This is a genomic window from Lysobacter sp. F60174L2, from assembly GCF_052547135.1.
Genome location: NZ_JBQWRA010000003.1, coordinates 567,113 through 623,713, shown reverse-complemented (window position 1 = coordinate 623,713; position 56,601 = coordinate 567,113). Strand labels below are relative to the sequence as shown.

Below are 56,601 nucleotides of genomic sequence, written 5' to 3'. Positions count from 1 at the left end.
GGTGTACGGGATCAGCGCGAGGAAACGGGCGCGCTTGACCGCGGTCGCCAGCTGGCGCTGGTACTTGGCCTTGGTGCCGGTCACGCGGCTCGGCACGATCTTGCCGGTCTCGGTGAGGTTCTGGCGCAGGGTGTTGAGATCCTTGTAATCGATCTCCTTGACGCCCTCGGCGGTGAACTTGCAGAACTTGCGGCGGCGGAAGAACTTGGACATGGGAACAGTGCTCCTGGAATGCGCGGTCAGGCGGTTTCGGTGGCGTCGGCGGCCGGCTTGGCGTCGGCGTCATCGGCCTTGGCTTCGCTGCGGTCGTCGTCGCGACGCGGACGGTCGCCGCGATCACCGCGGTCGCCACGATCGGGCTTGTCGCCCTTCTCGTCCTTGAACTTCATGATCAGCGACTGCTCGGTGTCGGCCTCGTCGCGGCGCATGACCAGGTGACGCAGCACGGCGTCGTTGAAGCGGAAACCGTCGACCAGCTCGTTCAGCACGTTCTGGCTGCACTCGATGTTGAGCAGCACGTAGTGGGCCTTGACCAGGTTCTCGATCGGGTACGCCAGCTGGCGGCGGCCCCAGTCCTCGAGACGGTGGATCTTGCCCTCGCCCGCCTCGATCAAGCCCTTGTAGCGCTCGATCATGGCCGGGACCTGCTCGCTCTGGTCCGGGTGGACCAGGAACACGACTTCGTAATGACGCATGGTGTTGTCCTTGTGGATATCGGCCTTGCGACCGGGTCAGCCCCCCGTCCGCCCGGATGGGCGCGGTGGAGCAAGGTTCCCCACGGCCTGGCCGGAGGAAGCCGGCTATTATCGCAGGTTCGGGGCGGTCAGGGCAATGGCGCCCCGGCAGCGGGTTTACGCCACGTCCGCGTCGGTGGTGAAACTCTCGCCGCAACCGCATTCCGCGCTGGCATTGGGGTTGCGGAACAGGAACTGCTCGCCCAGGCGCTGCCGGACCAGGTCGATCTCGGTGCCGTCGACCTGCGGCAGGCTCAGCATGTCGACGTAGATGCGCACCCCGTCCTGCTCGAACACGGTGTCGCCGGCGCGCTCTTCGGTGGCCAGGTCGGCCACGTGCTGCCAGCCGGAGCAACCGGTCTTCGTCACGCCGAAACGCAGCCCGATCGCGTCGGGGGTTTCAGCGAGGAAGCGCTGCACGCGGGCGAGCGCGGCGGGGGTCAGGCTGATGCTCATGAAATCTCCGTCGAAGCTGCCATTATAGGTGTTTCCAGCGGCACTCCCGGCGCGATCGGGATCGCGCTGAACGGGCCGCCCCGGTAAACTCCGGCCCTCTTCATATCGGCCCGAACAGGCAAGGATTCAAGGCATGACGGTGGTCAGCGTCGAACATGCGCTCGCAGGCAAGCTGCCCGCCGGTGGCGAAGTCACGGTCCGCGGCTGGGTGCGCACCCGGCGCGACTCCAAGGCCGGGCTGAGCTTCGTCAATGTCAGCGACGGCTCGTGCTTCGCGCCGATCCAGGTGGTCGCGCCCAACACCCTGCCCAACTACGAGGACGAGGTGAAACGCCTGACCGCGGGCTGCTCGGTGATCGCCACCGGCGAGCTGGTCGCCTCGCAGGGCCAGGGCCAGGGCTTCGAGATCCAGGCCAGCAAGGTCGAGGTGGTCGGCTGGGTCGATGATCCGGAGACCTACCCGATCCAGCCCAAGGCGCATTCGCTGGAGTTTCTGCGCGAGGTCGCGCACCTGCGCCCGCGCACCAACCTGTTCGGCGCCGTCACCCGCATCCGCCACTGCCTGTCGCAGGCGGTGCATCGGTTTTTCCACGAGCGCGGCTACTACTGGATCAGCACCCCGATCGTGACCACCAGCGACGCCGAGGGTGCCGGTCAGATGTTCCGGGTCTCGACCCTGGACCTGACCAACCTGCCGCGCGGCAAGGACGGCGCGGTCGATTTCAGCCGCGACTTCTTCGGCAAGGAAACCTTCCTGACGGTGTCCGGCCAGCTCAACGTCGAGGCCTACTGCCTGGCGCTGAGCAAGGTCTACACCTTCGGCCCGACCTTCCGCGCCGAGAACTCCAACACCACCCGCCACCTCGCCGAGTTCTGGATGGTCGAACCAGAGATCGCGTTCGCCGACCTGCTGGAGACCGCCGGCGTCGCCGAGGACTTCCTCAAGTATCTGTTTCGGGCGGTGCTGGACGAACGCGCGGACGACATGGCGTTCATCGACGAGCGCGTGCAGAAGGGCGCGACGGCGCGGCTGGAGGCGTTCATCAACGCGCCGTTCGAGCGGATCGACTACACCGATGCGATCGGCCTGCTGCAGAAGTCCGGGCACAAGTTCGATTTCCCGGTCGAGTGGGGCCTGGACCTGCAGACCGAGCACGAGCGCTGGCTGACCGAGCAGCATGTCGGCCGCCCGGTGGTCGTGACCAACTACCCCGAGCACATCAAGGCGTTCTACATGCGCCTCAACGACGACGGCAAGACGGTCGCGGCGATGGACGTGCTGGCGCCGGGCATCGGCGAGATCATCGGCGGTGCGCAGCGCGAGGAGCGGCTGGACGTGCTCGACGCGCGCATGGCGCAGTTCGGCCTCGACCCCGAGCATTACCAGTGGTATCGCGACTTCCGCCGTTACGGCAGCGTGCCGCACTCCGGCTTCGGCCTCGGCTTCGAGCGGCTGGTGGTCTACGTCTGCGGCCTGGCCAACATCCGCGACGCGATCCCCTACCCGCGCGCACCGGGCAACGCGGAGTTCTGAGCCGGTGATCCTGTTCCTCGCCCTGCTGTTCCTGGCCCTGGCGATCGCCGGCGCGACCGCGTTCGTGATCTTCTGGCCGCTGATGCTGGTCCACGTGCGCGATCGCCACCCGGGGCTGCAGGGCGACCTCGGCGCCAACGCCTTCGCCCGGCCGTCGGCCTGGCTCTGGCTCCTGCGTGGCGGCTACCGGGCGATGGGCGACCGCAACCTCGACGGACTGGCAACGCCTGCACGGATATCGCTGTGGGTGATCATCAGCGGCCTGGTCGGCGCCGGGCTGCTCTACCTCCTGTCACTGGTGGCCTGATGGACATGAACGACAACACCCAGTGGTGGCTCGCCACCCTCGGCCGCACCGTTATCTGGGCGCGTTTGCGGGTGCTTGAGGCCGGCACCGCCGAGGTGTTCGACAGCGACGGCAACACCCTGCCCTACGACAGCGAGGACAGCGCCCGCGCCGCGTTGATGGACGCCGAGTTCACCGCCATCGACGGCATGGACGAGGACGACGCCGACGCGCGCGGCTTCACGCTGCAGGAGCTGACGCCACCCCGGGCCGACGACGACGCGAAGTTGCGCGCACTGATGGTGCAGAAGCTTCCGACCCGGCACTGACCGCGACCCGCAGGAGACCGACATGGACCTCAACCTCACCGGCCGCCATGCACTGGTCTGCGGCGCCTCCGAAGGCATCGGCCGCGCCACCGCGCACGAGCTTGCCCTGCTGGGCGCCGACGTGACCGTGCTCGCGCGGCGGGAAGAAGTCTTGCGCGCGGTCGCCGATGAACTGCCCCGAAGTGATGGCCAGCGCCACGGCTGGATCGCCGCCGACGTCGCCGACACCGACCGGTTGCGCGCCAGGGTCGAATCGCTCGCCGCGGCGCGGTCCGTGCACATTCTGGTCAACAACACCGGTGGCCCGCCCGGCGGCCCCGCGCACAACGCGGATACCGGCGAGTTCCTGGATGCCTTCAACAAACATCTGATCGCCAACCACGTGCTGCTGCAGGCTGTCCTGCCGGGCATGCGGACCGACCGCTGGGGACGCGTGGTGAATGTGGTCTCGACCTCGGTGCGCGAGCCGATCGCCAACCTCGGCGTCTCCAACACCACCCGTGGCGCCGTCGCAGGCTGGGCCAAGACACTGTCACGCGAACTGGCCGGTGACGGGATCACCGTCAACAACGTGTTGCCCGGCTCCACCGAAACCGGCCGCATCGAACAGATCCTGCGGGACCGTTCGAAGGCCACCGGCCAGACCGAGCAGCAGGTCGCCGACGCCATGCGCAAGACCGTGCCGGCCGGCCGCTTCGCCAGGCCGGAAGAAGTCGCCGCCGCCATTGCTTTCCTGTGCTCGCCGGCGGCCGCCTACATCAACGGCGTGAGTCTCGCGGTCGACGGCGGCCGGATGCAATCAATCTGAGCGGCACCGGACGGCGACGTATCCACGGCGCCCGCGCTAAGCTTGCCGGATGCGCCTGACCCACTGGATCGACGGCAAAGCACGCGAAGCGGCCTCGGGCTGCTGGCTCGACGTCTTCGATCCCGCCACCGGCCGCGCGTTTGCCGAAGTGGCCGACGGTGACGCCGCCGATGCGCAGGCCGCGGTCGCTGCCGCGCAAGCCGCCTTCCCCGCCTGGTCGAAGCTGCGAAACAGCGAACGCGCACGCTGGCTCGAAAAGTTGGCCGATGCTCTGGAAGCGCGTCTCGACGACTTCGCCCACGCCGAGTCGCGCGACGGTGGAAAACCGATCAAGCTCGCCCGCGAAGTCGAGATCCCGCGCGCGATCAGCAACCTGCGTTTCTTCGCCCACGCCGCGACCCAGTTCGCCAGCGAATCGCACCACGGCGAAGCCGGCCTCAACTACACCCTGCGTCAACCGCTTGGCGTGGTCGCCACGATCTCGCCGTGGAACCTGCCGCTGTACCTGCTGACCTGGAAGATCGCACCCGCGCTGGCCGCCGGCAACACCGTGGTCGCCAAGCCGTCGGAGATCACCCCGGTCACCGCGACGATGCTGGCCGGACTGGCGACGGAAATCGGCTTCCCGCCGGGCGTGCTCAATGTCCTCCATGGCCGCGGCCCCGAAGTCGGCGAACCGCTGCTGACCCATCCGCAGGTCAAGGCGGTGTCGTTTACCGGCAGCACCGTCGTCGGCCGCCGCATCGCCGGGCTGACCGCGCCGCTGCTGAAAAAGCTTTCGCTGGAACTCGGCGGCAAGAACCCGACGCTGGTATTCGCCGACAGCGACTGGCGCGACCAGCTCGACACCCTCGTCCGTTCGGCATTCCAGAACTCCGGCCAGATCTGCCTGTGCGGTTCGCGCATGCTGGTCGAGCGCAGCATCTACAGCGAGTTCCGCGACGCCCTGGTCGAGCGGGCGCTGGCACTGCGCGTCGGCGACCCGATCGACGAGGACAACCAGCTCGGCCCGCTGGTGTCGCAGGCCCATTTCGACAAGGTGGTGGCGGCACTGCAGCGCGCCCGTGACGAAGGCGGCCACGTGCTGTGCGGTGGCAACGTGCTGGAGCGCCCGGGCTGGTTCATCGCCCCGACCGTGATCGACAACCTCAGCCCCGACTGCGCCAGCAACCGCGAGGAAATCTTCGGCCCGGTCGTCACCCTGCAACCGTTCGACAACGACGACCACGCCCTCGCCCTCGCCAATGCCGGCGACTACGGCCTGGCCGCCTCGGTCTGGACCCGCGACCTCAACCGCGCCCACCGCATGGCCGCCGAACTGCGCGCCGGCATGGTCTGGATCAACACCTGGCTGCAACGCGACCTGCGTACGCCGTTCGGCGGCGCCGGCAACTCCGGCCTCGGTCGCGAAGGCGGGCTGGAAGCGATGCGATTCTTCACCGACGCCAAGAACGTCGGCCTCCACCTTGGATAAACCTGCATGAATTCACTGAAAGAACTGCTGCACAAGAACCGCGAATGGGCCGACCGCGTCAGCGCCGAGGACCCCGGATTCTTCGAGCGCCTGTCGCGCCAGCAGGCGCCGGAGTTCCTCTGGATCGGCTGCTCCGACTCGCGGGTGCCGGCCAACCAGATCATCGACGTCTCGCCGGGCGAGGTGTTCGTCCACCGCAACATCGCCAACGTCGTCGTCACCACCGATCTCAATTGCCTGTCGGTGATCCAGTTCGCGGTCGACGTGCTCAAGGTCAAGCACATCCTCGTGGTCGGCCATTACGGCTGCGGTGGCGTGCACGCGGCGCTGCACGGCAAGCGCCTGGGCCTTTCCGACAACTGGGTGCGCCACGTCGCCGATGTCGCCGAGAAGCACGCCACGAGCCTGCACGAGTTCGGCGACGACGAGCTCAAACACGACCGCCTGTGCGAGTTGAACGTGCTGGAACAGGTGGTCAACGTCTGCCACACCACCATCGTCCGCGACGCCTGGAGCCGTGGTCAGCAGCTCGCGGTGCACGGCTGGGTCTACACCCTGCGCGATGGCCGCGTGCACGACCTGCGGGTCGACGTGACCGAGGCCGAACGCCTGCCGTCGGTCTATGCCGATGCGCTCGCGCGCATCCAGGTCGACCGCGAGGACCGCTGAGATGGAGCGGCCACAACAGTACCGATCGCCCTGGCTCATGCGCCGCTGGCCAGGATCGAATCGAATGTTGCTGACGCTGCTGTTGCCTGCGCTGCTGCCGTTCGCCAGCGCCCATGCCGAGCAAGACGCAACGGAGCCGGACGCGGGACCTGATCTGTACACCCGCACGCAGGCGCAGCCCAATCTGCTGGCCAAGTACCTGTTCCTCGACGATATCGTGGCCAACAGTGAAGATCCGGCGGAGGTCAACCGCGCATCGCAGTCACTCGCGTTTGCCGCGGCTGCGATCGGTGAGCATCGCCGAGCACAGGAAGCATTTCCGTTTAAACATCGGCACGATGACCCGATCACAATCGACACTGCCGACTACCTGGCGATCGACGCGGTCGAGCCCATAGTGCGTGCGTCCAATGGCCATCGTCTGGTGATGGTCAACGAAGCACACCACGTCGCCCGTACCCGGCTGCTGACCTTGCATTTATTGCAACCTCTACGCAAAGCCGGCTTCACCCACTTGGCGCTGGAGACACTGGGCAAGAACGACGTCGCGCTGGGTGAACGCGGCTATGCCATCGCGACCAGTGGCTACTACAGCAAAGAGCCGGTTTTCGCCGAACTGATTCGCGAGGCTCTTCGACTGGGCTATGTCGTGGTGCCCTACGAACATAGCGGCGACGAAGAGGGCCACCAGGCCCGCGAGACGGGGCAGGCACGCAATCTCGCCGATCTGCTCGAACAGGCACCCGATGCACGCGTGCTGGTCCACGCCGGCTACGCACACATATTCCGCAACGAACCCGCTTCGATGTTCGGCGCCCGCACGATGGTCGAGGAACTGGAGCGAATGACCGGCCTCCGTGCGCTAACGGCCGAGCAGACTCTCCTGCATGGTCATATCGATCCGCAGTACGACCGCCCGGAGTACACCGCCGCTCTCAGCCGCTGGCTCAGTACGCACGATGGTAACGGACCGGCGCGACCCTTCGTTCTCACTAAAGCCGGCCAGTCGCCGTGGTCGATGCGACCGGAAGTTTTCGATATCAGCGTATTCGGGGTGCCACCAGGACGGGATCAAGAGTGGCGATCGCTGGATGGTCGACGCGAGCGCCGGATGGTCGATGTCGTTGGGTGCGGCGGAAGCTTTCCCTGCCTGATCGAGGCGCGCCGGGCCGACGAACCCGACACCGCCGTGCCGGCCGATCGGAAACTGCTGCGCGAGTCCGGGCTCGCGGAGTTGTGGCTGGCGGAAGGTTGTTATCGCCTCGACACAATCAATGCAACGGGCGGCGCACGCGGTGTCCGATACTGCACGAACGCGACGACTGCCGAGGCGAGCCGATGAGCGATGTGATCAAGGCCTCTACCGCCCCCCGGCCCGTCGGCCAGTATCCGCACGCGCGGCGCGTCGGCAACCAGTTGTTCCTGTCCGGCATCGGTCCGCGCGACCCGGCCACCAACGCGATCGTCGGCAACGTCCACGACGCCGACGACCGCCTGATCGGCTACGACATCGACGCCCAGACCCGCGTCGTGTTCGCCAACGTGCGATCGGTACTGGAGGCCAGCGGCGCGCACTGGGAGGACCTGGTCGACGTGACCGTCTACCTCACCGACATGGCCGCCGACTTCGCCCGCTACAACGCGGTGTGGGCCGAGTATTTCCCCGACATCGACACCGCGCCGTGCCGCACCACCGTCGGTATCAGCGCCCTGCCGACGCCGATCGCGATCGAACTCAAGTGCGTTGCCGTAGTGAAGGAGTGACCGATGCTGCCCAACCCGCTCAACCTGCAGGCCTGGATCGAGGAACACCGGCACCTGCTCAAGCCGCCGGTCGGCAACAAGGTGGTGTACGACGGCGACTTCATCGTGATGGTGGTCGGCGGCCCCAACGTTCGCACCGACTACCACTGGGATGAAGGCCCCGAGTGGTTCTACCAGCTCGAGGGCGAGATGGTCCTGCGCATCCAGGAGGACGGTGCGGTGCGCGACATCCCGATCCGGGCCGGCGAGATCTTCCTGCTGCCACCGCGCGTGCCGCACTCGCCGCAGCGCATGCCCGGGTCGATCGGGCTGGTGATCGAGCGCAGGCGCCTGCCGCACGAGGACGACGGCCTGATGTGGTTTTGCGAGCGCTGCAACCACAAGCTGTACGAGGAGTACTTCCATCTGCAGGACATCGAGCAGGACTTCCCGCCGGTGTTCGACCGCTTCTACGCCTCGCGCGAGCACCGCACCTGCACGTCCTGCGGCCATCTCAACCCGGCGCCCGACAAGTACGTCATGCCCGACACCTGACGCCTGCGGATAGACTGGCCCGATGCTGAAAATCGACACCCACGCCCACTACCTGCCGCGCGACTGGCCCGACCTGGCGCGCAAGTACGGCGAGCTGCGCTTCCCGGTGATCCACCACACCGAGGATGGCCGCCACCGGATCTACAAGGACGGCAAGTTCTTCCGCGAGATCTGGTCCAAGACCTGGGACCCGCAGGAACGCATCGACGACTACGCCAAATTCGGGGTGCAGGTACAGGTGTTGAGCACGGTGCCGGTGATGTTCTGCTACTGGGCGCGGCCGCACCACGCGCTGGAGCTGCACCAGGCGCTCAACGACCACATGGCGCAGACCTGCCGCGACTACCCGCGCCACTACGCCGGCATCGGCACGGTGCCGCTGCAGTCGCCGCGGCTGGCGACGCAGGAGCTGGAGCGCTGCATGGACCAGCTCGGCCTGCAGGGCGTGCAGATCGGCAGCCACGTCGGCCTGCCATCGGGGGAGAACTGGAACCTCGACGCGCCGGAACTGTTCGACTTCTTCCAGGCCGCCAGCGAACTCGGCGCGGCGATCCTGGTCCACCCGTGGGACATGATGGGCACCGACACCATGCCCAAGTACTGGCTGCCCTGGCTGGTCGGGATGCCGGCCGAACAGTCCCGGGCGGCCTGCAGCCTGGTGTTCGGCGGCGTGCTGGAGCGGCTGCCGGAACTGAAGATCTGCCTCGCCCACGGCGGTGGCAGCTTCCCCTACACCATCGGCCGCATCGAGCACGGCTTCAACATGCGCCCGGACCTGGTCGCCACCGACAACCCGCGCAACCCGCGCGAGTATCTGAGCCGCCTGTATTTCGACTCCTGGGTCGCCGACGATGCCGCGTTGCGCTACCTGCTCGACACCTGCGGGGTCGACCGGGTGATGCTCGGCACCGACTACCCGTTCCCGCTCGGCGAGCAGGAGCCCGGCGCCGGCATCGCTTCGCTGCAGGTCGACGAGGCCGCGAAGGCGCGGCTCTACCACGGCACCGCGCTGGAATGGCTCGGGCTGCCGAAGGCGCGTTTCGCGTGAGTCGCTCGCGCCACCAGCAAGCCGCGCCACCAACAACCAAAGAGAATCCATGACCGACCCGCATTCCCTCGACCTTGACCTCGCCCGTTCGCGCGACGCCGCCGATCCGCTGCCGACCCTGCGCGCCGAGTTCCACGTGCCGCGGCATGGCGATGGCGAGCAGGCCTACTTCGTCGGCAACTCGCTGGGCCTGCAGCCGCGCGGCGCCCGCACCCAGGTCGAGGACGTGCTCGACAAGTGGTCGATGGAAGCGGTCGAAGGTCATTTCCGCGGCAACTCGCAGTGGATGAGCTACCACCACCTGATGAGCGAGTCGCTGGCGCGGCTGGTCGGTGCGCAGCCGCAGGAAGTGGTGGCGATGAATTCGCTGACCGCCAACCTGCACCTGATGATGGTCAGCTTCTACCGGCCGACGTCCGAGCGCCCGGCGATCCTGATCGAGGCCGGCTCGTTCCCGTCGGACCGCTATGCGGTTGAGTCGCAGATCCGCTTCCACGGCTTCGATCCGGCCACCGACCTGATCGAACTCACGCCCGACCTGCCGGGTGGGCTGTTCTCGATGGAAGCGATCGAACGCGCGATCACCGAGCACGGCCCGCGCCTGGCGCTGGTGCTTTGGCCCGGCGTGCAGTACCGCACCGGCCAGGCCTTCGACCTCGCCGCGATCGCCCGGCTCGCGCACGACGCCGGCGCGCTGTGCGGCCTCGACCTCGCCCACGCGGTCGGCAACACCGAACTGGCGCTGCATGACGGCAGCGCCGACTTCGCGGTCTGGTGCCATTACAAATACCTCAACAGCGGCCCGGGCGCGGTTGCCGGCTGTTTCGTGCACGAGCGCCATGCCCGCAACGGCGACCTGCCGCGGTTCGCCGGCTGGTGGGGCCACGACGCCGCCACCCGCTTCCAGATGGGACCGCAGTTCGTCCCGACTCCCGGCGCCGAAGGCTGGCAACTCAGCAACCCGCCGATCCTCGGCCTCGCACCGCTGCGCGCCTCGCTCGACCTGTTCGACCGCGTCGGCATGCCGGCGCTGCGGACCAAGTCGCTGCGCCTGACCGGCTACCTCGAGGCGTTGATCGAACGCCACCTGGGGGACACCCTCGAAGTGCTGACGCCGACGGCGCCGGAACAGCGCGGCTGCCAGTTGTCGATCCGAGTCCGTGGCGGCCACGAGCAGGGCCGTGCGCTGTTCGGATACCTGTCCGACAACGGCGTGCTCGGCGACTGGCGCGAGCCCGACGTGATCCGCATCTCGCCCGCGCCGCTGTACAACACCCACGAAGACGTTCTGCGCTTCGTGCTGGCCACCACGGCCTGGCGCGATACCTTGTGAGCCGGCATTGCCGCTCCCGCTGACTGGAAGGCGAACACCCGTGCAGGCTGACAATCCCAGGCATCTGACCATCATCGGCGCCGGCCTCGCGGGCGCCCTGCTTGCCACCCTGCTGGCCCGGCGCGGCTGGCAGGTCGATGTTTACGAAAAGCGCAGTGACCCACGACGGCGTGACCTCGAACGCGGCCGCTCGATCAACCTTGCGCTGGCCGAACGTGGCCGCCACGCACTGCGACAGGCCGACGCCGACGACGCGGTGATGGCGCAGGCGGTGATGATGCGCGGACGCATGGTCCACTTCGCCGACGGCCGCACCGACCTGCAACGCTACGGCCGCGACGACAGCGAGGTCATCTGGTCGGTCCACCGCGGCGAACTCAACCAGGTGCTGCTCGACATCGCCGAACGCGCCGGCGCCCGGGTCCATTTCCACCATCGCCTCGACCGCGTCGACTTCGACCAGCGCATCGCGCACTTCGGCGACGAGCGCGAAGGTACCGAGCGGGCGATCGGATTCCGGACCCTGATCGGTGCCGACGGCGCCGGCTCGGCGCTGCGCGGTGCGATGGGCCGCGAGGGCGAGTTCGAGGGTCGCACCGACTTCCTCGACCATTCCTACAAGGAACTGGAGATCCCGCCGGGGCCGGACGGCGGTTTCCGCATGGAAGCCAACGCCCTGCACATCTGGCCGCGCGGTCGCTACATGTGCATCGCCCTGCCCAACGACGAGTCGACCTTCACCGTCACCCTGTTCCTGCCCAACGAGACCGACCCGACGGCCGGCGTGCCCGGTTTCGACACGGTCCGCAGCGGAGCCGACGCACGTGCCTTGTTCGACCGCGAGTTCCCCGACGCCTCGCGGCTGATCCCCGAGCTGGAACGCGATTTCGACAGCAACCCGACCGGCGTGCTCGGCACCCTGTACCTCGACCAGTGGCACCTCGACGAGCGCGCGGTGCTTGTCGGCGACGCCGCCCACGCGATGGTGCCGTTCCACGGCCAGGGCATGAACTGTGCGTTCGAGGACTGCGTGGCGCTGGCCGAGCACCTCGACCGCACTCCCGACCGCGCCGCCGCGTTCGCCGCGTTCCAGGCCGAGCGCCTGCCCAACGCCCGCGCGATCCAGCACATGGCGCTGGAGAACTACCTGGAAATGCGCGACCGCGTCGACGACGACGACTACCTGTTGCAGCGCGAGCTGGAACACAGGCTGGCCGCGCGCCACCCCGACCGCTTCGTCCCGCGCTACGCCATGGTCACCTTCCGCCACCTGCCCTACGCCGTGGCCCTGCAACGCGGCAACCTGCAGCGCGAACTGCTGGTCGAACTGACCCGCGGCCACGACACCCTCGACAACCTCGACTGGCAGGCGGTGGACGCCGCCGTCATCGCCCGCCTCCCGCCCCTCCCGCCAGACAACCAGGCAACACCAATGTAGGAGCGACGTAAGTCGCGATCGCACGGCGATCCCGGGCATCAGTGAAATCGCGACTTACGTCGCTCCTACAACGAAGCATGCCCCCACCACACCAAACCCACCCGCACGATCGACGCGACCGCCCCCCAACCCGATGCCAGCCAGCTTCCTCTTCTACGACCTCGAAACCTTCGGCACCGACCCGCGCAGCAGCCGCATCGCCCAGTTCGCCGCGATCCGCACCGACGCCGACCTCAACCCCGTCGAGGACCCGATCAGCATCTTCGTGCAGCCGGCCGACGACCTGCTGCCCTCCCCTGGTGCGACCCTTGTCACCGGCATCACCCCGCAGCACGCGCAGCGCGAGGGCATGACCGAAGCCGCCGCGTTCGCGCTGATCTTCGAGGAGATGTCACGGCCGGAAACCTGCAGCCTCGGCTACAACTCGCTGCGGTTCGACGACGAGTTCGTCCGCTACGGATTGTTCCGCAACTTCTTCGACGCCTACGAGCGCGAATGGCGCGGCGGCAACTCGCGCTGGGACCTGCTCGATGTCTTCCGCTTCGCCCACGCCCTGCGCCCCGACGGACTGGTCTGGCCGAAGCGCGAGGACGGCTCGCCATCGTTCAAGCTCGAACACCTGGCCGAAGCCAACGACGTGCGCGAAGGCGATGCCCACGAAGCGCTGTCGGACGTGCGCGCATTGATCGGACTGGCCCGCAACCTCAAAACCGCGCAGCCGAAGCTGTGGGACTACGCCCTGCGCCTGCGCGACAAGCGCCACGCGGCCAGCCTGCTCGACACCGTGGCGATGACCCCGGTGCTGAACGTCTCGCAGCGCTTCCCCGCCAGTCGGCTGTGTGCCGCCCCCGTGATCCCGCTGGCGCGGCATCCGCACATCGACAACCGGGTGATCGTGTTCGACCTGGCCCAGGACCCGCAGGCCCTGCTCGACCTCGACGCCGAAACCATCGCCGCGCGCCTCTACATGCGCGCCGCCGAGCTCGCCGAGGGCGAGGAGCGCGTGGCATTGAAGGAAATCCACCTCAACCGCAGTCCGGCGCTGTCGGCCTGGGCGCACCTGCGCACGGAGGACTTCGAGCGGCTCGGTATCGACCCGGTGCAGGCCGAGGCCAATGCCGCCCGCCTTCGCGCCGCCGGCCCGGCGCTGGTCGAAAAGGTCCGCCAGGTGTTTTCCCGCGAGCGCGAACACCGCGAGGTCGACGTCGATGCCAGCCTCTACGACAGCTTCATCGGCGACGGCGACAAGCGCCTGTTCCCGAGCGTCCGCAGCACCGCGCCCGAAGCACTGGGCGCGGCCACGTTCGGCTTCCGCGACCCGCGCCTGCCGGAACTGCTGTTCCGCTATCGCGCCCGCAACTGGCCGGCCACGCTGTCGGCCAGCGAACGTGCGCGCTGGAACGACTACCGGCGAGAGCGCCTGCATGGCGAGAGCGGGATGGCCGAGTACGGATTCACCCGCTTCGATGCCGAGTTGACGGAACTCCGCGCCACCCATGCTGGCGACGCCCCCCGCCTCGCCCTGCTGCAGCAGCTCGAAGACTGGCGCAACGCCATCGCCCGCAGCCTGACCCAAGCCCCCGGAACCGGGCATTCGATGTAGGAGCGACGTAAGTCGCGATTTCCTCAAGCCCTCCGCAGCGCTGAGTCTTGGCCGCAACGGATTCTCCCGAAGCGGTTCCGGTCAGCCCCGCCACAAGCGAATTGCATCCCTCCTTGCAAAACCGGGGAAATCGCGACTTACGTCGCTCCTACATTCGCGGCAGAGACTGGCCTACTCGTGCCATTAAGCTCCAGCACGCCCGCATGCCCCCGCCAAAGCTACGATAGACCCCATGCCCACCTACTTCAGCGCCGCCAGCTTCAAATTCCTGCGAAGCCTGGCGCGCAACAACAACCGCGACTGGTTCCACGCCCACAAGGCGGATTACGAGGCCCACGTGCGCGGCCCGTTCCAGCGCCTGCTGGTCGACCTGCAACCGGTTGTCGCCGAGGTCAGCCCGCATTTCCGGTCGGACCCCAAGGCCATGGGCGGTTCGCTGTTCCGGATCCATCGCGACACCCGCTTCGCCAACGACAAGTCGCCCTATAAATCCTGGCAGGGCGCGCGTGTGTTCCACGAGCGCCGACGCGAGGTCGAAGCGCCATCGTTCTACCTGCACCTGCAGGGCGGCAACTGCTTTGTCGGTGCCGGCCTGTGGCACCCGGGTTCCGACACCGTGCGGCGCGTACGGCACTTCATCCTCGACAACCCCGCCAGCTGGAAATCCGCCGCGCATGGACAGCGCCTGCGGCGCCGCTTCGAACTCGACGACAGCGAGATGCTGGTGCGGATGCCACGCGGATTCCCGCCGGAATTCGAGTTTGCCGACGACCTGCGGCGCAAGAACTTCGTCGCGCTCCGTCCCCTCGACGATTCGGTGGTGACCGGTCCGGGGCTGCTGAAGACACTGCGTACCGACCTCGCCACCCTCGCGCCCTTCGTCGATTACCTCTGCGCCGCGCTCGACCTGGAGTTCTAGGCGCGCCTCCGCCACGTTGGCGCGGTGCGTCATGACACCGCCATACAGCGGCGTATGCTCGGTCCCCGGTACGCCTGCGCATGGATGGGCAGGTTGATCGGCGTGCAAAAGGGGCCGGGATGCCGGGGGGCTGCACGTCTGGGGTTCCAAGGAGGAAAAGACCGTGCAGAAACTCGTCTGCTGCGTGCTGCTGGCCGCCGCGCCATGCATCGCATCCGCTGAAACCACCGGGGTCGCGTTCGTCCACGGCACCGGTCACCAGACCGACGCCTACAACGATTACTGGCAACCGGCGATGGTCGATTCGGTGCGCCAAGGGCTGACCGACCCGGCCAACTACGTCGTGGTCAACTGCGACTTCACCCGCTACATGTGGGACAACGCCGCCGCCGGCTGCCTCGCCGGCCAGCTGACGGGGTTCATCAACAGTCGCGGCATCGACCGGCTGATCGTGCTGACCCACTCCAACGGCGGCAACGTGATGCGCTGGATCCTGTCCAACCCGACCTGGGACAGCCGCTATCCCGGCATCATCAGCAAGCTGGCGCGGGTCAACGCACTGGCGCCGTCGTCGGCCGGCACGCCGCTGGCGGATGCGGTGATGAACGGCAACGTCTTCGAGCAGTCGGTGGGCTGGTTGCTCGGCTACGAGTCCGATGCCGTGCGCCAGCAGCAACTGAGCTGGATGGCGTTCTACAACCAGAATTACCTGTATGGCACCAGCGGCCGGCCATCGTTGCCGAAGCCGTTCCGCAGCGTGGTCGGCACCGACGTCGAGTCGGCGATCTGGGACGGCGACAGCTACTGCGCCGGCTACGCCGAGAACGTCGGGCTGGAGGCGACCCAATGGTGGCTCGACTCGTGTTCCGACGGCTTCCTGGAATGTTCCAGCCAGTCGGCGGCCGGCAGCGTCTGGTTTACCGACAAGAGCCGGATGCGCGGTAGCGAACCGCTCAGCCACAACCAGAGCCGGCGCGCCTGTTTCGGGCTCGACGTCATCCTGCGCAACGACCTGAACTCATGAGGCCCGCCATGAAAACCATCTTCAGCCTGTTGCTGTTGTCGGCGAACCTGGGTACTCCCGCGCTCGCTGCCGAAGTCCCGTTGCTGCCGGCAGGCGACACCGACCAGGTCGCAACCCGGGTCGTGTCGCGCCCCGCTCCCGTGACGCCCGTTGAACACGCGCCGGTGCGGTTCTCCTGGGCACTCGACCCCACCGACGACCTGCGCCAACCCGAGCCCTTCGTGGTCGAGAGCCGCGAGTACTGGGAGACCGTGGATGCGGCCGAACTGGAGCGCGGCGTGGCGGTCTCCACCAGTGCACCCGGGGCAATCATCCGGGTCAGCCCGACCCGTGCGGGCGCCGCGATCGATGTCGGCGCACTGCGGGTCACGCGCGGCGGCCGAACCGTTTCGCTGGCCCGTCGCAATGATGGCGCACAGTTGCGGGCCGCCGGCATGCAGGTCAACGAGCGTGCGGCCGCCGTGCAACTCGCCGACACCGCCCCGGCCGGTCGCTACCGGTTGCAGATGCCGAACGCCAGCGGGCAGTACGTGGTCCACGTCTACGAGCCACGCAGCACGGTGCGCCTGTTCGCCGCGCTCGGGAGCGACCGCGTCCTCGCCAGCGGCACCAGCACCATCGTGGTGAACCTGTCCGACGGTGACCAGCGCCTGCAGGGGCTGAAGGCCGGCGGACTGCTGGTCGCGCCCTCGGGCGAGAGCTGGCCGATCCGCCTGCGTCCCGGCAGGGACGGCCTGTTGCGCGGCAAGGTGCCGGTCCCGGCCAACGCCGATCGCGAACCGGGCCTGTGGGAAGTGCAGGTGTTCGCCGGCAATGGCGACGTGCAACGCGACGCGCGCACCGCGCTTGCGGTCGCGCAGCCGACCGCCAGGCTGGCCGGCGGCTACAGCTTCGATGCGGCGCGGTTGCAGTTCGCGTTGCCGATGGCGGTCGGCTCGCGCGGGCGCTACGAAGCTCGCGGCACGCTGTATGCGACCGCACCGGGCGGCGCACTGCGGCCGGTCTCGATTGCGCACAGCGCGGACTGGCTCGCACCGGGCCGGGATCACCTGCTGCTCGATTTTGACCGGGACCACCTGCCAGCCGGCTACGGCGCCCCGTTCGAGTTGCGGGATCTGGAACTCAACGACCAGTCGCGGATGGCGCCCATCGAACGCCGGGCCCGGGCGGCGCGGGTGGACCGCTAGCCGCGGAAGTGCATCCGGCGACGCCTGCCGTTGCCGGATGCACGCCCGCCGATGTCGCGGTTTGGCGATACCGCAGTAAGGTGGGAGCCTTCCCGCCGGATCAATCGCATGAAAAAGTGGATCGCCCTGCTCGTCCTCGCCGCGGTGCTGTTGCTGGGCTATGTCGCCGCCGGTCCGTTCATCGCCTACAACGCGATCCGCGAGGCGGTGCAGGCGCAGGACACCGCGGAACTGGCGGAACACGTGGACTTCCCGGAACTGCGCCGCAACCTCAAGCTGCAGGTCGACGACTACCTGGTCCGCAAGGCGGGCGCGGACGTGCAGTCGAGCCTGCTCGGCGCGTTCGCGATGCGGATCGCCAGCGGAATCGCCGGCGGCATGGTCGACACGATGGTGACGCCGGTGGGCATCGGGGCGTTGATGGAAGGCCGCTCGGTCTGGCACCGCGCCAGCGGCGGTGGCATCACCGACAACACCTACGAGTCAGCGCCGACGCCGGACCGTCTGCAGGACGCGGATTACGGCTTCGAATCGCTGTCGCGCTTCACCGCCACGGTCCAAAGCGAGGATGGGCAGCCGTTGACGTTCGTGTTGAGCCGCCAGGGGCTGGAGTGGAAGTTGACGGATATCCGGCTGCCGCTGGATGGGGAGCGCGTCGTCGACTGAGGCGTGTCACCGCAGCCTGGCCCCCATGTAGGAGCGACGTAAGTCGCGATCGCACGGCGATCCCGGGTGTCAGTGAAATCGCGACTTACGTCGCTCCTACAGTCGCTCCGATGAAATCATCGAGTCCGCGGACCTATCCCACGCGAGGCGTCCCCACAGGATTCGCGACCCCGTGCGGCACATGCCCGGCGGTCACCAGCCCGCGTGCCGACTCGATGTTGTGCTCCGAGTCGTCGAAGAAGATGTCGGCGCCGAACGCTTCCAGGAACGGGCCCTTCGAGCGCCCCCCAAGAAACAGCGCCTCGTCCAGCCGGATGCCCCACTCGCGCAGCGTGCGGATCACGCGTTCATGCGCCGGCACCGAGCGCGCGGTGACCAGCGCGGTACGGATTGGCGCATCCTCCCCGGTCGGGAACGCCGCCTGCAACCGGTGCAGCGCGTCGAGGAACCCGCGGAACGGGCCGCCCGACAGCGGTTCGCCGGCATGGCTGCGCTCATGCTCGGAGAACGCTGCCAGCCCGCCTTCGCGCGACACCCGCTCGCTTTCGTCGCCGAAGATCACCGCATCGCCATCGAAGGCGATGCGCAACTGGTCGGGCCGGTGGTGCGGTGCCCGCGGCGACAGCAATGCGCCGGGCAGCAGGGTCGCGGCGGCGACGCCGGCGGCCAGCGCGTTGCGCACGTCCTCGCCGTGGGTCGACAGGAACAGGTCGGCGCCGAACGGCCGGATGTAGGGGAACGGCGGCGCGCCGTTGCTGAAGGCCGCGCGCTTGATCGCCAGCCCGTGGTGGGCGATCGAATTGAAGATGCGCAGGCCGGTGTCGGCCGAGTTGCGCGAGATCAGGATCACCTCGACCCGCGGCGCTTCCGGCGGCGACCCGTCGTTGAGGCCGAGCAGCTTGCGCACCAGCGGAAAGGCAATGCCGGGCTGCAGCAGGTCGTCCTCGTGGCTGCGCTGGAACGCGGCGTAGGCATCCAGCCCTTCGCGCTCGAACAGCGCGTGGCTATCCTCCAGATCGAACAGGGTGCGCGAGGAAATCGCGACGATCAGCGGGTCGGCTTGGCTGTCTGGCATGGCGCCATTGTGCCCGGCGGCGGTCGCACGCGGTGCGACGATGGCTCAGCCCGTGATGAACTGCTCGGCCAGCATCCGTTCCTCGAGGTTGTGCTCGGGGTCGAACAGCAACGTCACCGTGCGATCGTGCGACTCGCGGATCATGACCTCGACCACGTCGCGGACCTCGTGCGAGTCGGCAGTGGCGCTCACCGGACGCTTGTAGGGGTCGAGCACGCGGAAGCGGATCTCGGTTTCCGCCTTGAGCACGGCGCCGCGCCAGCGCCGCGGACGGAACGCGGCGATCGGGGTAAGCGCGATGACATTGGCGCCCAGCGGCAGGATCGGGCCGTGCGCCGAGAAATTGTAGGCGGTGCTGCCAGCCGGGGTGGCGACCAGCACGCCATCGCAGATCAGCTCGTCGAGCCGGCTCTGTCCACTGAGTTCGATCGACAGGTGCGCGGCCTGGCGGGTCTGCCGCAACAGCGACACCTCGTTGTAGGCCAGCGAGCCGACCGTCGCGCCGGACTCGGTCTGCGCAACCATCTCCAGCGGCCGCAGCACGGCCGGTTCGGCCGCGTGGATCCGCTCCAGCAGGCCGTCCACGGCCAGGTGGTTCATCAGGAAGCCGATCGTGCCGAGCTTCATCCCGTAGACGGGAATCCCCAGGCCACCATGCCGATGCAGGGTCTGCAGCATGAAGCCGTCGCCACCGAGCGCGACCAGTACGTCGGCCTCCTCGGGCGCGTGGTCCTCGTGGCGCGCGCGCAACTCCGCGAGCGCCGCCTGCGCCTCGTCGGCGGAGCTGGCGAGGAAGGCGATGCGGGGCGTCGCGGTCATCGTCTGCGCTGTCATGCCGGCAGGATAACGCAGGCCGGCCAACAGCATGGGCGACGGTGGTTGCCCACCGCCGCCCACGTTGCGAAGCCTGCGATCAGGCCTCGGCCGCCGCCGCGACCTGGGCAAGGCGGCGTACCGCCACCGACACCGTCGGGTAGTCCAGGGTCTTCTGGTTCAGCAGGTCCGCCAGCATCGTCAGGGTGAAGCGCAGGGTCGGCTCGTCGCGCTGCAGCCAGCGCTCGACCTTCTCCGCCGCCGGCTTTTTGCCACCCGTGGCGAGGATCTGCCCGACCAGTGCGCGTTGCTGGGCGCCCAGCTCGTCGCGCAGGGCGCCACGGGCCAGTGCCTGCCAACGGCCGTCGACCGGGAGTGCCTCGATCTGGTCGTAAAGCCACGGCATGTTGAGCGCGGCGCCGAGGCTGAAGTAGGCGCGGGCCACATCGACCGGCGACAGCTTGCGCGCATGCCCGATCTCGACGATGTCGCAGGCGAACTCCAGCATCGGCAGCGCCGCAAGCTGCTCCGACAATGCGTTCGGCATGCCCTTGGCCTTCCAGTCGGCAAGGCTGGCATTGAACTCTTCGCGACGGACTTCGGACATCGTGCTGGGCAATGCTTCGCGCACGGCCTTCAGGCCATCGCCGTAGCGCGCCATCGCGGCGGTGATCTCCGGCATCGCGCCCGGCCGCGACAGCAACCAGCGCGACATCGAACGCATCAGCTGCCAGATCGCCTGCAGCGCATCGATCTGCACCGACTCGGCGACCTTGCCGTCGAGCGCATCGATCTGCGCCCACAGGCCGCGCGCGTCGAGCGCCTCGCGCGCAATGGTGTAGGCCTCGGCGACCTCGGCGGCGCTGCGGCCGGTGTCCTCCTGCATGCGCAGGGTGAACGTCGCGCCCATCCGGTTGACCATCGAGTTGGTCACCGCGGTGGCGATGATCTCGCGCTTCAGGCGGTGGTTCCCCATCGCGTCGGCGTACTTCTTCTGCAGCGGCTGCGGAAAGTAACGCACCAGTTCCTTGGACAGGTACGGATCTTCCGGCACGTCGGAGTCGACCAGTTGCTGGAACAGCACCAGCTTGCTGTACGACAGCAGCACCGCCAGTTCCGGTCGGGTCAGGCCCTGGCCGCGCGCCTTGCGCTCGGAGATCTCGGCATCGCTGGGCAGGTATTCGATCTGGCGATCGAGCAGGCCCTGCGACTCCAGCGTGCGGATGAAGTGCTGCTTGGAACCGAGCCGCGGAATCGACATCCGCTCCATCAGGCTGATCGCCTGGTTCTGGCGGTAGTTGTCGGTCAGCACCAGCGAGGCGACCTCGTCGGTCATCGACGCCAGCAGCTTGTTGCGCGCCGCCACGGTCAACTTCTTCTCCTGGACCAGCAGGTTGAGCAGGATCTTGATGTTGACCTCGTGGTCGGAGGTGTCCACACCGGCCGAGTTGTCGATGAAGTCGGTGTTGAGCAGCACGCCGTGCTGCGCCGCCTCGATACGCCCCAGCTGGGTCATGCCGAGGTTGCCGCCCTCGCCCACCACCTTGCAGCGCAGGTCCCGGCCATCAACGCGCAGGGCGTTGTTGCCACGGTCGCCGACATCGGCATTGCTCTCGCTGCTGCCCTTGATGTAGGTACCGATGCCGCCGTTCCACAACAGGTCGACCGGCGCCTTGAGGATCGCGCTCATCAGCTCGACCGGGCTGAGCGCGGCGGCGTCGATGCCGAGCGCCTCGCGGACCTGCGGCGACAGCGGGATCGACTTGGCCGAGCGCGGGAACACGCCGCCACCCTTGCTGATCAGCGACTTGTCGTAATCCTCCCAGCTCGAGCGCGGCACCTTGAACATGCGCTGGCGCTCCTTGAACGTCGCCGCCGCGTCCGGGTTCGGGTCGAGGAAGATATGGCGGTGGTCGAACGCGGCGACCAGCCGGATGTGCTTGCTCAGCAGCATGCCGTTGCCGAACACGTCGCCGGACATGTCACCGATGCCGACCGCGGTGAAATCCTGCTTCTGGCTGTTGCGGCCCATCGCCAGGAAGTGCCGCTTGACCGACTCCCACGCGCCGCGGGCGGTGATGCCCATGCCCTTGTGGTCGTAGCCGACCGAGCCGCCGGAGGCGAACGCGTCGTCGAGCCAGTAACCGTGCTCGCGGGCGATGCCGTTGGCGATGTCGGAGAACGACGCGGTGCCCTTGTCGGCGGCGACCACCAGGTACGGATCGTCCTGGTCGTGGCGGACCACGTTGGCCGGATGCACGACCTTGTCATCGACCAGGTTGTCGGTGATGTCGAGCAGGCCGTTGATGAACATCTTGTAGCAGGCGACGCCTTCGGCCTGGATCGCGTCACGGTCTCCCGCCGGCGGCCGCTTGCTGATGAAGCCGCCCTTGGAGCCGACCGGTACGATCACGGTGTTCTTGACCATCTGCGCCTTGACCAGGCCCAGCACCTCGGTGCGGAAGTCCTCGCGGCGGTCCGACCAGCGCAGGCCGCCACGGGCGACCGGCCCGAAGCGCAGGTGGATGCCCTCGACGCGCGGGCCGTAGACGAAGATCTCGCGGTACGGACGCGGCTTGGGCAGGTCCGGCACCTGGGCCGAATCGAACTTGTAGCTGACGTAACCCTTGCCCTCGTCGCTATCGGCGTCCTGGTAGTAGCTGGTGCGCAGCGTCGCCTCGATCACGCCGATGAAACTGCGCAGGATGCGGTCCTCGTCGAGGCTGGCCACGCGGTCGAGCAGGCTCTTGAGGGTGTCGCGGGCCACGGTGACCTGCACGTCGCGCTTGGCGCCGCGCGCGGCCACGACCGGCTTCAACGCGGCCAGCAGGGCCTCGTCGCCACCGCAGATGCGGGCGAACTGGCTGCCCAGGCGGTCCATCCCGGCCTTGATCTCGGCCTTGTCCTCCTTGCCGGTGGTCGGATCGAAACGCGCCTCGAACAGTTCCACCAGCAGGCGCGCGAGCACCGGGTAGCGGATGAAGGTGTCCTCGACGTAACTCTGCGAGAACGGCACGCCGACCTGTTGCAGGTACTTGCTGTAGGCACGCAGCATCGCGACCTGGCGCCACGTCAGGCTCGCGGCCAGCACCAGCTGGTTGAAGCGGTCGTTCTCGGCATCGCCGCGCCAGATCCGCGCGAACGCCTCGACGAAGTTCTCGTCGATGTCGGCGATGTCGGCTTCGGCGTTGGCGATCTCGACCTCGAAATCCTGGATGTACATCAGGTTGCTGTGCGCGTAGAGCCGGTACGGATGCTCGGAGATCACCCGCAGGCCCATGTTCTCCATCGTCGGCAACGCGTCCGACAGCGGGATGTCGTCGTTCTGGCGATAGAACTTGAAGCGCAGGCCACCCACACCCGGACGGGTCCGGTACAGGCTCAGGCGCAGGTCGTCCGGGCCCTTGAGCGCGGCGAGGTGCTCGACGTCATCGGCGGCGATCGATACCGACACGTCCTCGATATATCCGGCTGGCAACGCGCGGCCGTAGCCGTTGGCCAGCTCGAGCCCGCGCTGCTCGCCATGGCGCTCGACCAGCAGTTCGCGCAGGTCGTCGCGCCAGTTGCGCACGATCTCGGCCAGTTCGGCCTCGATCGCGGCGTTGTCGACCTGGATCGCTTCGCCGGACTTCGGCCGCACCAGCAGGTGCAGCTGGGCCAGCGGTGATTCGCCAAGCACGACCGTGGTGTCGACGTGCTCGCCGTGCAGCACGCGCTTGAGCATCGCCTCGATGCGCAGGCGCACGTCGGTGTTGAAGCGGTCGCGCGGGATGTAGACCAGGCCGGAGAAGAACCGGCCGTAGCGGTCGCGGCGCAGGAACAGCTTGCTGCGCACGCGCTCCTGCAGGCCGAGGATGCCGGTGCTGGTCTTCAGCAACTCCTCGCCGGTGGACTGGAACAGCTCGTCGCGCGGCAGGGTTTCCAGGATGTGGCGCAGCGCCTTGCCGCTGTGGCTGTCGTCGGCCAGGCCGGACTGCTTCATCACGTAGTTGTGGCGCTCGCGCACCAGCGGGATGTCCCACGGGCGGCGGTTGTAGGCGCTGGAGGTGTACAGGCCGAGGAAGCGGTCCTCGCGCACGGGCTTGCCCTTGGCGTCGAACGTAAGCACGCCGATGTAGTCCATGTAGCCAGGACGATGGACGGTCGCCCGGGCATTGGTCTTGGTCAGGATCAGCGCATCGACCGCACCCGACTGCGGCATGTAGTGCGCCGCCAGCGAGGTCAGCGGGCGCGGCTTGCGGGTGTCCTTTCCACGCAGCAGGCCGAGGCCGGAACCCTTGACCGCGCACAGTACCTCCTGGCCGTCCTTGCGGATCACCTCGTACTGGCGGTAACCAAGGAAGGTGAAATGGTTGTCGGCGGCCCAGCGCAGGAACTCCTGCGCCTCCTTGCGGCCTTCCTTGCTGACCGGCAGCTTGCGCGTATCCAGGTCATCGGCGGTCTCGAGCATCTTGTTGCGCATGTCGGACCAGTCGCGGACCATCGCCCGGACGTCATCGAGCACCGCCAGCACGGCCGCCTCGACCTTCGGCATGGCATCGGTCGACAGGCGGTCGATCTCCAGGTGCATCAGCGATTCGGGCTCGCCCTCGCCGACCTTGACCAGCTTGCCGGCCTTGTCGCGCTTGAACGGCACCACCGGGTGGCCGAGCACGTGCACGCCGATGTCCTGCTCCGCCAGCGCCATGGTCACCGAGTCGACCAGGAACGGCATGTCGCTGTTGGCGATCTGCAACACGGTGTGCGGCGATTCCCAGCCATGGGTCTTCAGCGACGGGTTGAACAGGCGCACCCGTGCGGTTCCCGGCTTGCGGTTGCGGGCGAAGTCGAAGAAGTCGCAGGCCAGCGCGGCCCAGCCCTCGGGCGAATGCTTGGATACCTCATCCGCGCCCATGCGCTTGTAGAACGCCGTGGCGAATGCCTCCGCCTCGACCTGCCGCGCCTTGGGCAGGCGCTTGGCGATCGCATCCAGGATGGGCTTCAGCGACACGGTGTCGTTGTTTTCGGCCTTGGCGCGGGCCGGCTTTTTCGCGGGTGCCTTGCGGCTCGCGGACCTGGCGGTTGCGGCTTTCCCGGTGGCGGATGCGGCTTTCGATTTGGTGCTCATGTGAACGCGTCGTCCAATGCAGTGAGGCCCGCGCTTGCGCACGGGCCATGGTCAGGAATCAATACAGGTGGCAAGGCATACGCACGACGACGGCACCCTCGGGGGCGTTCGCGTCGTACGCAACGATCGGGATGTCGCGGCGATCGCAGCCGCGCTGCACATGGCAGGCCGCGGTGATCCGGCAGTTCGCGGCATGCATGTTCAGCGCAGCCCGGTCTCGTGGCGGGCGATCACCAGGCGCTGGATCTCGCTGGTGCCCTCGTAGATCTCGGTGATCTTGGCGTCGCGGAAATAGCGCTCGATCGGCATTTCCTTGGAGTAGCCCATGCCGCCGTGGATCTGCAGCGCCTGGTGGGTGATCCACATCGCCGCTTCCGAGGCGGTCAACTTGGCGATCGCCGCCTCGTTGCTGAAACGCGCGCCGCCCTTCTCGTGCTCGCCCTTCTGCCACGCCGCGCGCAGGGTCAGCAGCAAGGCGGCGTCGATCTTGCACTTCATGTCGGCGATCTTGGCCTGGGTCATCTGGAACGCGCCGATCGGCTGCCCGAAGGCCTTGCGCTCGCGCACGTACTCCAGGGTCGCCTCGTAGGCCGCGCGGGCGATGCCGATCGCCTGGCTGGCGATGCCGATCCGGCCGGCGTCGAGCACGCTCATCGCGATCTTGAAACCGTGCCCTTCCTCGCCCAGTACTTCCGCGGGCTGGGCCACGTAATCGGTGAACTCGATCTCGCAGGTGGCCGAGGCGCGGATGCCGAGCTTGGGCTCGGTCTTGCCGCGGTGGAAGCCTTCGCGCTCGCCGTCGACCAGGAACGCGGTGATGCCGCGCGCGCCCTTGTCGGGGTCGGTCATCGCGAACAGCACGAAGTACTTGGCGACCGGGCCGGAGGTGATCCAGCTCTTCTTGCCGTTGATTTTGTAGCTGCCATCGGCCTGCTTGACCGCCTTGCAGCGCATCGCTGTGGCGTCGGAGCCGGACTGCGGCTCGGTCAGCGCGAACGCGCCGATTTCCCGGCCCTCGGCGATCGCCCGCACGTAGGTCTGCTTCTGCTCCTCGGTGCCGAATTTGAGGATGCCGTTGCAGAACAGCGAGTTGTTCACCGACACGATGGTCGAATGAGCGGCGTCGGCGGCGGCGATCTCGACCATCGCCAGTACGTAGGAGATCGGGTCCATCCCGGCGCCGCCGTACTCGGCCGGCACCTCGATGCCCATCAGGCCGTTTTCGCCGAGGGTGCGGATGTTGTCCAGCGGAAACTCACCGGTGCGGTCGTGGTGTTCGGCGCTCGGCGCGATCTTCTCCTGCGCGATGCGGCGCGCCACGTCCTGGATCATCAACTGTTCTTCGGTGAAGCGGAAATCCACGTCGGCACCTCGGTTTGGTCGCAATCCCGCAATTGTATCCCTGCGCGCCGCTTAACCGAACCCGTCGGCGCCCGCCATCACCCGCCCGGCTTGACCCTTTGGCTGACCGGGAACAAACTTATCGCTGTATCGCGATAAGCGCATAAAAGACACGGTGGATGTATGGATCTGGAAGGCTGGTCGGCACGACTCAAGGTGTTCGCGGATGCGACCCGGGTGCGGCTGCTCGCGTTGATCGAGCGCGAGGAGTTGACCGTCGCCGAGCTGTCGGCCATCACCCGCCTCGCGCAGCCACGCGTGTCGACCCATCTTGCAAGGTTGAAGGACGCCGGGCTGGTCCGCGACCGCCGCGCCGGCGTGTCCGCGTACTACCGCTTCGAGGAGGCCGCGCTGGACAATGCACAGCGCGCCTTGTGGACCACCCTGCGCGAAGGCAGCGACGACCCGCTGCTGCGCCAGGACGCCGAACGCGTGCCCGGGGTGCTGGCGATGCGCGCGGCCGACCAGAACTGGGCCGATTCGGTCGCCGGCGACATGGAACGGCACTACTCGCCCGGCCGCACCTGGGAGGCGATGGCCCGTTCGGCGCTGCCCTTGCTGGAACCGGGCGACGTACTCGATATCGCTTCCGGTGATGGCGTGCTGGCCGAGCTGCTGGCGCCGCATTCGCATCGCTATGTCTGCCTGGATTCCAGCACCAAGGTCGTGCTCGCGGCATCCGAGCGCCTGCGCAAGCTGGAGAACGTCGAGGTGCAGGAGGGCGACATGCACGCCCTACCGTTCGAAGACGCGCATTTCGACCTGGTCGTGCTGATGCACGCGCTGACCTATGCCGACGAACCGGCCAGGGCCGTTGCCGAGGCCGCCCGCGTGCTCCGCCCCGGCGGGCGGTTGCTGCTGACCAGCCTCGCGCGCCATGAGCACCGATCCGTCGTCGAGTCGTACGGACACGTCAACCTCGGCTTCAGCGAAAAGGAGCTGCAGAAGTTCGCCAGCAAGGCCGGTTTCTCGATCACCAGTTGCGAGACCGTGACGCGCGAACGCCGACCGCCGCATTTCGAGGTGATCGCCCTGATCGCCCGCAAGAAGCCCGCCCGCGGCCGGGCCTGAAAACCGCATGTCGAGGAACTGCCGATGACCGCCCTGCCCTGGCTCGTCCCCGAGCGCGCCGAAGCCCTGCAACGCGCCCTGCGCGAACGCATCCTGGTGATCGATGGTGCGATGGGCACGATGATCCAGCAGCACGCGCTGGAAGAAGCCGATTACCGCGGCGAGCGTTTCGCGGAAGGATTCGACAGCGCGCACCCGGTCACCGATCACGCCCATGGCCCCGGATGCGGCTGCGCCCACGACCAGCGCGGCAACAACGACCTGCTGAGCCTGACCCGGCCGGACATCATCGAAGCGATCCACGCCGACTACCTCGCCGCCGGCGCCGACATGGTCGAGACCAACACCTTCAACTCGACCACGCTGTCGCTGTCGGACTACGGCCTGCAGCACCTGGCGCGCGAACTCAACGAGACCGGTGCGCGGCTGGCCCGTGCCGCCTGCGATGCCGCCGAGGCGAAAACTCCGGACCGTCCGCGCTTCGTGATCGGTGTGCTCGGCCCGACCAGCCGTACCGCTTCGCTGAGCCCGGACGTCAACCGTCCCGGCTTTCGCGCGGTCGACTTCGATGACCTGCGCACCGCCTACCGCGAGGCCGCCGACGGCCTGATCGATGGCGGCGCTGACGTGTTGATGGTCGAGACCGTGTTCGACACGCTCAATGCCAAGGCTGCGTTGTTCGCGATCGCCGAGGCGTTCGATGCACGTGGCGCGCGGTTGCCGGTGATGGTGTCGGGGACGATCACCGACGCGTCCGGCCGCACCCTGTCGGGGCAGACCGCCGAGGCATTCTGGTACTCGCTGCGCCACGCGCAACCGCTGGCGATCGGGCTCAATTGCGCACTCGGCGCGAAGGACCTGCGGCCGCATGTCGACGTGCTTTCGCAGATCGCCGACACCCACGTCAGCACCCACCCGAACGCCGGTCTGCCAAATGCGTTCGGCGGCTATGACGAAACCCCGGAGGACATGGCGACGATGCTGCGAGAGTTTGCCCAGTCGGGGCTGCTGAATCTCGTCGGTGGCTGCTGCGGCACCACCCCGGCGCACATCGCCGCGATCGCCGAGGCGGTTCGCGGCGTGTCGCCCCGAATCGTGCCGCAACTGGCCGACGCCGCATGAGCATCGCCCGCCAGACCCGCCTCAGCGGCCTCGAGCCGCTGACGATCACCCCCGAATCCAATTTCATCAACGTCGGCGAGCGCACCAACGTCACCGGCAGCGCGCAGTTCCGCAAGCTGATCAAGGACGACCGCTATGACGAGGCGGTCGCGGTCGCGCGGCAACAGGTCGAGAGCGGTGCGCAGGTGCTCGACGTCAACATGGACGAAGGCCTGCTCGACTCCGAGCAGGCGATGGTCACCTACCTCAACCTGATCGCCGCCGAGCCCGACATCGCGCGGATCCCGGTGATGGTCGACAGTTCGAAGTGGACGGTGATCGAGGCCGGGCTGAAGTGCCTGCAGGGCAAGGGCATCGTCAACTCGATCTCGATGAAGGAAGGCGAGGACGAGTTCCTGCGCCAGGCCCGGCTGGTGCGCCGCTACGGCGCCGCGGTGGTGGTCATGGCGTTCGACGAGGACGGCCAGGCCGACACCGTGCAGCGCAAGGTCGACATCTGCGCGCGCGCATTCAAGCTGCTGACCGAACGGGTCGGGTTCCCGCCCGAGGACATCATCTTCGACCCCAACGTGTTCGCGATCGCCACCGGCATCGAGGAGCACAACGACTACGGCGTGGCGTTCATCGAGGCCGCCCGCGAGATCCGCCGGCGCTTCCCGCTGAGCCATATTTCCGGTGGCGTCTCCAACGTCAGCTTCTCGTTCCGTGGCAACGAGACGGTGCGGCAGGCGATCCACACGGTCTTTCTGTACCACGCGATCCGTGCCGGCATGGACATGGGCATCGTCAACGCCGGAGCCCTGCCGCTGTACGACGACCTCGATGCGGAATTGCGCGAGGCGGTCGAGGACGTGGTGCTCAACCGCAACCCCGAAGCCACCGAGACGCTGCTCGCCCTTGCCGAGCGCTACCGCGGCAAGAAGGGAGAAAAGAAGGTCGAGGACCTTGCCTGGCGCCAGCAGCCGATACGCGCGCGCATCAGCCACTCGCTGGTCCACGGCATCGACCAGTACGTCATCGAGGACACCGAGGAGGCCCGCGCCGAGGCGGCACGCCCGCTCGACGTGATCGAAGGCCCGCTGATGGATGGCATGAACGTGGTCGGCGACCTGTTCGGCGCCGGCAAGATGTTCCTGCCGCAGGTGGTCAAGTCGGCCCGCGTGATGAAGAAAGCCGTCGCCCACCTGCTGCCCTTCATCGAGGCCGAGAAGCAGCGCACCGGCGATACCGGCAAGTCCAACGGCAAGATCGTTATGGCGACGGTCAAGGGCGACGTCCACGACATCGGCAAGAACATCGTCGGCGTGGTGCTGGCGTGCAACAACTTCGAGGTGATCGACCTCGGGGTGATGGTGCCGGCGCAGAAGATCCTCGACACCGCCAAGGCCGAGAACGCGGACCTGATCGGCCTGTCCGGCCTGATCACGCCGTCGCTGGAGGAGATGAGCCACGTCGCCCGTGAGATGCAGCGCCAGGGCTTCACCCTGCCCCTGCTGATCGGCGGCGCGACCACCTCGCGCGCGCACACCGCGCTGAAGATCGACCCGCATTACAAGCCGGGTACGGTGTGGGTGAAGGACGCTTCGCGCGCGGTCGGCGTCGCCCAGTCGCTGATCGGCATGGACACCCGTGCGCCCTTCATCGCCGCCAACGCGTCCGACTATGCCGAGATCCGCGAGCGCCACCGCAACCGCGATGGCGGCAAGCGACTGGTGTCGCTGGCCAAGGCCCGCGACCAGCGCTTCGCTGGCGATTGGGACAACTACGATCCACCGGCGCCGAAACAGCCCGGACTGCAGGTATTCGACGACTATCCGCTGGACGAACTGGTCCCGCTGATCGACTGGACTCCGTTCTTCCAGGCTTGGGAACTGCACGGCCGCTACCCGGCGATCCTCACCGACCAGGTGGTCGGCAGCCAGGCCAGCGAGCTGTTCCGCGACGCGCAGGCCATGCTCAAGCGGATCATCGACGAGAAATGGCTGACCGCGAAGGCGGTGTTCGGGCTGTGGCCGGCCAACAGCACCGGCGACGACGTGGTCGCCGACATCGACGGCACGCCGACCACGATCCACTTCCTGCGCCAGCAGGCGGACAAGCCACCGGAACGCCCGGATTTCTGCCTGGCCGACTTCATCGCCCCGCGCGACAGCGGCAAGCCGGACTGGATCGGCGCGTTCGCGGTCACCGCCGGCCTCGGTATCGAGCCGCACATCGCCCGCTTCCAGGCCGACCACGACGACTACAACGCGATCCTGCTCAAGGCCCTCGCCGACCGCCTCGCCGAAACGCTCGCCGAGCGCATCCACCAGCGCGTACGTACCGAGTTCTGGGGCTACGCCGCCGATGAATCACTGGATACCGAGGAACTGATCGACGAGAAGTACCGCGGCATCCGGCCCGCGCCGGGCTACCCGGCGTGCCCCGAGCACAGCGAGAAGGCGACGATCTTCAGGTTGCTCGACCCCGCCAGCAACGCCGGCATGCACCTGACCGAGAACTTCGCGATGACCCCGGCCGCCGCGGTATCGGGCTTCTACTTCAGCCATCCGAAAAGCCAGTACTTCGTGGTCGGCCGGGTGTCCAAGGAACAGGTGGCCGACTACGCCAGGCGCAAGGGCGTAGACCTCGCGCAGGCCGAGCGCTGGCTGGCCTCGAACCTTGACTACGACCCGGAGTAGCCGCGCAGCACCTGTAGGAGCGACGTAAATCGCGATTTCACCGATATCCGGGATCGCCGTGCAATCGCGACTTGCGTCGCTCCTACATCGAACGAACTACCAGACCAGGTCGTCGGGCACCTGGTACTTCGGATCGGAATACGCTTCGTCCACAACCGGCGCATCCGGGTCGACCTTCAGTGCCACCGCCGGGGCGAACACCTGCTCGGCCTGGGCCAGCAACTCCGCGGTCACCAGCAGGTAGCGGCCGTCCATCTGCAGCACGCCCAGCTCACCCGCGTTGAGCGCCTTGAGCTGCTCTGCGGTCACGTGGATGCGCTTGATCTTGCCGCCGTACGGGAAGTGCCGTGCGATGTCGGCGTTGGCGACGTTGAGGCTCTTGCCCTTGACCAGCTCGGCCAGGCGCGCCCGTGCCTCACGACGCTGCCGCGCTTCCGCCTGCTTGGCCTGTTCGGCACGGATGCGCTCGTCCTTCTCGCGCTGCGAGCGGATCGCGTAGGCCTTGGCAAGGTCGATATCCTCGCGCGAATTCGACCTGCCCCGCCCTGCCCGGGAGACGTCCGGTCGACCGCCGCCAGGCTTGCCCGGCACCGGCTTGCCCAGCCTTGGTCCCTCCCGGCCGGACGGCGGCTTGCCGCGCTCGCCGCGCCGGTCCTGCGGCGTGGCACCCGGCCGTCCCCCGCGTTTCGCACCATCGGCACGTTTGGGCTCGGGTGCCGGTGCCTTGAAGCCAAGCCCGAGAAGCTGGTTGCGGAGTGTGTCGTTGCTCATGTCAGTCGTCGCGGCGTCGCGCAACGCGGCCGCCAGATGGTCAGTAATGGGGCGGGGGTGGTTCTGCGGACGGATCGGCGGACAGCGGATTGGCGGACAGCGCGCCACGCAACTGCTTCAGCTCCTCCAGCGCACGGTGCAGCAACAGGCCGTTGCGAGCCTCCTCGTCCCGGGCCGCGGCCAGCGCGTCGCTGAGTTCGCCGATGGTGTGTTCCTGGAAAGACAGGCGCGTTTCCAGGTCGACCAGACGGTGTTCGATTTCACTGTTCACTTACTTGCCCGGCGGCTGGACGATATCCTGCAGCTCGACCTCGAACACCAGCACCGCGTTGGGTCCGATCGGGCCGCCCGGCGTGCCCTTCTCGCCGTAGCCGAGCTCGCTCGGGATCCAGAACCGGTACTTGCTGCCCACCGGCATCAATGCGATCCCCTCCTGCCAGCCCGGCACGACCTGCTGCAGCGAAAATACCGCCGGTTCATTGCGTTCGTATGAACTGTCGAAGGTCTCGCCGTCGAGCAAGGTGCCCTTGTAGTGCACGCGCACCATCGAGTCGGCTGATGGCCTGTCGCCCTTGCCCTCGGTGATCACCTGGTACTGCAGGCCGGATTCGGTGGTCTTGACGCCTTCCTTCGTGGCGTTCTCGGCGAGGAACTTCGCGCCTTCTTCCTTGTTCTTCTTCGCGGTGGCCATCATTTCGGCGATTCGTTCGGCCTGGATCCGCTGGGCGAACTTTTCACGCACCTGGGCGGCCTGGTCTTCGGACATCAGCGGCTTTTCGTCGGACAGCCCGGTCGCGATCGCCTTGGACAGCGTGTCGGCGTCGATCTCGTCCTTGACCTCTTCCAGCGAGCGGGCGATGTCGAGCCCGATCATGTAGCTGACCTGTTCCCTGTCGTTGGCAAGGCCCTCGATCTTGATGGCGCCATCGGTCGCGGCTTCGGCGGTGGCGTCGGCCTTGTCGGCAGCGGAGTCGTCACTCGCACCCGGCTGGCAGGCGGCGACGGCAAGGGACAGGGCGGCAACCGCCAACAGCGAGGCGGGCGCGGAGGCGCGCTTGATCAGGTCGGACTTCATCGGCAATTGGACTCCTGGGTTGGGGCGCGCCCGGCATCGGCCGATGCGCAAGCGCCCCACTGTGTTGGCGGCAGCCTGAATGGCGCCGTATCGACTCGGGATACCGGTTGAATGGCTTACTCGACGATCGCCTGCAACTCGACGTCGAAGACCAGCGTCGCGTTCGGCCCGATCTGGCCACCGCCGCCGCCCTTGGCGCCGTAGCCGAGCTCGCCGGGGATCCAGAACCGGTACTTGGCGCCGACCGGCATCATCGTCAGGCCCTCGGTCCAGCCGGCGATGACCTGGTCGAGCCCGAATTCGGCCGGCTGGCCGCGTTCATAGGAACTGTCGAACACGGTGCCATCCAGCAGGCTGCCTTCGTAATTGACACGCACCCGGTCGGTCGCCCGCGGGCGCATGCCCGACCCTTGGCGGAGCACCCGATACTGCAGGCCTGACGGCGTGGTGAACACGCCCTTCTCCTGCCGGTTGGCCGCCAGGAACGCCGCCCCTTCGGTCTTGTTGGCTTCGGCCTCGGCCTGCATGCGCGCCTGGAACTGGCCTCGCATCTTCTGCCCGAATGCCTCGCGGGTGCTGCCCAGCTCGGCTTCGCTCATCGCCAGCTCGCCACCGGCAAAGGTCGCACGGACGCCCTGCATCAGCACCGCCAGGTCCAGTTCGGCCTTCATCGGTTCCAGCGAGCGGCCCACGTCGGAACCGACCAGATAGCCCACCTGCTGCTTGTCGACCTCGGGGATCTCCGCGCCCGCGGGCGCCTGGCCGGCGCGCGAGGCGATGCGCATCATCAATCCGCGGCCGACGGATTCGACCTGGCTTTCCTCGACCAGCGGTTCGCCGCCTTCGAGCGCGTTGCGAACCGCGCGTTCGAACGCGGCAAGGTCGATGTCCGGCGCCGCGGGGGCGACCGAGCGGGCGACATCGTGGCCGACCATGTAGCTCACCCGGGCGCGCTCGCTATCCAGGGCTGCCTTGTCCTGGGCCAGGGCGGGAAATGCCGCGGCCGCCACCAGTACGGTCGTGGTCAAGATCGCGGCAACGCCGCGCACGAAAGCCTTCATCCGGAACCGCTCCTTTCGGGTCGCCATGGGCCATGGCGCAATTTCCCCATTGTCGCGACCGGACGCGTCGACGGCAATCGCGCCTGTGGCTGTCTGTGTCTTTGGTTGGGTTGTCCGGCGCTTGACCGGATGTGTTTTGGTGTTATAGTTCCATACAACACTGGTCAACCAACGAGCAGGACGTTCAGATGAACCGCAAGCTCCACAACACGCTTTCCGCCCTCACGGCCAGCGGCGCCCTGCTGGTAGTGAGCCTGATCGTTGCCGCACCGGTACCCGGCCAGGCCGATGCCCGTGCCGCCGCCTCGCTGGCGGCGGAACTCGGCACCGCAGGGACGCTGGCGCAGGCTCTCGAAACCGCCGCCCAGACCCTGGAGTCGGGCAGCACCGAGGAATCGCGCCCCGCCGGGGCGAGCACGCGCAACCGCAGGCAGACCCTGGTCATGCCGTTCTTCTCCTTCCTACCGCGGGGTTAACCCATGTCCGCTATCCAGTGGAGCGATGGCGCTCCCATCTACCGCCAGCTGAAGGAGCGCGTCGTGGCGATGATGCTCGACGGCGTCCTCAAGCCCGGCGATGCCCTGCCCTCCGTCCGGCAGGTCGCCGCCGAGTACCAGCTCAATCCCATCACCGTCTCGCGCGCCTACCAGGAGTTGGCGGACGAGGCACTCGTCGAAAAACGCAGGGGCCTTGGCATGTACGTGACCGAAGAAGCCGCAAAGAAACTGTTGGTCAATGAGCGCGAGCGCTTCCTCACCGAGGAATGGCCGCTGGTACTGGAACGCATCCTGCGCCTGGGCCTGACCGCCGAGGACCTGCTGGCCGCCGGTCCGGCCAAGGCGGGTGCGTGATGAACGCCGACCTCCAGATCCGCACCCCGATCGACTCCGTGGTCAGCGCCCGCAACCTGCGCAAGGCCTACAAGAACAAGGTCGCGCTCGACGACACCGCCTTCGATATCCCCAAGGGCCGCATCGTCGGCCTGATCGGCCCCAACGGCGCCGGCAAGACCACCGCGCTCAAGGCGATGCTCGGGCTGATCCCGTTTGAAGGCCGGATGAGCGTGCTCGGCCGCGACCCGCGCACCGAGCGCGACGAACTGATGCGCGATGTCTGCTTCATCGCCGACGTCGCGGTGCTGCCGCGCTGGATCCGGGTGTCGGAAGCGATCGAGTTCGTCGCCGGCGTCCACCCGCGCTTCGACCGCGCCCGCTGCGAACGATTCCTGAAGGGCACCCAGCTCGAACCGAAGATGCGCGTGCGCGAGCTGTCCAAGGGCATGATCGTGCAGTTGCACCTGGCCCTGGTGATGGCGATCGACGCCCGCCTGCTGGTGCTCGACGAGCCGACCCTCGGCCTCGACATCCTCTACCGCAAGCAGTTCTACCAGCGCCTGCTGGAGGACTACTTCGACGAGGAGAAGACCATCCTGATCACCACCCACCAGGTCGAGGAGGTCGAGCACATCCTCACCGACGTGATGTTCATCCGCGACGGCAAGGTCGTGCTGGACAGCGAGATGGACGCCGTCGGCGAGCGCTTCACCGAGGTGCTGGTCAACGCCGACCGGGCCGAAGCCGCCCGCGCACTGAAACCACTGGACGAACGCGCCCTGCCGTTCGGCAAGACCGTGATGCTGTTCGACGGCGTGCCGCGCGACCAGCTCGGCGGACTCGGCGAGACCCGTACCCCGGGCCTGGCCGACCTGTTCGTCGCCACCATGAAGGGGACCTACGCATGAACGCCCTCGACACCACCCTGCCCGCCGCCCCCCGCGCGGTCGCACCGGTCCACCCCACCCACAAGTTCCGACTGCTGCTGCGGCGCGAACTGTGGGAGCACAAGGGCGGCTTCCTGTGGGCGCCGCTGATCGCCGGTGGCATCCACCTGCTGCTGAGCCTGATGGCCATCATCTTCGGCGAAGTCATGCTCAACCGCGTGCCCGACCACGCCAAGATCGATGTCGCCGGCGGCAGCTTCAGCGTCAACGGACTCGACCTCGGGATGCTGACCGACAAGATGAGCCCGGAGCACCTGCAGGAAATGGGCCAGGCCATCGACGTGGCGTTGTACATGGCCGGCACCTGGCCACTGGTGGTACTCGCGTTCGTCGCGTTCTTCTACTGCCTGGGCTGCCTGTACGACGACCGCAAGGACCGCAGCGTGCTGTTCTGGAAGTCGTTGCCGGTGTCCGACAGCGAAACCGTCCTGTCCAAGGTCGCCAGCGTGACGCTGGTCGCACCGGTCATCGCGGCGCTGGCGGCCCTGGCCACCATGCTCGGTTCGCTGGCGATCTGGAGCGTGGTGGTGATGTTCCACGGCGGCAATCCCGCCACCCTGCTGTGGGGACCGGCCAGCCCGCTGTCGATCCTCGCCACGATGATCGCCTACGTCCCGGTCTACGCGCTCTGGGCGCTGCCGACGGTCGGCTGGCTGATGCTGTGCTCGGCCTGGGCCCGGAGCAAGCCGTTCCTGTGGGCGATCATGATCCCGCTGTTTGCCGGCATCTTCGTCAGCTGGTTCGACCTGATGCAGCTGTTCGACCTCGACTCCAGCTGGTTCTGGCGCCACGTCATCGGCCGCGGCCTGCTCGGCCTGATCCCGGGTTCGTGGATGGGCGACATCCCGATGGACGACTTCTCGCCCATCTCGCTGACCAGCTTCCTGAGCGTACGTTCGATGTACAGCGTGTTCGCAACCCCGCAGATGTGGCTCGGCGCCGTCGCCGGCGCCGCGATGATCTTCGGCGCGATCCGCCTGCGCCGCTGGCGCGACGAGGGCTGACGGTGGACGCGTCCCGGCGCCGCCTCCATGGCCCGGGACGCCCATCCGGCTGCCGCCCCGCACCGCAACCCTCCGCATATCCGAGACCTGCCATGAACAGCAAAATCCTTCCGGCCCTGCTTCTTCTCGCATGCATTCCATGGCTGAGCGCCTGCGGCAAGGACGAGCCACCGCAACCCGTACCCGCCACCGGCGTGCTTGCCGAGGTCAGTGCCGAGATCAGCAAGGAGATGGAAAACGTGTCGCGCGAAGTACGCGAAGCGATGGCCACCGAGAACATCGACATCGCCGACGGCGACGAGGCGCCCGCCGAGATCACCCCGCAGGGCGACCTGCTGATCGACGGCCGCAAGGTCGAGATCGACGCGGACCAGCGTGCATTGCTGCTGGAGTACCGGGGCCACATCGCCTACATGGCCGAAACCGGCGCCGCCATCGGCATGCAGGGCGCAGGCATCGCCACCGATGCGATCGGCATGGCCGTCGCGAGCATCTTTTCCGGCACGACCGAAGACCTCGAAGCGAAGATCGAGGCCAAGGCGGAAAAGATCGCGCAGCAGGCCGTGACCGAATTGTGCGGCCGGATGCCGGCCCTGATGCGGAACCAGCAGGCCCTGGCCGCGTCGTTGCCGGAGTTCGCCCCCTACGCCGACATCACCCAGGCCGACATCGACGACTGCAACGACGGTCGCTACAGCACCCAGTGAAACCCCACGGGCACCACGTCCGTTTGATCGCAAAGGAGAACACATGCGCAAGATACTGCTTGGCTGCGCGCTGATGCTGCCGCTGGCGGCATTCGCCCAACAGCGCTGCGAACACACCCGGCCTTTCGAGCTGAGCCCGGACATGGACGGCGTCGAGACCGTGGTTTTCCAGGTCGGCCCGTTCGACCTCGACCTCAAGGCCAACTCCGGCGCGTCGGCGCAACTGCAGGGCAAGGCCTGCGCGTCCAGCGCGAAGAAGCTGGACCAGTTGGTGTTCCTTCACGAACGTCGCGGGAATCAGCTGGTGATTTCGATGGACCGCGACAACGACGGCTGGGAGTTCAACCTGTTCGGCGACAACTACGCCTACATGCAACTGACGGCCGTCCTGCCCGACGACGTCGCGGTACGGGTCGACATCGGTTCGGGCGATGCCGACATCGATGGCGTGGCGAGCCTCGACCTGGTGATCGGCTCCGGCGATGCCGATGTGCGCCGCGTTGCCGGCCCGGTGAGCGTGGTGGTTGGTTCGGGCGATGCCGAGCTGACCGGCATCGGGCCGCTGGATGTCGGTTCCATAGGGTCCGGCGACGTGGGCGCCCGGGACGTGACCGGTGACGTCAGGATCGGCAGCATCGGATCCGGCGACATGGACCTGAACCGCGTGAAGGGCAACGTCGAGGTCGGCACCATCGGCTCCGGCGACCTTGATATCGACACCGTCAGCGGCGACCTGCGGGTGCGCAGCATCGGCAGCGGCGAGGTCAACCATCACCGAGTGGCCGGCACGCAGGAACTGCCCGACCAGGGCTGATCCGGCTACTTGTGGATCCCGCCGCGCGTCAGTGCGGTGGGGTCCAGCAGCCGGCGCAGTTCCTTCTCCGCGAGGCCGGTCGCCTCCACCGCGACCTCCAGCACCGGGCGCTTCTCACGATAGGCCTGCTTGGCGATCGCCGCGGCCTTCTCGTAACCGATCACCGGATTGAGCGCGGTGACCAGGATCGGGTTGCGCTGCAACGCCGCGGCGACGTTGTCCTTGCGCACCTGCAGCCCGGCGATGGTCTCGTCGGCCAGCAACCGCATCACGTTTGCCAGCAGCGCGATCGAGTCCAGCAGGTTGGCCGCGACCAGCGGCAGCATCACGTTGAGCTGGAAGTTGCCGCTCTGCCCCGCCACGGTGATCGCGGTGTGGTGGCCCATCACCTGCGCGCAGACCATGCAGGCCGCCTCCGGGATCACCGGATTGACCTTGCCGGGCATGATCGAGCTGCCCGGCTGTAACGCGGGCAGTTCGACTTCACCGAGCCCGGCCAGCGGCCCGGAGTTCATCCAGCGCAGGTCGTTGGCGATCTTCATCAGGGCCACCGCCAGCGCGTTGAGCTGGCCCGACAGCTCGACCGCGTCGTCCTGCGACGCCAGCCCCTCGAACTTGTTGTCGGCCGACTCGAACTTGGTCCCGGCCAGCTTCGACAGCGCCCGCGCCATCGCGTTGCCGAAACGCGGGTCGGCGTTGATCCCGGTTCCGATCGCGGTGCCGCCGATCGGCAGCCGTCGCAGCCGCTTGAGGCTGTCGTCGATCCGCCCCTGCGCGGACTGCAGTTGCGCCGACCAGGCGCCGAACTCCTGGGCGAACGTCAGTGGCATCGCGTCCATCAAATGGGTACGACCGGTCTTGGTAACCTTGCCGAGCGCGCGGCCGCGGCGGTCGATCGTCTGGCGCAAATGCTTGAGCGCGGGCAGCAGGTCCTCGACCGTGGCCAGTTGCGCCGACACCCGCAGCGCAGTCGGGATCACGTCGTTGGAACTCTGGCCGAGGTTGACGTCGTCGTTGGGGTGGACACCCGCCTTGCCGCGTATCGCACGCGAGGCCAGCGTCGCGATGACCTCGTTGGCGTTCATGTTGCTGGAGGTGCCAGAGCCGGTCTGGAACACGTCGATCGGGAAATGGACGTCATGCTCGCCCGTCGCCACCGCCAGCGCCGCCCTGCGGATCGCGGCGGCGCGGTTCTTCGGCAGCAATCCGAAACCGCCATTGACCTCGGCCGCGGCGGCCTTGACCAGCCCCAGCGCACGGATGAACCCGCGCGGCATCGGCCGGCCGGAGATCGGGAAGTTCTGCACCGCGCGCTGGGTCTGCGCACCCCACAGCGCGTCGGCGGGCACCTGGAGTTCGCCCATGCTGTCGTGTCCGGTGCGGTAGTCGTGGCTGGCCATGGCGTCCTCCGTTGGTTGCCGGGGAGCATACGCCGGGCGGGGTAACGTTCTCGTGCGATTCTCCGCCACGCCGCAGCCAGGCTTTTGTAGGAGCGACGTAAGTCGCGATCGCACGGCGATCCCGGGTGTCAGTGAAATCGCGACTTACGTCGCTCCTACAACGGACCATTTCGCCGGAGGTCGGGGGCCAGTTCTCCGGAGACCGAACGCCAGCCGCGCTAGAATGCCCGACTGCCTCCCCACGCCCGAACACCATGCCCGCCAGCACCGAATCCCAGCTCCTCGCCCTGTCCCCGCTCGATGGCCGCTACGCCGGCAAGGTCGACCCGCTGCGGCCGATCTTCTCCGAGTTCGGCCTGATCAAGGCCCGGGTCAAGGTCGAGGTCGAGTGGCTGCTGGCACTGGCCAACGAGCCGGGCATCGGCGAACTCAAGCCGTTCTCCGACGCCGCCACCGCGCGCCTGCGCAAGCTCGCCGACGAGCTGTCGGTCGAGGACGCGGCGCGGGTCAAGGAAATCGAGCGCACCACCAACCACGACGTCAAGGCGGTCGAGTACCTGATCAAGGAGCGGCTGAAGGACGATGCGGAGCTCGGGCCGGCGCTGGAGTTCGTGCACTTCGCCTGCACCTCCGAGGACATCAACAACCTCAGCTACGCGCTGATGTTGAGCGAGGCGCGTCAGACCGTGCTGCTGCCGAAGCTGGACGAGGTGATCGAGAAGTTGCGGGCGATGGCGCACGAGCACGCGGCGCTGCCGATGCTGTCGCGCACCCACGGCCAGACCGCCTCGCCGACCACCGTGGGCAAGGAACTGGCCAACGTCATCGCCCGCCTGCGTCGACAGCGCGAGACCCTCGCCGCGACGACCATGCCGGGCAAGATCAACGGTGCGGTCGGCAACTACAACGCCCACGTCGCCGCCTATCCGGAGATCGACTGGCCGGCGTTCTCGCAGCGCTTCGTGCAGTCGCTGGACCTCGAGTGGCAGCCCTACACCACCCAGATCGAGCCGCACGACGGCATCGCCGAGATCTGCGACGTCCAGCGCCGCATCGACACCATCGCGATCGACCTGTGCCGCGACATCTGGGGCTACATCTCGCTGGGCTACTTCAAGCAGTCGGTCAAGGCCGGCGAAGTCGGCAGCTCGGCCATGCCGCACAAGGTCAACCCGATCGACTTCGAAAATGCCGAGGGCAACTTCGGCATCGCCAACGCGCTGCTGGAGCACTTCGCCGCCAAGCTGCCGATCAGCCGCTGGCAGCGCGACCTGACCGACTCCACCGTGCTGCGTGCGCTCGGCACCGCCTTCGGCCACGCGCTGATCGGCTTTGACGCGCTGCTGCGCGGCCTGGGCAAGGTCTCGGCCAACCCCGAGCGCCTCGCCGCCGACCTCGACGCCTCGTGGGAGGTGCTGGCCGAGGCCGTGCAGACGGTGATGCGCCGCCACGGCCTGCCGCAACCGTACGAGCAGTTGAAGGCGCTGACCCGCGGCCACGGCATCGACAGGCAGGCGATGCGCGACTTCATCGCCGGCCTGGAGTTGCCGGCCGAGGCGCGCCAGCGGCTGCTGGACATGACCCCGGGCAGCTACATCGGCCACGCGGAACAGCTCGCCCGCGATATCTGAGCCAGCGACCACGCCATGAGCCGCCAGCGCAAGAAAACCGCCGCCCCGCCGATCGAGGTCGACGCTGCCAGCCTGCCGCCACTCGGCATGCCGCCGGCCGACTTCCTGCGCGACTACTGGCAGAAGCGGCCGCTGCTGATCCGCAATGCCTTCCCGTATTTCGCCGCGCCGGACTTCGTCCCGCCGATCTCGCCCGAGGACCTCGCCGGCCTGGCGTGCGAAGACACCGCGCTGTCGCGGATCGTCGCCCACGACCGCGAGCACGATAAGTGGCTGCTGCGCCACGGCCCGTTCCCGGAAGAGATGTTCCCGGGCATGCCCGACCACGACTGGACCCTGCTGGTGCAGGACGTCGACAAATGGGACGCCGACGTCGCCGCGCTTATCGACGCCTTCGACTTCCTGCCGCGCTGGCGGATCGACGACATCATGGTGTCGTTCGCCGCACCGGGCGGCTCGGTCGGCGCGCATGTCGACCAGTACGACGTGTTCCTGCTGCAGGCGCAGGGCCACCGACGCTGGCAGATCGACGCTTCGAAGAACCCGCCGCTGGATTTCCGCAACGACGTCGAGCTGCGGCTGCTCCAGCGCTTCAACCCGAGCCACGACTGGGTACTTGGCCCGGGCGACATGCTCTACCTGCCGCCCGGCGTGCCGCACCACGGCATTGCCGAGGACGCCTGCCTGACCTACTCGGTCGGCATGCGCGCGCCCGCCGCCGCCGAACTGCTCGGCGACTTCGTCGACACCCTCGCCGCCGAGGCCGACGACGCATTGCGCTATCGCGACCCCGACCTGGCGCCACCGTCGGATGCCGCCGAGATCGATGCGACCGCGATGATCCGCGTGGTCGAGGCCCTCAACCTGCTGCGGATGAACGACCCGGAGCGCCTGGGTGACTGGTTCGGCCGTTTCATCACCGTCTACCGCAGCGCCGGCCAGGTCATGCCGGCGGCGACCGCCCCCGGCGAGGCGCCGCGATCGCGAATCGAGATCGAATGGGACCTGCAGCACGGCGCCAGCCTCTGGCGCCATCCGTACTCGCGGATGGCCTGGCGCAAGGCCGGCCGCGGCGCGCGGCTCTACGTCAACGGACAGGAACACGCCATGCCGGTGCGCGACGCCAGGCGCATCGCCAATGCGGCTGTGCTCGATGGCGCGACCTACGCCGCGTTGTCCGGGACCGGTCGCGACGGCGTGTTCGAACTGCTGCAGGCCGGGCATTACCGGCTCGACACCGGCGACGGCGAAGAGGAATGAGTACGCCGGCCTTCACCGTCGAAGGCATCGACTACCAGGCAGGGCTGCCCGACCTGCGCCGCGTGCGCGAGACGGTGTTCGTCCACGAACAGGGCGTGCCGCTGGCGCTGGAATGGGACGAACTTGACCCGCAATGCCACCACGTCGTCGCCCGCGATAGCGGCGGCGAGGCGATCGGCACCGGCCGCCTGACCCCGAAACGCACGATCGGCCGGATGGCGGTGCTGTCCGACTGGCGCGGCCGCGGTGTCGGCGACGCGATGCTGCGGGCGCTGCTCGAACAGGCCCGCGCGAACGGCTGGCACGAGGTCTCGCTGCACGCCCAGGCCAGCGCGATCGACTTCTACGCGCGCCACGGCTTCCTGCCGGTGGGCGAGCGCTTCGAGGAGGCCGGCATCGAGCACCAGTCGATGCGCCTGCTGCCCGGCGCGGTCAATCCGGTCGAAACCCGCGACGCCGCTGTCGCCGCCATGCTCGGCGTGATCGCCGGCGCGCGTCGCCAACTCGTCATCTACAGCCGCGAGCTCGATCCGGGCCTGCTGGATGCCCCCGCCGTGGTCACCGCGCTGCGTCGCCTGGCGACCGCTGGCGGCGAAATTCGGGTGCTGCTGCAGGACCCGGCCGAACCGCAACGCGCCTTGGCACCGCTGATCGGCCTGGCCCAGCGCCTGCCGAGCGCGTTCGCGTTCCGCGCGATCGAGGAGCCGACCGACCGCTCCTACGCGTCCGCCTATGTGGCCAACGACCTGCGCGGCTACTACTTCCGTCCGCTCGGCCACCGTTTCGATGGCGAAACCCGGCTCGACGCGTCCGGTCGTGCGCGCCAGTTGCGCGCAACCTTCGACCCCGTCTGGCAGCGCGCCCGGCCGTGCACCGAGTACCGCGCACTGGGTCTTTGAAGGCGGCCGGCCGGCCATTATCTGAACTGCGACGAACCCTCTTTCACCGTTCTTGGCGGGACAGAGTGTTTTTCCCCGGATTTACTGGCCGGCACCCCGTACGTGCGGGCTATAATCCGGTTTCTTGAGCGCCTGAATAGCCGCCAGTCGGCTCAGTTGGGGTGCCCCGCCCTCCCATTTGAGTGCCCGTTGACCATTGTGGACAGTCTCCTGAAGCAGTTCTCCCAGTCCTCGCAGCTCGGCGCCAACGCCGCCTACATCGAAGACTTGTACGAGCAGTATCTGGTCGCCCCCGACAGTGTCGGGTCCACCTGGAAGACGTATTTCGACGGTTTCAAGGGCCGCGAAGCCGGAGACGTCCCGCATTCGGCGGTGATCGATACCATCGCCAGCGCCAGCAAGCGCCCGGGCCAGGCGTCCGCGGCGGTTCCGGGCGCCGGCGACGAGCGCGAACGCGGCGTCGGCAAACTGATCACCGCCTACCGTTCGCGCGGCCACCTCGGCGCCGACCTCGACCCGCTCGGCCTGCTCGAAAGCCCGCCGGCGCCGGATCTCGACCTCGGCTTCCACGGCCTGTCCGGCAACGACCTCGCCGCAGAGTTCAGCACCGGCGGCGTCGCCGGCCATGACCGGATGAAGCTCGGCGACCTGCTCGCCCTGCTCAAGGCCACCTATACCGGCCCGATCGGCGCCGAGTTCATGCACATCTCCGACGCCGGCCAGCGTCGCTGGCTGTACGAGCGGCTGGAAAAGGCCGGCGGCAACTACGGCCGCACCGCCGAGGACAAGCAGCGCATCCTGGAGCGCCTGACCGCGGCTGACGGCCTGGAGCGCTACCTCGGCACCAAGTACGTCGGCCAGAAGCGCTTCTCGCTGGAAGGCGGCGATTCGCTTATCCCCCTGCTCGACACCACCATCCGCCGCGCCGGCGAACAGGGTGTCAAGGACGTGGTGATCGGCATGGCCCACCGCGGCCGGCTCAACGTGCTGGTGAATATCCTCGGCAAGCCGCCGCGCAAGCTGTTCGACGAGTTCGAAGGCAAGTTCGAGAGTGTCCAGCACGACTTCGCCCACACCGGTGACGTCAAGTACCACCTCGGTTTCTCCGCCGACGTCGCCACCCCCGGCGGCCCGGTGCACCTCGCGCTGGCGTTCAACCCGTCGCACCTGGAGATCGTCGATCCGGTGGTCGCCGGCAGCGTGCGTTCGCGCCAGGACCGCCGCGGCAAGGACGGCCGCGGCCAGGTGCTGCCGATCCTGATGCACGGCGACGCCGCGTTCGCCGGCCAGGGCGTGGTGATGGAACTGCTGCAGATGTCGCAGGCCCGCGGCTTCGCGGTCGGCGGCACCGTGCACATCGTCATCAACAACCAGGTCGGCTTCACCACCAGCGAGCGCCAGGACGCCCGCTCGACCCTGTACTGCACCGACGTGGCCAAGATGGTCGGCGCGCCGATCCTGCACGTGAACGGCGACAACCCGGAAGCGGTGGCGTTCTGCGCCGAGATGGCGCTGGACTTCCGCAACCAGTTCGGCCGCGACGTGGTCATCGACCTGGTCTGCTACCGCCGCCATGGCCACAACGAGGCCGACGAGCCGGCGGCGACCCAGCCGCTGATGTACCAGGTGATCCGCAAACACAAGACCCCGCGCGCCCTGTACGCCGAGCAACTGGTCGCCGAAGGCGCGATCAGGGACGAGGACGCGCAGGCGGTGGCCGACGCCTATCGCGACAAGCTCGACCAGGGCGTGGTCACCACCGAACTGGTGGAGGTCAAGCCCGACGAGTTCACCATCGACTGGTCGAACTATCTCAAGGGCACGCTCGCCGACAAGGTCGACACGACCTTCGACCGCGCCAGCCTCGACCAGCTGGCGATCGCGATCAACGCGATCCCGGACGAGGTCAAGCTGCACGCACGCGTCGGCAAGATCTACGACGACCGCCGCAAGATGGCCGCCGGCGAGCAGGCCGGTGACTGGGGCTTCGCCGAAAACCTCGCCTACGCGACCCTGCTCAGCGAAGGCTACAAGCTGCGCCTGGTCGGCCAGGACAGCGGCCGCGGCACGTTCTTCCACCGCCACGCGATCCTGCACGATCAGGCCACCGACGACTATTACCTGCCGCTGCGGCAACTGGTGAAGAACCCGATCGACGTCACCATCATCGACTCGCTGCTCAGCGAGGAAGCGGTGATGGGCTTCGAATACGGCTACTCCACCGCCGACCCGCAGGTGCTCGACATCTGGGAAGCACAGTTCGGCGACTTCGCCAACGGCGCGCAGGTCGTGATCGACCAGTTCCTGTCGTCGGGCGAGGCCAAGTGGGGCCGCCTGTGCGGACTCGCGCTGTTCCTGCCGCACGGCTACGAAGGCCAGGGCCCGGAGCACAGCTCCGCGCGCCTCGAGCGCTTCCTGCAGCTGTGCGCGCTCGACAACATGATGGTCTGCGTGCCGACCACGCCGGCGCAGGCGTACCACATGATCCGCCGGCAGATGCGCATGGCCACCCGCACCCCGCTGGTGGTGATGACGCCGAAGTCGCTGCTGCGCCACAAGCTCGCCGTGTCGAGCCTGGACGAGCTGGCCAACGGCACCTTCCAGCACCTGATCCCGGATGCCGAGGCCGACCCGAAGAAGGTCAAGCGGGTGGTCGCGTGCTCGGGCAAGGTCTACTACGACCTGGTCGAGGACGCCCGCAAGCGCGGCGCCGAAGATGTCGCGATCGTTCGCGTGGAACAGCTGTATCCGTTCCCGCGGGAAGCGCTCGCGGCCGAACTCAAGCGCTACTCCGGGGCCAGGGACGTGGTGTGGTGCCAGGAAGAGCCGCAGAACCAGGGCGCGTGGTACCAGATCCGCCACCACCTGACCGCGTGCCTGCAGGGCAAGCAGGCCCTTCATTACGCAGGCCGTGCGCGCTCGCCGTCGCCGGCCGCGGGCCACTTCGCCGACCACGTCGCCGAACAGACCAAGCTGGTCGCCGACGCCCTGGTCAACCCGTTGCAGGGCGAGATCTCCCCGGAGTGATCCGGCCCACCTCGTCCTCCCCGACCAAGCCACCCTTTTCGCGCCCTCAATTCATGCAATCCAGGATGCCAACCCCATGAGCACCGAGATCAAAGTTCCGGTCCTGCCCGAATCCGTTTCCGACGCGACCATCGCCACCTGGCACAAGAAGCCGGGCGACGCGGTCAGCCGCGACGAGAACCTGGTCGACCTCGAAACCGACAAGGTGGTGCTGGAAGTGCCGTCGCCGGTCGACGGCGTGCTCAAGGAGATCAAGTTCGACTCCGGCGCGACGGTGACCAGCGAGCAGGTGCTGGCGATCGTCGAGGCAGGTGCAGTGGAGGCCGGCGCCGCCGCGTCGGCCGACAAGTCCGCGTCCAAGGACGACGGCGCCAAGAAGGAAGAGGCGAAGAAGCAGGAAGCCGACACCCGTCCGGTGCAGCCCAAGGCCGAAGCCGCCAAGCCGGCGTCGAAGTCGGCTGACAAGACCGACCTGCCGCCCGGCGCCCGCTTCACCGCGGCGAAGGAAGGCATCGACCCGTCGCAGGTCGAAGGCACCGGCCGCCGCGGCGCGGTGACCAAGGAAGACCTGCTGAACTACGCCAAGAATGCCGGCGTCGGCAAGGCCAGCGGCAACCGCGCCGAGGAGCGCGTGCCGATGACCCGCATGCGCGCGCGCATCGCCGAGCGCCTGATGCAGTCGAAGAACTCGACCGCGATGCTGACCTCCTCCAACGAGGTCAACATGAAGGCCGTCATGGACATGCGCAAGGCGCAGGGCGAGGCGTTCAAGAACGCCTACGGCATCAAGCTCGGCTTCATGAGCTTCTTCGTCAAGGCCGCCGCCAACGCGCTGCAGCGCTACCCGCTGGTCAACGCCTCGGTCGACGGCAACGACATCATCTACCACGGCTACTCGGACATCTCGATCGCGGTCTCGACCGACAAGGGCCTGGTCACGCCGGTGCTGCGCAACGCCGAGTCGATGGGCTTCGCCGAGGTCGAGCAGGCCATCGACGGCTACGCCAGGGCGGCGCGCGAAGGCGGCCTCAAGCTCGAGGACCTGCAGGGCGGCACCTTCACCATTACCAATGGCGGCACCTTCGGGTCGCTGTTCTCCACGCCGATCATCAACCCGCCGCAGTCGGCGATCCTCGGCATGCACGCGATCAAGGAGCGCGCGATCGTCGAGAACGGCCAGGTCGTCGCCGCGCCGATGATGTACATCGCGCTGAGCTACGACCACCGCATCATCGACGGCAAGGACGCGGTGCTGTTCCTGGTCGACATCAAGAACCAGCTCGAGAACCCGCACCGCATGCTGCTGGGCATGTAACAGGATCTGCCCCCTCTCCCGCTTGCGGGAGAGGGCCGGGGTGAGGACGGTCCCGCATCGCCGCATCCCGCTCCCCTCATCCGCTCCACGCCTGTTCAAGGCCGGGGCACCCTCTCCCGCCAGCGGGAGAAGGAACAGCAGGAAACGCAAATGAGCGAACAGCAGAACTTCGACGTCGTCGTGATCGGTGCCGGCCCGGCCGGCTACCACGCGGCCATCCGCGCCGCCCAGCTGGGCCTGAAGACCGCGTGCATCGACGCCGCGCTCGGCAAGGACGGCAAGCCGGCCCTCGGCGGCACCTGCCTGCGCGTGGGCTGCATCCCGTCCAAGGCGCTGCTCGATTCCTCGCGCCAGTTCTGGAACATGGGCCACCTGTTCGGCGACCACGGCATCAGCTTCAAGGACGCCAAGATGGACGTCGGCCAGATGGTCGGCCGCAAGGACAAGATCGTTAAGCAGTTCACCGGCGGCATCGCGATGCTGTTCAAGGCGAACAAGGTCAGCGCGTTCTACGGCTTCGGCACCCTGCACAAGGGCAACGTGGTCAAGGTCAAGCAGCACGACGGTTCGGAAGTCGAGCTGAAGGGCACCAACGTCATCATCGCCGCCGGTTCGGATTCGATCGAACTGCCGTTCGCGAAGTTCGACGGTGAAAATATCGTCGACAACGCCGGCGGGCTGGACTTCGAGTCGGTGCCCAAGCGCCTTGGCGTGATCGGCGCCGGCGTGATCGGCCTCGAGCTGGGCAGCGTCTGGAAGCGCCTGGGCGCCGAGGTCACGATCCTCGAAGCCCTGCCCGACTTCCTCGCCGCGGCCGATGCCGAGGTGGCAAAAACCGCCGCCCGCGAGTTCAAGAAGCAGGGCCTGGACATCAGGCTCGGCGCCAAGGTCTCCAAGGCCGAGGTGAAGGGCAAGGGCAAGTCCAAGGAAGTCCACCTCACCTACAGCGACGACAAGGGCGAGCAGTCGCTGGTGGTCGACAAGCTGCTGGTTGCCGTTGGCCGTCGCGCCGCGACCCGCAACCTGCTGGCCGACGACACCGGCGTGAAGCTCAACGAGCGCGGCATGGTCGAGGTCGACGAACACTGCCACACCGGCGTCGACGGCGTCTGGGCGGTCGGTGACTGCGTGCGCGGGCCGATGCTGGCGCACAAGGGTTTCGAGGAAGGTATCGCGGTCGCCGAGCTGATCGCCGGCCTGCCGGGCCACGTCAACCTCGACACCATCCCGTGGGTGATCTACACCGAGCCGGAAATCGCCTGGGTCGGCAAGACCGAGCAGCAGCTCAAGGACGAAGGCACGCCGTACAAGGCTGGCAGCTTCCCGTTCGCGGCGATCGGTCGCGCGGTGGCGATGGGCGAGCCGGCCGGCTTCGTCAAGGTCATCGCCCATGAGGAGACCGATCGCGTGCTCGGCATGCACCTGGTCGGCGTCGGCGTGTCCGAACTGGTCCACGAGGGCGTGCTGACGATGGAGTTCAACGGCTCGGCCGACGACCTCGCCCGCATCTGCCACGCGCATCCGACCCTGTCGGAGGCCATCCACGACGCCGCGATGGCGGTCAGCAAGCGCGCGATCCACAAGGCCAACTGATCGGTGCGGCCGCTGCTGCCCCGATCCCTCCGTCGCGCGCCGACCCACCCGGCCCGCGACTGGCCGACGCCGGCCGCGGCCGCATGAACAGCGACGCGTTCCACCACAACCCACGCTGGACCGTCGCCTTCCCGCTGGTGGGCGCCGCGATCCTCGTGCTGTCGTTCGCGATGCCGGGCCTGCCCGGCCTGGTGCTGTTGCTCGCGGCCGGCCTGGCCTGCAGCGTCATCGCCGCGGTCCACCACGCCGAGGTGATCGCACACCGTGTCGGCGAGCCCTTCGGCACGATCGTGCTGGCGCTCGCGGTCACGGTGATCGAAGTCGCGCTGATCGTCTCGATGATGCTGTCGGGCGGCGAATCCAGCAGCGCACTGGCCCGCGACACCGTGTACGCAGCGGTGATGATCATCCTCAACGGCATGATCGGCATCAGCCTGCTGGCCGGCGCGCGCCGCCATTTCGAGCAGGGCTACCACGTGCAGGGCGTGACGGCCGGGCTCGCCACGCTGATCGCGATCGTGGTGTTCTCGCTGATCCTGCCGAACTACGTGACCAGTTCGGCCGGCCCGCTCTACACCAACAGCCAACTGGTCTTCATCGCCATCGCGATCCTGGTGCTGTTCGCTGGATTCACGTTCGTCCAGACGGTGCGCCATCGCGACTACTTCCTGCCCGCGGACGATGCGGATGACGCGCGTGATGCGGACGGCGACGACTCCGACGAGCACGTCGAGCCGCCTACCGTGCGCGAGACGTTCGCCAGCCTGGCGCTGCTGCTGCTCGCGCTGGTGGTGGTGGTGTTGAGCGCCAAGAAGATCTCGCCCTCGATCGAAGCGCTGCTCGCCTCGGCCGGCGCCCCGGCAGCCACCGTCGGCATCCTGATCGCGACGGTCGTGCTGTTGCCCGAAGGCATCGCCGCGGTCCGCGCCGCGATCCACAACCGGCTGCAGACCAGCCTGAACCTCGCGATCGGCTCCGCCATCGCCAGCATTGGCCTGACCGTCCCCACCGTCGCCCTGCTGTCGCTGGTGATGGGCTGGCCGCTGGTGCTGGGCCTCGACGGCAAGGCGACGGTGCTGCTGTTGTTGACCCTGTTCGTGGCATCGCTGTCGCTGCGCACCGGACGCACCAACGTCCTGCTCGGACTGGTCCACCTGGTTCTATTCGCCGCTTATCTGTTCCTGAGTTTCGTGCCATGAAGGCGGTCTGCGTCTACTGCGGTTCCAATACCGGCTCACGGCCGGTCTATGTAGAGCGGGCCGCGGAACTGGGCGCGCGGCTGGCCCGCGATGGCATCGCCGTCGTCTTTGGCGGCGGCAACGTCGGCCTGATGGGCGTGGTTGCGGACGCTGCACTGGCCGCTGGCGGGGAGGTCATCGGCGTGATCCCGGAGCAACTGGTCAATTGGGAAGTCGCGCATACCGGGCTGACCCGGCTCGAAGTCGTCGCCAACATGCACGAGCGCAAGGCGCGCATGTTCGACCTGTCGGACGGCTTCATCGCCCTGCCCGGCGGCTTTGGCACGCTCGACGAAATGTTCGAGATGCTGACCTGGCGCCAGTTGGGAATCGGCGACAGGCCGTGCGCGTTCCTCGACGTCGACGGTTTCTACGAGCCGCTGGTGGCGATGATGGACCGCATGGTCGACGAACGCTTCCTGCATGCCGACCAGCGCCGCGATCTCTGGCATGGTGACGACATCGGGGCGATGCTGGGCTGGATGAAGTCCTACCAGCCCGCCCACGCCGACAAATGGCTTGATGAAAAACGCCGGAGCGACCTGCGATGACGATACCTGCCCTCTTCGACGCCTTCCGTATCCACAACGACGACGGCGGCTATCGCAGCGGGATCGAGCAGGTATCGCTGGACGAACTTGCGCCCGGCGAAGTCGTCATCAAGACCGCGTTCTCGTCGATCAACTTCAAGGACGCGCTCGCCGGCACCGGCGAGGGCAAGATCCTGCGCCGGTTCCCGCTGGTCGGCGGCATCGATGTTGCCGGTCACGTGGTCGCCTCCACCGACCCGAAGTTCCGCGAAGGCGACGCGGTGCTCGTCACCGGGTGTGGCCTCAGCGAAACCCGCGACGGCGGCTACAGCGAGTACGCCCGCCTCGAAGCCAGGTGGGCCATTCCACTGCCGGCCGGCCTGGGCCTGCGCGAAAGCATGATCCTCGGTACCGCCGGCTTCACCGCCGCATTGGCGCTGCATCGCATGCTCGACAACCGGCAGACGCCCGAGCTCGGCCCGCTGGCGGTCACCGGTGCGACTGGCGGGGTCGGCTCGCTCGCGGTCGACATCTTCAGCCGGGCCGGCTTCGAGGTCGCCGCCATCAGCGGCAAGGCCGACCAGCACGATTACCTGCGCTCGATTGGGGCCAGCCAGGTGCTTGGCCGCGACGCGCTCGCCACCACCCGACCGATGGAATCGGCGCGCTTCGGCGGCGGCCTGGACAACGTGGGCGGCCCGATGCTGTCGAGCCTGCTCGCCCAGACCGCGCCCTACGGCAACGTCGCCAGTGCCGGCCTGGCCGCGTCACACGATCTCGACGCCACCGTGATGCCCTTCATCATCCGCGGCGTATCGCTGTTGGGCGTGGCGTCCGCCGGCACTGCCCGGGATATCCGCGAAACGGTCTGGCAGCACCTCGCCAGCGACTGGAAGCCGGCACACCTGGACACCATCTGCACGCGCGAAGTGCCGCTGGCGCGGCTGCCGGAGGTGTTCCCTACGATGCTCGGCGGCGGTTCGCTTGGCCGGACGCTGGTGACGTTCTGACCCTTCGTCGCGCGGCCGGTTTGCGGTAACGCGCGGCGCGGCTACAATCAATGCGCAGCTGGACACCCGGCTGGACCAGACGCACTTCCCGGGGAAAACACATGGCGCGCATCCTGATCGTCGACGACTCGCCGTCACAACTGATGGGCATCCGTCGCATCGTCGAGAAACTCGGCCATGAAGCCGTCACCGCAGAAGACGGCGCCGCCGGCGTCGAAGCCGCCAAGCGCGAACTGCCCGACCTGGTGCTGATGGACGTGGTGATGCCGAACCTCAACGGTTTCCAGGCCACCCGTTCGATCTGCCGCGGCGACACCACCAAGCACATCCCGGTCGTGCTGGTCACCACCAAGGACCAGGACACCGACCGCGTCTGGGGCATGCGTCAGGGCGCCAAGGCCTACATGACCAAGCCGTTCGACGAGAACGAACTGGCCGAAGTCATCGGCCAGTTGCTGCCGGGCTGAGCGCGGCGCCGAAACCGGTTCAGGCGCGGCGCCAGCCGTCGCCGAAGGCGTCGCGCAGGGCTTCGTAGGCGGATGTCTGTGCGTCGTCCTGCGGACGCGGTGCCAGTACTTCCAGCTCCACGATCTGGTCGCCGTCCGCCGGCTTTCCCGGCAGGCCACGGCCACGGAGCCGCAGCTTGCGCCCCGCCTCGGAGTTCGAGGGAATCTTCAGTTCGACCGGCCCGCCAAGGGTCGGCACGCTGACCGTCGCCCCCAGTGCAGCCTCCCACGGGGCGACCGGCAGCATATGGATCACGTTGCGGCCATCGACTTCGAACCGGGGATGCGCCGCGTACTCGACCTCCAGCAACAGGTCGCCGCCATTGCTTCCGCCCTGCCCGGCCAACCGGATCGCCTGTCCTTCACGGATACCCTTGGGGACGCGTACCTCGAGGGTCCTGCCGTTGATGCCAATGCGGACGCTGTCACCCGCATAGATGGCCTCCAGTGGCACCGCCAGTTTCGCCCGGGTGTCGGCCGGCGCACGCGGGCCGGAATGGGCTCCGGGCTGCGCCCCGAAGCCACCACGCCCCGGGCCGCCGCGACCGCGCCCGAACATGCTCTCGAAGAAGTCGCTGAAACCACCGCCGGCACCGCCGCCGGCAAAGATCTCCTCGAAATCGACGCCACCGTGGCCGGGGTTGAATCCACCGGGGGGCGGCTGGATGTCGTCACCGGGCCGGTAGCCGCGCGCGCGCAACTGATCGTACGCAGCCCGCTTCTGCGGGTCGCGCAACGCCTCGTAGGCCTCGTTGACCGCCTTGAACTTCTCTTCGGCGCCGGCCTCCTTGCTGACGTCGGGATGGTACTTCCGCGCCAGGCGGCGGTACGCGGTCTTGATTTCGGCGTCGCCGGCATTGGGCTCGACACCGAGGGTCTGGTAGTAGTCCTTGAACTGCATCGATCACTCCGAGGGCGGGGACCTGCGGTCCCGCGCGAAAAGATCCGGTGCACCGGGGCGCACACGTCCCTGCAAGGGTATCAAGCCCGCGCGTTGACGCATTGTTTAGGGCATAGCGAATAGACTGCCGCGCTACAAAGGAGAACTCCATGAGCATCCAGGTCGGCGAACGCCTTCCCGAAATTCCGCTGCAGCGCATCCAGAACGGCGGCGTGGAAACCGTTGACACCAACACCTTGTTCAGCGAACGCAACGTCGTGATCTTCGCGGTGCCGGGGGCGTTCACCCCGACCTGTTCGGAGCGCCACCTGCCGGGCTTCGTCGAGCACTTCGAAGCGTTCAGGGCCAAGGGCATCGACGTGGCCTGCATGTCGGTCAACGATCCGTTCGTGATGCAGGCCTGGGGCGAAAGCCAGGACGTGCCGGACGGACTGATGATGCTCGCCGACGGCAACGCGGAATTCACCCGGGCGCTTGGACTGGAGCTCGATGCCAGCGGCTATGGCATGGGTACGCGGGCGAAGCGCTTCGCGCTGTACGCCGAGCAGGGCGTGGTCAAGCAGTTGAACGTCGAGGCGCCGGGCGAGTACCGGGTGTCGTCGGCCGAGCACGTGCTGTCGCAACTGGACTGAACCTCCCACGAAGCCGGACTCCCACAGGTGCGCTTGTAATCGCTTCGAAAAAAGCAGAACGCCGCCCCAAGGCGGCGTTCTGCTTTGTGCCGGCAAACCGGCCCGGAGCTACTCCTGCGGGTCTGCCGCCACTTCGGTTGAGCCCGACGTATCCACCGGCATCGCGGTATCGACCACGACGTCACCGTCGACCGGATCGGCATCCGCATCGTCATCCAGCGACGCATCCAGTCGCTCGATCGCCTGCAGTTTCTCGTCCGCCGCGAGCCGGATCAGGGTCACGCCCTGGGTGTTGCGGCTGACCTGCGAGATCTCCGCCGCGCGGGTCCGTACCAGGGTGCCGCCATCGGAGATCAGCAGCACCTCGTGGTGCTCGCTGAGCTGGATCGCGCCGACCAGCTGGCCGTTGCGCTCGCTGGTCTTGATCGCCAGCACGCCCTGGGTGCCGCGGCCCTTGCGCGGGTAGTCGGCTTCCGGGGTGCGCTTGCCGTAACCGCGCTCGCTGGCGGTGAGGATGTCGCCCTCGCCCTCGACCACGATCAGGCTGACCACCTGGCCGCCCTCGCCCAGGCGCATGCCGCGCACGCCGGTGGCGGTCCGGCCCATCGGCCGTACGGTGTCGCCGGCGAAACGCACCGCCTTGCCTTCGTTGGAGAACAGCATGATGTCGCGGGTGCCGTCCGACAGCGCCACGCCGATCAGCGCATCGCCCTCGTCCAGGTTGATCGCGATCTTGCCGCGCTGCAGCTGGTAGGCGTATTCGGTCAGCGGGGTCTTCTTGACCGTGCCGTTGCGGGTCGCGAAGAACACGAAATGGTCGTTGTCGTATTCGCGCACCGGCAAGACGGCCTGCACCTGCTCGCCCTCCTCCAGCCGCACCCAGTTGATGATCGGACGGCCGCGCGCGTTCGGGCCGGCGTCGGGCAACTGGTGCACCGGCAGCCAGAACACGCGACCGGCGCTGGTGAAGGTCAGCAGGGTGTCGTGGGTGTTGACCAGCCACAGGCGATCGATGAAATCCTCGTCCTTGGTCGACGCCGCGTTGCGACCGCGGCCACCGCGCTTCTGCGCGCGGTAGCTGCTGACCGGCTGGCGCTTGGCGTATCCGGCATGCGACAGGGTGACGACCACGTCTTCCGGCGCGATCAGGTCGAGGATGTCGAGGTCTTCCTCGCTCTGGCGGATCTCGCTGCGGCGCTCGTCGCCGAACTCGGCCTTGACGTTCGCAAGCTCGGTGCGGATGACGTCGAGCAGCACGTTCGGATCCTCGAGGATCTCGATCAGGCCACGGATGGTTTCCAGCAGCAGCTTGTACTCGTCGGTCAGCTTTTCCTGCTCCAGCCCGGTCAGGCGGTGCAGGCGCATCTCGAGGATCTGCTGGGCCTGGGTCTCGGTCAGCTGGTAGCGGCCGTCGATCAGGCCGACACCCTTGGGCAGGTCCTCCGGCCGCGAAGCCTCGGCACCGGCGGCACCCAGCAACGCGCCGACCAGCCCCGGTTCCCAGGTCTTGGCGAGCATGCGCTCGCGCGCCTCGACCGGGTTCGCCGAGGTCTTGATCAGCTCGATCATCTCGTCGATGTTGGCCAGCGCGACGGTCAGGCCTTCGAGGATGTGGGCGCGCTGGCGGGCCTTGCGCAGCTCGAAGATGGTGCGGCGGGTGACCACCTCGCGGCGGTGGCGGACGAACGCTTCCAGCACCTGCTTGAGGTTCAGCAACTGCGGCCGGCCCTCGACGATCGCCACCATGTTGATGCCGAACACCGAGCCCATCTGGGTCTGCTGGTACAGGTTGTTGAGCACCACGTCGGCCGAGTCGCCGCGCTTGACCTCGATGTAGATGCGCATGCCGTCCTTGTCGGACTCGTCGCGCAGCTCGCTGATGCCCTCGATCTTCTTCTCTTTCACCAGCTCGGCGATCTTCTCGATCAGCCGCGCCTTGTTGACCTGGTACGGGATCTCGGTGACCGCGATCGCCTCGCGGCCGTTGTCGGCGACCTCGATCTCGGCGCGCGCGCGCATCCGCACCCGGCCGCGGCCGGTGCGGTAGGCGTTGATGATCCCGGAGGTGCCGTTGATGATGCCGCCGGTCGGGAAGTCCGGGCCGGGGATGTATTCCATCAGCCCGTCGATGTCGATTTCGGGGTTGTCGATCAGCGCGATGGTGGCGTCGATCACCTCGCCGAGGTTGTGCGGCGGGATGTTGGTCGCCATGCCGACCGCGATGCCCGCAGAGCCGTTGACCAGCAGGTTCGGCACCCGGGTCGGCATGACCGTGGGCTCGAGCTCCTTCTCGTCGTAGTTGGGCTGGAAGTCGACGGTTTCCTTGTCGATGTCCGCCATCAGCTCGTGGGTGAGCTTGGACATGCGCGCT

The 56,601-nt window shown here is 67.7% G+C and carries 52 protein-coding genes (2 of these 52 only partly in view); 38 read left to right on the top strand and 14 right to left on the bottom strand.

The features are described 5' to 3' along the window. The 3 genes from rpsR to ACT9AS_RS11805 all read right to left on the bottom strand — a co-directional run. Window positions 1–213, bottom strand: partial view of a 30S ribosomal protein S18 gene (rpsR, locus tag ACT9AS_RS11815; RefSeq protein WP_332617551.1) — the 5' portion only. It extends 18 nt beyond the left edge of the window; the window shows 213 of its 231 coding nt (coding positions 1–213); it begins with the start codon at window positions 211–213; the stop codon falls past the left edge of the window. 26 nt (window positions 214–239) lie between these two features. Then, window positions 240–695, bottom strand: coding sequence for a 30S ribosomal protein S6 (rpsF, locus tag ACT9AS_RS11810; protein WP_445100319.1), 456 nt, complete (start codon window positions 693–695; stop codon window positions 240–242). A gap of 156 nt (window positions 696–851) precedes the next feature. Then, window positions 852–1,190 (bottom strand): iron-sulfur cluster assembly accessory protein, encoded by a 339-nt coding sequence (locus ACT9AS_RS11805; RefSeq protein ID WP_445100318.1) that lies wholly within the window; start codon window positions 1,188–1,190, stop codon window positions 852–854. Between the two features lie 133 nt (window positions 1,191–1,323). Here ACT9AS_RS11805 and asnS point away from each other — a divergent pair, with 133 nt between their 5' ends. The 17 genes from asnS (at window position 1,324) to ACT9AS_RS11720 (ending at window position 17,806) form a co-directional block, all read left to right on the top strand. Beyond that, complete coding sequence (asnS, locus tag ACT9AS_RS11800) at window positions 1,324–2,724, top strand: asparagine--tRNA ligase (RefSeq protein WP_445100317.1); 1,401 nt, start codon at window positions 1,324–1,326, stop codon at window positions 2,722–2,724. Window positions 2,725–2,728: 4 nt separating this feature from the next. Further along, entirely contained in the window at window positions 2,729–3,031 is a 303-nt protein-coding gene (locus ACT9AS_RS11795; protein WP_445100316.1) for a hypothetical protein, read from the top strand. 5 nt (window positions 3,032–3,036) lie between these two features. Then, window positions 3,037–3,339, top strand: coding sequence for a hypothetical protein (locus ACT9AS_RS11790; protein ID WP_445100315.1), 303 nt, complete (start codon window positions 3,037–3,039; stop codon window positions 3,337–3,339). 22 nt (window positions 3,340–3,361) lie between these two features. Further along, complete coding sequence (locus tag ACT9AS_RS11785; protein WP_445100314.1) at window positions 3,362–4,147, top strand: SDR family oxidoreductase; 786 nt, start codon at window positions 3,362–3,364, stop codon at window positions 4,145–4,147. Window positions 4,148–4,196: 49 nt separating this feature from the next. Beyond that, on the top strand, window positions 4,197–5,621 hold the full coding sequence (locus ACT9AS_RS11780) for an aldehyde dehydrogenase family protein (RefSeq protein WP_445100313.1): 1,425 nt from the start codon (window positions 4,197–4,199) through the stop codon (window positions 5,619–5,621). Between the two features lie 6 nt (window positions 5,622–5,627). Continuing rightward, window positions 5,628–6,290, top strand: coding sequence for a carbonate dehydratase (gene can / locus ACT9AS_RS11775; protein ID WP_445100312.1), 663 nt, complete (start codon window positions 5,628–5,630; stop codon window positions 6,288–6,290). Window positions 6,291–6,354: 64 nt separating this feature from the next. Then, window positions 6,355–7,632, top strand: a complete 1,278-nt coding sequence (locus ACT9AS_RS11770) for a hypothetical protein (RefSeq protein WP_445100311.1) — start codon at window positions 6,355–6,357, stop codon at window positions 7,630–7,632. Beyond that, window positions 7,629–8,054, top strand: a complete 426-nt coding sequence (locus ACT9AS_RS11765) for a Rid family hydrolase (protein WP_445100310.1) — start codon at window positions 7,629–7,631, stop codon at window positions 8,052–8,054. The genes ACT9AS_RS11770 and ACT9AS_RS11765 overlap by 4 nt, the downstream gene beginning before the upstream one ends. A 3-nt stretch (window positions 8,055–8,057) precedes the next feature. Beyond that, window positions 8,058–8,588 (top strand): 3-hydroxyanthranilate 3,4-dioxygenase, encoded by a 531-nt coding sequence (locus ACT9AS_RS11760; protein ID WP_445100309.1) that lies wholly within the window; start codon window positions 8,058–8,060, stop codon window positions 8,586–8,588. A gap of 22 nt (window positions 8,589–8,610) precedes the next feature. Beyond that, window positions 8,611–9,636: an amidohydrolase family protein gene (locus ACT9AS_RS11755; RefSeq protein ID WP_445100308.1), complete on the top strand. Its 1,026-nt coding sequence runs from the start codon at window positions 8,611–8,613 to the stop codon at window positions 9,634–9,636. Between the two features lie 49 nt (window positions 9,637–9,685). Then, the gene (gene kynU / locus ACT9AS_RS11750) at window positions 9,686–10,969 is read left to right on the top strand and encodes a kynureninase (RefSeq protein WP_445100307.1); all 1,284 of its coding nucleotides are present in this window, start codon (window positions 9,686–9,688) and stop codon (window positions 10,967–10,969) included. 40 nt (window positions 10,970–11,009) lie between these two features. Next, a complete protein-coding gene (locus ACT9AS_RS11745; RefSeq protein WP_445100306.1) occupies window positions 11,010–12,407 on the top strand; it encodes an FAD-dependent monooxygenase in 1,398 nt (465 codons plus the stop codon). A 133-nt stretch (window positions 12,408–12,540) separates the two neighbouring features. Beyond that, window positions 12,541–14,010: an exodeoxyribonuclease I gene (sbcB, locus tag ACT9AS_RS11740; RefSeq protein WP_445100305.1), complete on the top strand. Its 1,470-nt coding sequence runs from the start codon at window positions 12,541–12,543 to the stop codon at window positions 14,008–14,010. Window positions 14,011–14,242: 232 nt separating this feature from the next. Beyond that, window positions 14,243–14,929, top strand: coding sequence for a TIGR02453 family protein (locus ACT9AS_RS11735; protein WP_445100304.1), 687 nt, complete (start codon window positions 14,243–14,245; stop codon window positions 14,927–14,929). A gap of 163 nt (window positions 14,930–15,092) precedes the next feature. Continuing rightward, window positions 15,093–15,953 (top strand): hypothetical protein, encoded by an 861-nt coding sequence (locus ACT9AS_RS11730; RefSeq protein WP_445100303.1) that lies wholly within the window; start codon window positions 15,093–15,095, stop codon window positions 15,951–15,953. Window positions 15,954–15,961: 8 nt separating this feature from the next. Continuing rightward, complete coding sequence (locus ACT9AS_RS11725) at window positions 15,962–17,140, top strand: DUF4785 domain-containing protein (RefSeq protein WP_445100302.1); 1,179 nt, start codon at window positions 15,962–15,964, stop codon at window positions 17,138–17,140. A gap of 108 nt (window positions 17,141–17,248) precedes the next feature. Continuing rightward, window positions 17,249–17,806, top strand: a complete 558-nt coding sequence (locus ACT9AS_RS11720; protein WP_445100301.1) for a DUF2939 domain-containing protein — start codon at window positions 17,249–17,251, stop codon at window positions 17,804–17,806. Between the two features lie 133 nt (window positions 17,807–17,939). Here the strand turns inward: ACT9AS_RS11720 and ACT9AS_RS11715 are convergent, their stop codons facing one another. The 3 genes from ACT9AS_RS11715 to ACT9AS_RS11705 all read right to left on the bottom strand — a co-directional run bounded on the left by ACT9AS_RS11715 (window position 17,940) and on the right by ACT9AS_RS11705 (window position 24,684). Beyond that, window positions 17,940–18,881 carry a 5'-nucleotidase gene (locus tag ACT9AS_RS11715; protein WP_445100300.1) on the bottom strand — a complete coding sequence of 314 codons (942 nt, stop codon included), beginning with the start codon at window positions 18,879–18,881 and terminating at the stop codon, window positions 17,940–17,942. A 45-nt stretch (window positions 18,882–18,926) separates the two neighbouring features. Next, on the bottom strand, window positions 18,927–19,700 hold the full coding sequence (locus ACT9AS_RS11710) for an NAD kinase (protein ID WP_445100372.1): 774 nt from the start codon (window positions 19,698–19,700) through the stop codon (window positions 18,927–18,929). A gap of 94 nt (window positions 19,701–19,794) precedes the next feature. After that, entirely contained in the window at window positions 19,795–24,684 is a 4,890-nt protein-coding gene (locus tag ACT9AS_RS11705) for an NAD-glutamate dehydrogenase domain-containing protein (protein ID WP_445100299.1), read from the bottom strand. On the opposite strand from ACT9AS_RS11705, the gene ACT9AS_RS11700 reads away from it, so the two are divergent. After that, window positions 24,668–24,805 (top strand): hypothetical protein, encoded by a 138-nt coding sequence (locus ACT9AS_RS11700; RefSeq protein WP_445100298.1) that lies wholly within the window; start codon window positions 24,668–24,670, stop codon window positions 24,803–24,805. The genes ACT9AS_RS11705 and ACT9AS_RS11700 overlap by 17 nt on opposite strands. A gap of 197 nt (window positions 24,806–25,002) precedes the next feature. Here ACT9AS_RS11700 and ACT9AS_RS11695 read toward each other — a convergent pair whose 3' ends face one another. Continuing rightward, on the bottom strand, window positions 25,003–26,196 hold the full coding sequence (locus tag ACT9AS_RS11695) for an acyl-CoA dehydrogenase family protein (protein ID WP_445100371.1): 1,194 nt from the start codon (window positions 26,194–26,196) through the stop codon (window positions 25,003–25,005). A gap of 129 nt (window positions 26,197–26,325) precedes the next feature. On the opposite strand from ACT9AS_RS11695, the gene ACT9AS_RS11690 reads away from it, so the two are divergent. From ACT9AS_RS11690 to metH, 3 genes are read left to right on the top strand one after another with little or no spacing between them, the layout of a single operon-like run. Beyond that, window positions 26,326–27,273, top strand: a complete 948-nt coding sequence (locus ACT9AS_RS11690; RefSeq protein WP_445100297.1) for a metalloregulator ArsR/SmtB family transcription factor — start codon at window positions 26,326–26,328, stop codon at window positions 27,271–27,273. Between the two features lie 24 nt (window positions 27,274–27,297). Next, complete coding sequence (locus tag ACT9AS_RS11685) at window positions 27,298–28,395, top strand: homocysteine S-methyltransferase family protein (protein WP_445100296.1); 1,098 nt, start codon at window positions 27,298–27,300, stop codon at window positions 28,393–28,395. Then, on the top strand, window positions 28,392–31,076 hold the full coding sequence (gene metH / locus ACT9AS_RS11680) for a methionine synthase (protein WP_445100295.1): 2,685 nt from the start codon (window positions 28,392–28,394) through the stop codon (window positions 31,074–31,076). Before ACT9AS_RS11685 ends, metH begins: the two co-directional genes overlap by 4 nt. A gap of 96 nt (window positions 31,077–31,172) precedes the next feature. On the opposite strand, the gene ACT9AS_RS11675 is transcribed toward metH, so the two are convergent. From ACT9AS_RS11675 to ACT9AS_RS11660, 4 genes are all read right to left on the bottom strand, one after another. Continuing rightward, window positions 31,173–31,847: a DUF2058 family protein gene (locus ACT9AS_RS11675; RefSeq protein WP_445100294.1), complete on the bottom strand. Its 675-nt coding sequence runs from the start codon at window positions 31,845–31,847 to the stop codon at window positions 31,173–31,175. Between the two features lie 40 nt (window positions 31,848–31,887). Beyond that, a complete protein-coding gene (locus ACT9AS_RS11670; protein WP_445100293.1) occupies window positions 31,888–32,118 on the bottom strand; it encodes a SlyX family protein in 231 nt (76 codons plus the stop codon). Further along, window positions 32,119–32,922, bottom strand: coding sequence for an FKBP-type peptidyl-prolyl cis-trans isomerase (locus ACT9AS_RS11665; protein WP_445100292.1), 804 nt, complete (start codon window positions 32,920–32,922; stop codon window positions 32,119–32,121). 116 nt (window positions 32,923–33,038) lie between these two features. Beyond that, the gene (locus ACT9AS_RS11660) at window positions 33,039–33,983 is read right to left on the bottom strand and encodes an FKBP-type peptidyl-prolyl cis-trans isomerase N-terminal domain-containing protein (RefSeq protein ID WP_445100291.1); all 945 of its coding nucleotides are present in this window, start codon (window positions 33,981–33,983) and stop codon (window positions 33,039–33,041) included. A gap of 188 nt (window positions 33,984–34,171) precedes the next feature. Here ACT9AS_RS11660 and ACT9AS_RS11655 point away from each other — a divergent pair, with 188 nt between their 5' ends. The 6 genes from ACT9AS_RS11655 to ACT9AS_RS11630 all read left to right on the top strand — a co-directional run bounded on the left by ACT9AS_RS11655 (window position 34,172) and on the right by ACT9AS_RS11630 (window position 38,288). Then, on the top strand, window positions 34,172–34,459 hold the full coding sequence (locus tag ACT9AS_RS11655) for a hypothetical protein (RefSeq protein WP_445100290.1): 288 nt from the start codon (window positions 34,172–34,174) through the stop codon (window positions 34,457–34,459). Window positions 34,460–34,462: 3 nt separating this feature from the next. Further along, window positions 34,463–34,834, top strand: a complete 372-nt coding sequence (locus ACT9AS_RS11650; protein ID WP_445100289.1) for a GntR family transcriptional regulator — start codon at window positions 34,463–34,465, stop codon at window positions 34,832–34,834. Continuing rightward, complete coding sequence (locus ACT9AS_RS11645; protein WP_445100288.1) at window positions 34,834–35,724, top strand: ATP-binding cassette domain-containing protein; 891 nt, start codon at window positions 34,834–34,836, stop codon at window positions 35,722–35,724. Before ACT9AS_RS11650 ends, ACT9AS_RS11645 begins: the two co-directional genes overlap by 1 nt. Beyond that, complete coding sequence (locus ACT9AS_RS11640) at window positions 35,721–36,767, top strand: hypothetical protein (protein WP_445100287.1); 1,047 nt, start codon at window positions 35,721–35,723, stop codon at window positions 36,765–36,767. The genes ACT9AS_RS11645 and ACT9AS_RS11640 overlap by 4 nt, the downstream gene beginning before the upstream one ends. 92 nt (window positions 36,768–36,859) lie before the next feature. Beyond that, entirely contained in the window at window positions 36,860–37,474 is a 615-nt protein-coding gene (locus ACT9AS_RS11635) for a DUF2884 family protein (RefSeq protein ID WP_445100286.1), read from the top strand. Between the two features lie 43 nt (window positions 37,475–37,517). Next, the gene (locus tag ACT9AS_RS11630) at window positions 37,518–38,288 is read left to right on the top strand and encodes a DUF4097 family beta strand repeat-containing protein (RefSeq protein WP_445100285.1); all 771 of its coding nucleotides are present in this window, start codon (window positions 37,518–37,520) and stop codon (window positions 38,286–38,288) included. 5 nt (window positions 38,289–38,293) lie between these two features. Here the strand turns inward: ACT9AS_RS11630 and ACT9AS_RS11625 are convergent, their stop codons facing one another. Beyond that, window positions 38,294–39,688: an aspartate ammonia-lyase gene (locus tag ACT9AS_RS11625; RefSeq protein ID WP_445100284.1), complete on the bottom strand. Its 1,395-nt coding sequence runs from the start codon at window positions 39,686–39,688 to the stop codon at window positions 38,294–38,296. 254 nt (window positions 39,689–39,942) lie between these two features. Here ACT9AS_RS11625 and purB point away from each other — a divergent pair, with 254 nt between their 5' ends. The 10 genes from purB (at window position 39,943) to ACT9AS_RS11575 (ending at window position 52,658) form a co-directional block, all read left to right on the top strand. Continuing rightward, window positions 39,943–41,319, top strand: a complete 1,377-nt coding sequence (gene purB / locus ACT9AS_RS11620) for an adenylosuccinate lyase (RefSeq protein WP_445100283.1) — start codon at window positions 39,943–39,945, stop codon at window positions 41,317–41,319. 15 nt (window positions 41,320–41,334) lie between these two features. Next, window positions 41,335–42,579, top strand: coding sequence for a JmjC domain-containing protein (locus ACT9AS_RS11615; RefSeq protein ID WP_445100282.1), 1,245 nt, complete (start codon window positions 41,335–41,337; stop codon window positions 42,577–42,579). Then, window positions 42,576–43,478, top strand: a complete 903-nt coding sequence (locus ACT9AS_RS11610) for a GNAT family N-acetyltransferase (protein ID WP_445100281.1) — start codon at window positions 42,576–42,578, stop codon at window positions 43,476–43,478. Before ACT9AS_RS11615 ends, ACT9AS_RS11610 begins: the two co-directional genes overlap by 4 nt. 198 nt (window positions 43,479–43,676) lie before the next feature. Next, entirely contained in the window at window positions 43,677–46,505 is a 2,829-nt protein-coding gene (locus ACT9AS_RS11605) for a 2-oxoglutarate dehydrogenase E1 component (protein ID WP_445100280.1), read from the top strand. 76 nt (window positions 46,506–46,581) lie between these two features. Beyond that, window positions 46,582–47,820: a dihydrolipoyllysine-residue succinyltransferase gene (gene sucB, locus ACT9AS_RS11600; protein ID WP_445100279.1), complete on the top strand. Its 1,239-nt coding sequence runs from the start codon at window positions 46,582–46,584 to the stop codon at window positions 47,818–47,820. Between the two features lie 150 nt (window positions 47,821–47,970). Beyond that, window positions 47,971–49,413, top strand: a complete 1,443-nt coding sequence (gene lpdA, locus ACT9AS_RS11595) for a dihydrolipoyl dehydrogenase (protein WP_445100278.1) — start codon at window positions 47,971–47,973, stop codon at window positions 49,411–49,413. Between the two features lie 83 nt (window positions 49,414–49,496). Beyond that, window positions 49,497–50,612 carry a calcium:proton antiporter gene (locus tag ACT9AS_RS11590; protein ID WP_445100277.1) on the top strand — a complete coding sequence of 372 codons (1,116 nt, stop codon included), beginning with the start codon at window positions 49,497–49,499 and terminating at the stop codon, window positions 50,610–50,612. Then, window positions 50,609–51,202 carry a TIGR00730 family Rossman fold protein gene (locus ACT9AS_RS11585; protein ID WP_445100276.1) on the top strand — a complete coding sequence of 198 codons (594 nt, stop codon included), beginning with the start codon at window positions 50,609–50,611 and terminating at the stop codon, window positions 51,200–51,202. Before ACT9AS_RS11590 ends, ACT9AS_RS11585 begins: the two co-directional genes overlap by 4 nt. Next, window positions 51,199–52,191, top strand: coding sequence for an acrylyl-CoA reductase family protein (locus ACT9AS_RS11580; protein ID WP_445100275.1), 993 nt, complete (start codon window positions 51,199–51,201; stop codon window positions 52,189–52,191). Before ACT9AS_RS11585 ends, ACT9AS_RS11580 begins: the two co-directional genes overlap by 4 nt. A gap of 101 nt (window positions 52,192–52,292) precedes the next feature. Then, window positions 52,293–52,658 (top strand): response regulator, encoded by a 366-nt coding sequence (locus ACT9AS_RS11575; RefSeq protein ID WP_445100274.1) that lies wholly within the window; start codon window positions 52,293–52,295, stop codon window positions 52,656–52,658. Window positions 52,659–52,677: 19 nt separating this feature from the next. Here the strand turns inward: ACT9AS_RS11575 and ACT9AS_RS11570 are convergent, their stop codons facing one another. After that, on the bottom strand, window positions 52,678–53,598 hold the full coding sequence (locus ACT9AS_RS11570) for a DnaJ C-terminal domain-containing protein (protein WP_445100273.1): 921 nt from the start codon (window positions 53,596–53,598) through the stop codon (window positions 52,678–52,680). A gap of 149 nt (window positions 53,599–53,747) precedes the next feature. On the opposite strand from ACT9AS_RS11570, the gene ACT9AS_RS11565 reads away from it, so the two are divergent. Continuing rightward, window positions 53,748–54,230 carry a redoxin family protein gene (locus ACT9AS_RS11565; protein WP_445100272.1) on the top strand — a complete coding sequence of 161 codons (483 nt, stop codon included), beginning with the start codon at window positions 53,748–53,750 and terminating at the stop codon, window positions 54,228–54,230. A gap of 108 nt (window positions 54,231–54,338) precedes the next feature. On the opposite strand, the gene gyrA is transcribed toward ACT9AS_RS11565, so the two are convergent. Continuing rightward, window positions 54,339–56,601, bottom strand: partial view of a DNA gyrase subunit A gene (gene gyrA, locus ACT9AS_RS11560; protein WP_445100271.1) — the 3' portion only. 371 nt of this gene lie beyond the right edge of the window; only the last 2,263 of its 2,634 coding nucleotides appear in the window; its start codon lies off the right edge, out of view; its stop codon occupies window positions 54,339–54,341.

Coding starts and splice junctions, on each gene's coding strand:
- rpsF (WP_445100319.1), bottom strand. CDS start 695: ATGCGTCATTACGAAGTCGTGTTCCTGGTCCACCCGGACCAGAGCGAG.
- ACT9AS_RS11805 (WP_445100318.1), bottom strand. CDS start 1,190: ATGAGCATCAGCCTGACCCCCGCCGCGCTCGCCCGCGTGCAGCGCTTC.
- asnS (WP_445100317.1), top strand. CDS start 1,324: ATGACGGTGGTCAGCGTCGAACATGCGCTCGCAGGCAAGCTGCCCGCC.
- ACT9AS_RS11790 (WP_445100315.1), top strand. CDS start 3,037: ATGAACGACAACACCCAGTGGTGGCTCGCCACCCTCGGCCGCACCGTT.
- ACT9AS_RS11785 (WP_445100314.1), top strand. CDS start 3,362: ATGGACCTCAACCTCACCGGCCGCCATGCACTGGTCTGCGGCGCCTCC.
- ACT9AS_RS11780 (WP_445100313.1), top strand. CDS start 4,197: ATGCGCCTGACCCACTGGATCGACGGCAAAGCACGCGAAGCGGCCTCG.
- can (WP_445100312.1), top strand. CDS start 5,628: ATGAATTCACTGAAAGAACTGCTGCACAAGAACCGCGAATGGGCCGAC.
- ACT9AS_RS11770 (WP_445100311.1), top strand. CDS start 6,355: ATGTTGCTGACGCTGCTGTTGCCTGCGCTGCTGCCGTTCGCCAGCGCC.
- ACT9AS_RS11765 (WP_445100310.1), top strand. CDS start 7,629: ATGAGCGATGTGATCAAGGCCTCTACCGCCCCCCGGCCCGTCGGCCAG.
- ACT9AS_RS11760 (WP_445100309.1), top strand. CDS start 8,058: ATGCTGCCCAACCCGCTCAACCTGCAGGCCTGGATCGAGGAACACCGG.
- ACT9AS_RS11755 (WP_445100308.1), top strand. CDS start 8,611: ATGCTGAAAATCGACACCCACGCCCACTACCTGCCGCGCGACTGGCCC.
- kynU (WP_445100307.1), top strand. CDS start 9,686: ATGACCGACCCGCATTCCCTCGACCTTGACCTCGCCCGTTCGCGCGAC.
- sbcB (WP_445100305.1), top strand. CDS start 12,541: ATGCCAGCCAGCTTCCTCTTCTACGACCTCGAAACCTTCGGCACCGAC.
- ACT9AS_RS11735 (WP_445100304.1), top strand. CDS start 14,243: ATGCCCACCTACTTCAGCGCCGCCAGCTTCAAATTCCTGCGAAGCCTG.
- ACT9AS_RS11725 (WP_445100302.1), top strand. CDS start 15,962: ATGAAAACCATCTTCAGCCTGTTGCTGTTGTCGGCGAACCTGGGTACT.
- ACT9AS_RS11720 (WP_445100301.1), top strand. CDS start 17,249: ATGAAAAAGTGGATCGCCCTGCTCGTCCTCGCCGCGGTGCTGTTGCTG.
- ACT9AS_RS11715 (WP_445100300.1), bottom strand. CDS start 18,881: ATGCCAGACAGCCAAGCCGACCCGCTGATCGTCGCGATTTCCTCGCGC.
- ACT9AS_RS11710 (WP_445100372.1), bottom strand. CDS start 19,700: ATGACCGCGACGCCCCGCATCGCCTTCCTCGCCAGCTCCGCCGACGAG.
- ACT9AS_RS11700 (WP_445100298.1), top strand. CDS start 24,668: ATGGGCTTCAGCGACACGGTGTCGTTGTTTTCGGCCTTGGCGCGGGCC.
- ACT9AS_RS11690 (WP_445100297.1), top strand. CDS start 26,326: ATGGATCTGGAAGGCTGGTCGGCACGACTCAAGGTGTTCGCGGATGCG.
- ACT9AS_RS11685 (WP_445100296.1), top strand. CDS start 27,298: ATGACCGCCCTGCCCTGGCTCGTCCCCGAGCGCGCCGAAGCCCTGCAA.
- metH (WP_445100295.1), top strand. CDS start 28,392: ATGAGCATCGCCCGCCAGACCCGCCTCAGCGGCCTCGAGCCGCTGACG.
- ACT9AS_RS11675 (WP_445100294.1), bottom strand. CDS start 31,847: ATGAGCAACGACACACTCCGCAACCAGCTTCTCGGGCTTGGCTTCAAG.
- ACT9AS_RS11665 (WP_445100292.1), bottom strand. CDS start 32,922: ATGAAGTCCGACCTGATCAAGCGCGCCTCCGCGCCCGCCTCGCTGTTG.
- ACT9AS_RS11660 (WP_445100291.1), bottom strand. CDS start 33,983: ATGAAGGCTTTCGTGCGCGGCGTTGCCGCGATCTTGACCACGACCGTA.
- ACT9AS_RS11655 (WP_445100290.1), top strand. CDS start 34,172: ATGAACCGCAAGCTCCACAACACGCTTTCCGCCCTCACGGCCAGCGGC.
- ACT9AS_RS11650 (WP_445100289.1), top strand. CDS start 34,463: ATGTCCGCTATCCAGTGGAGCGATGGCGCTCCCATCTACCGCCAGCTG.
- ACT9AS_RS11645 (WP_445100288.1), top strand. CDS start 34,834: ATGAACGCCGACCTCCAGATCCGCACCCCGATCGACTCCGTGGTCAGC.
- ACT9AS_RS11640 (WP_445100287.1), top strand. CDS start 35,721: ATGAACGCCCTCGACACCACCCTGCCCGCCGCCCCCCGCGCGGTCGCA.
- ACT9AS_RS11635 (WP_445100286.1), top strand. CDS start 36,860: ATGAACAGCAAAATCCTTCCGGCCCTGCTTCTTCTCGCATGCATTCCA.
- ACT9AS_RS11630 (WP_445100285.1), top strand. CDS start 37,518: ATGCGCAAGATACTGCTTGGCTGCGCGCTGATGCTGCCGCTGGCGGCA.
- ACT9AS_RS11625 (WP_445100284.1), bottom strand. CDS start 39,688: ATGGCCAGCCACGACTACCGCACCGGACACGACAGCATGGGCGAACTC.
- purB (WP_445100283.1), top strand. CDS start 39,943: ATGCCCGCCAGCACCGAATCCCAGCTCCTCGCCCTGTCCCCGCTCGAT.
- ACT9AS_RS11615 (WP_445100282.1), top strand. CDS start 41,335: ATGAGCCGCCAGCGCAAGAAAACCGCCGCCCCGCCGATCGAGGTCGAC.
- ACT9AS_RS11610 (WP_445100281.1), top strand. CDS start 42,576: ATGAGTACGCCGGCCTTCACCGTCGAAGGCATCGACTACCAGGCAGGG.
- sucB (WP_445100279.1), top strand. CDS start 46,582: ATGAGCACCGAGATCAAAGTTCCGGTCCTGCCCGAATCCGTTTCCGAC.
- lpdA (WP_445100278.1), top strand. CDS start 47,971: ATGAGCGAACAGCAGAACTTCGACGTCGTCGTGATCGGTGCCGGCCCG.
- ACT9AS_RS11590 (WP_445100277.1), top strand. CDS start 49,497: ATGAACAGCGACGCGTTCCACCACAACCCACGCTGGACCGTCGCCTTC.
- ACT9AS_RS11585 (WP_445100276.1), top strand. CDS start 50,609: ATGAAGGCGGTCTGCGTCTACTGCGGTTCCAATACCGGCTCACGGCCG.
- ACT9AS_RS11580 (WP_445100275.1), top strand. CDS start 51,199: ATGACGATACCTGCCCTCTTCGACGCCTTCCGTATCCACAACGACGAC.
- ACT9AS_RS11575 (WP_445100274.1), top strand. CDS start 52,293: ATGGCGCGCATCCTGATCGTCGACGACTCGCCGTCACAACTGATGGGC.
- ACT9AS_RS11570 (WP_445100273.1), bottom strand. CDS start 53,598: ATGCAGTTCAAGGACTACTACCAGACCCTCGGTGTCGAGCCCAATGCC.
- ACT9AS_RS11565 (WP_445100272.1), top strand. CDS start 53,748: ATGAGCATCCAGGTCGGCGAACGCCTTCCCGAAATTCCGCTGCAGCGC.